The following is a 44,687-nucleotide window of genomic DNA, read 5'->3' as shown; positions in this document are numbered from 1 at the left end:
TCATGCCGTGCCGGACGATGATCCCTCGTCCTTGGACCGCCCAGACGAAGCCTTCTGATTCCAGCGCCCCGATCGCCCGGGCGATCGTGTCCCGGTTCGCGTCGTACTGCTTCGCGAAGTCGTCCAGTCGCGGGAGCCTGGCCCCTGGTTCCCACTCACCGGCCTCAATTCGTGCCCGGATTTGAGCGGCTATGTCCAAATAGCGCGAGTGCACGGCCACCGTGGCGGCCCCTTCCATTGAAATTGTCTTGGGACAACTGTTGACAGCAATCGACCATCACCACACGATTATCCCAAGACTATCGCCCTCATTGCGGGAGACGGGCTTGTGGGCCCGACTCGTGATCTACGGCTCGACATGAGAGGCAATGCACTGATGATCAACAACGCATCGATCATGGCCGGTGTCACTGCCACCTGCTCCCCACTTCTCCATGCGCCTCCGCTCAGTCCGACCCTGGATCGCGAGCCAGGCGTGATCACTGTCGTCCCTGATGAGGAGATGTGCCAGAAGCAAGAGAGGCCGGACGGCGTGAAGGGGCGGGCGGCACTGGATTCTCCGGAATGACTGGAATGGGCAAAGGCGCCCTGACTTCTGTGATGGTCGATGTACTAAGCGCCATCGGGGGCATCACGTTGGACGCCGAACTCCGGTCTGTCTCACGTGTGCGGGAGTACACGCGTGAGCAGATCGGCCACGAACACCCTGCGATCGACGACGTCATGCTTATCGCCTCTGAGCTGACGACCAACGCGCTGGTCCACTCGGACTCCAGAAGCGGCGGACAAATCACGTTCGCTGTGGTTGTGCTGTCCGACCTCGTCCAGGTCAGCGTGATGGACGCAGGAGGTCCGACGGTTCCGCGTGCCCTGTCGGTCGACCAGGACGCTGAAGGCGGAAGAGGACTCCAGCTCGTGGCGGCGCTCTGCGAGAACTGGGGCGTATGTGAGCTCCCGGGAGATGGCCGAGTCGTGTGGGCGGAGATCAGAACCCACAAGTAGACCGAGGTTTCGACGGAGGTCCGTGCGGTGCTCCAAGTGGTACACCGGCCTCCCTCCAGCCCTCGATCAACTATCCGAGACGGTTTCCGGCAGAGATTAGGACATCGAGATGACCATGACCCTGGGCCGAGCGAAAGCCGCCTACTGGCAGTGGGACCTCTACGGCCCTAACGAACTGACTCGGTTTCTGCGAGCCGAGACCGACCTGAACAGCAGCCGATCCTACGCATGGTTCATAGCCGCGCTTCGTAGGGCTGAACAGGAGAGGAGGGCATCACTGTGGAAGTGATCGAATGGCGCCGAGCCGGGTGGCCGATCGAGACCACGTACGGCTTCGTCAACGGTGTCCGGGTGTTCCGCGTCGACACGACCGTGGGCGGCTTCTGGCTGCTCAGCTACCTTCCGACCTCGGACGGCTGGCTTCACCGCAATCTCGTCGTCGGAGCGGATGCTCAGGCCGAAGCGGCCCGGCTCGCTGAGAGCCACCTGATTCGATTCCTCGACGAGATGCGGGTCCGATTCGTAGAGCAGGCAGCAGCCATCGGAAACGGCGCAGGCCAGCACGGCGAGCCGGCAAACCAGCAAGTTCACCCCAGCGTCCGCGAGGCGAGTCGAGCATGATCGGACATCGCCGAGGTCGCGCTCTGCCATGAATCGAAGATCCAACGTCGAGAGGAGGCGGAGCGCACCAATGCGAATCGCCCTTATTGGTCTGCAACGGGAGCACACTCCACCCGCCGGTTACGGCGCGGTCGGTCGGATCGTTGCGGGCCTCGCTGTCGCGTTAAGCCGGCACGCCGAGGTGCTGACCGTGGTCGCCGAGGGGTCACGCGTATCGCCGCGTTCATTCGAGGTGCCCTACGTGGGGCGCCGGGGGACGCCGGAACCGGAGCAGATGGAGAGGTACGCCGATGTCATCTCCGGGTGTGACGTCGTCCACAACCACGATCCGGAAACGATCGAGTGGCTTGAGAAGCACGTCGCGGCCCCTATCGTCACCACACTGCACACCAACCGCCTGCCCACCGGCTCGCCGACGGCCCGTTTCGCCTACCTTTCCGAGTTCCAGGCCCGCTACCTGAAGCGCGTCGGCTTCTGCGGTTGGACGCGGCCGATCGTCGTGCCGCCGACACCGGATCGAGACGCACCTCGCTCGGAGGATCTGCTGGTCCTGGGACAGATCCGCCCCGAGAAGGGGATCGTCGATGCGTGCCGGCTCGCAGCAGAGACCGGCCGTAGGTTGATCCTCGCCGGACCGCTCGCCCACCGGAACAAGATGTGGTTCGCCGAGGTCAAGAGCCAGTTCGGCGAACGACTGGTGCATGTCGGCGAGGTGGCCGACCCTGACCGACTTCGGCTGTTGCGGACCAGCGCCGCCTTGCTCTTCCTCTCCTGCCCTGCTGAGCCGCTGGGGCTGGTCATGCTGGAGGCGATGTCCGTCGGCACGCCCGTGCTCGCACTCGACCGCGGCGCCTGTAGTGAACTTGTCACGGACGGTATCTCGGGGTTCGTCAGGCGCGACGTGGAATCCCTGGCCATGACCGTGGACGATCTCGCTTACCTCCGGCCGGATCTGGTGCGGAAGTCTGTCGAGCGCTTCAGCGAAGACATCGTCGTCGAGGAGCACCTGCGCCTCTACCGCCGAGTCGCTCAGGGCTCGCCGCTGGCGATGGAGAGCACTTCGTGAACAGGTACTCGACCTTCTTGGAGAGCAGCAGACCCACCAGACTCGCCCGGCTCGCCCTGAAAGTCGCCGACGGATACATCTCCCTCCGGCATCCGAGGCAGCCGTGGCCGCCGCTGACGATGATGTACGAAGGTCCGTCGAGCCGATGGGTGTACCACCGAAATGGGCTCGCTTATCTCGATCACTTGAAGGAACTGGCTGGCCTCACGCCCGCCAGTCGCATCTTCGACATAGGTTGCGGCCTCGGCCGGAAGACCTGGCCGCTGGCGGGGTACCTCGAGACTGGCGAATACCTCGGTGTCGACCCACGTGAGGAAGCGGTCGAATGGTGTCGCCGGAGCCTCTCATCGCGGGACAGGAAGCTGAAGTTCCGCCACATCGACGTTCAGAACGGCTACTACGCGCCGAACGGATCTCACGATGCCGCAGCGATCACGCTGCCCGCCGATGACGACCGCTACGACATCGTCATGGCGAACTCCGTCTTCACCCACATGCTCCCAGGCGAGATTGCCAACTACCTCGGAGAATGCAGCCGTATCCTCGCCCCCGGCGGGAGACTGCTCTGCACGTTCTTCATGAGCCCCGACAGCCCGGCCGCCCTGGGGCCGATCAGTGCCTCACCCCGCTACACCTTCCCCTACGAACGCGACGGATACCGCGTACAGCACGACAACTGCGATGAGCACGTGGTCAACTACCGCGAGAGCGACGTTCGGGAGATGTGCGACTCAGCCGGCATCCGTCTCCTGGACATCAAGTGGGGTTCGTGGCGCGGGAACGCCCGCTACCTGGATTTCCAGGACATCGTCCTCGGAGAGAAACCATGAACGGGGGAAGGGATGGCGCCATCCCTCACATCCACCTTGTCAGCAGCGAATTCCCACCCTCGGTCCGCGGAGGCGCCGGAATCCACGTCTATGAACTGCACCACCGTCTGTCACAGGTCACCGATGTAAGCGTGACTCTGCTGAGGAACTCGCCCCGAGAGCAGAGCCCGTCCATCCCCTTGCCGGTCCCTGCCCAGTCGCAGCGGTATCGGGTCCGCCCAACTCTGGCTGGCTCCTTCGCTCAAGAGACCTTCGGGCAAGTCGTGCACACGCACTCGATGGCAGCTCACATCGCGGCGATGCGCTCAGGTCGCTCCTACCTGAGCACGGTGCACTCAATCGAGGCCGACCGCCCATGGCGGGCTGCGCGACACGGCGGCCTGTTCGAGCGGGCGGTGGACACCGAGATGGCGGCCCTGAACGCCGCGTCAACCGTGATCTGCGTGTCTCAGGCGATCGCGCGGGACTTGGCGAAGCACTACGGCATCGAGCGCAGTCACGTGGTTCCGCCCGCGTACAAGGTTGCCCAGTGGTACCACGACGTCGGTTGTGACGCGCTGCCTCAGCAGGTCCCCTGGGATCGCCCGTTCGTCCTGGCGACCGGCCGCATCAGCAAGCAGAAAGGCTACCGGTACCTGTTCGCCGCGCTGCGGCGCCTACGTCGGCCGACCACCTTCGTGGCGCGCGCCGGTTCCCCGGAATCCGATGGGGACGCGGCCGAGTTTCGTACGTGGCTCGCCAAGGTTCCTGAGCAGCACACCGTCGTCTGGCTCAAATCCGGGCTCGGCCGGCGGGGAATGCGGCAGCTCTATTCCAAGGCGGCGCTCCATGTGTCCCCGGCGATCTATGAACCGTTCGGCCTGTCGAACGTGGAGTCTCTGCTGTGCGGGACGCCGGTGTGCGCGACGGCGGTAGGCGGGACTCCGCAGGCACTCGGTGGCACCCCGGCGATCCTTCTGCCGGACCCGGCCGATGACCCCTCGGAATTCGTCGACAGGCTGGCGGAGGTCCTGGAGACCGCGCCCTATGACCGAGAACTCCGCGATCAGACCCGGGCACCGACGACGCGGCACATTCTCGCTGAAGGCGACTGGCACCGGGTGCTCCCCCGGATGCTTCAGATCTACGGGGAGGCCGTAGATGGCTGACGCCCCGGTGGCCGTCATCACGGTCACGCTCAATTCGGCGGCCACAGTCGCACGCTGCTTGAACGTCTTTCGCGAGAGCGCCGAGCCCTTTTACACCGTCGTCGTGGACAACCACTCCCACGATGACACCGTGCAGAAACTCCGGCGTCTGGGACTGGCCGACGCAGTGATCGGTAACGACCGCAACCGAGGGTACGGAGCCGCGGTGAATCAGGCGCTGGCGCATCTCAGGGATGAGGACATAGGCCCGTCTGCCATTGTGCTTCTTGACCCGGACTGCTTCATCGCCCCCGATGACCTGCTCAAGCTGACCGCCGTCCTGCATGACACGCCGCAGCTCGGGGCGGTGTCGCCGGTCCTGCTGTCCGCAGACGGCGTCGAACAGGTCACCGCGCACCGATTCCGCACCGTGCGGAGCGAGATCCGCCGGGTCTTCAATGAGACCCCGATCGACGTACTCACGCGACGGCTCTCTCCGGACCTTCATCTGACGGACTGGGTGGTCGGCGCATGCCTGGTCCTGCGTCCACAGGCCATCGAGACGATCGGTGGGATCTGCGAGCGGTACTTCGTCTATGTCGAAGACATCGACACCTGCCACCGCCTGCGGACGGCCGGTTGGTGGGTGGCGATCGACACCTCGGTCAGTGTGACCCATATCGGAGGCCACAGCCTGTCGAGTAGCCGAATCGTCGACTTCGCTCCGGTCCTCAAGCTCATCAACGAGTTGGACTTCTACGAGTCGGTACACGGTCGCTCCGGACGTGCCGTGATCGCGCTGCTGCGCGTGGCCAGGCAGCTACGCAAGGGCGAGGTCCGCTGCTCCAAGACCTTGATCCTGCTGCTGGCGGGTCTCGGACTGACCGCGCGCCGAATCGGCAGGGCCTTCCTTCGCCGGCAGGACATATCAGTCCGCGCGGTCATCCCGGCGTGCTGGCTGACCGCTCGGCGGCATCAGTGAGAACGAGTCGGAAAGAGAGGCGCAACATGGAAGATGGGCTCTACATCTCCGCGTACATCGCCCCGCCGGGAAGCGTCCCCGCCGAGAATCGATCATGGGTACGGCATGACCAGAACATGTCCGCCTGGCTCAAGCGCGGGACGACGGTAGAGCTGGCAGCGGTCTGGGAATTCGAGCGGATCTCCGGCTACAAGCACCACGGTGTAGCCCTGAGGAACAAGTCGGCCTTCCATGAGCTGCTGAGCGAACTCCTGCACGGTGTCGGACTGCAGATCGGTGACGTCAAGGACATCTATGGGACTCCCGGACTGGGCTCGGGCGCCCATGACGTGGTCGCGGCGGCCGTGCCCGACCTGCCGTATCACAGCCGCTGCCACCTGCTAGGCGGGATGCTCTCCGACACCCGTCACTTCTTCGAGGGCCAGGTGCTCGGCCTGGCCGTCGACGACACCCCGGACTCGGTGGTCCAGCGCAAGCCGCGGAACTGGTACGTCGGTGGCTACGCCGACCACGGTCTGTTCGAACTGTTTCCGATCCCCTCCCCGGCGAAGCTGTACTCCGCGGCGTCACGGACCTTCCGGATGCGCGAAGGGACCCTGATGGCGCTGGCCACCGCGAGCAGCGCCCAGCTCGCTCCCGATATCGGCAACCCGTTCACGGGCCTGGAGATATACAGCCGCCATCTGGCAGACGGGCGCAATGCGGACGAGGAGATCGCCCTGCGGATGCAGCAGTTGGTGGATCAAGCCGAGCGCGGGGGGTTGGAGGGCATCGACGATCGATTCTCGACCGCCGAAAGCATCGCGAGCGCAGTGATGAAGGCCGTTCAGCAGGCGAGCGTCGATCTGATCGCTCAGACGATCGAACGTGCGCTGGATCGGTTCGCCGTCGACCCGGCCGACACTGCCCTCGCCATCACCGGCGGATACGCGCTCAACTGTCCGACCAACAGCGCGGTGATGGAGCGCTTCGGGTTCGCGACGTTCCTGGAGACGCCCTCAGTGAGCGACTGTGGCCAGTCGATCGGCCTCGCCCTGGCGCAGTTCCTGCACCGGTTTCCCGATGGGTTCTCCTTCCGGTTCCCCGAAGCCTACCTGGGAGGAGACACCGGCCGAGCGGAGAAGGTGATCGCCGAGTTCCGCCCCTACATCTCCTCGGCGACGTCGTACGCGAAGGAAACGGCGGTCGCCGATCTGCTCCGCGGCCCGGTCGTCTGGGTCCAGGGCCGATCGGAGGTCGGGCCGCGTGCCCTGGGGCACCGCAGCATCCTCGCCGACCCGCGGACCCCTGCCTCACGGGACATGCTTAACGCGCTGAAGGGGCGGCAGTGGTGGCGGCCGGTGGCACCGATCGTCTTGGCCGACCAGATGTCGACATGGTTCGACGGCGACCGTCCCTCCCCGTACATGCTGCAGACGTTCACCGTCAGGCCGGATCGCAACCACCTCATCCCGGCGGTGGCCCATCTTGACCGGACCGCTCGCGTGCAGACGATCTCTCCGTCCGACGACGCCGGCCTGTATGAGCTGATCAGCGCGTTTGCCGCACAGACCGGTGTGCCCCTGCTCTGCAACACTTCACTCAACGACCACAACGAGCCGATCATCGAGACGGGGGCGCAGGCGATGAACTTCTGCCTTCGCAAAGGGCTCTCCGTCCTTTACTTGGACGACGTCCGGATCGAGATCGACAACCACGGGGCGTACCCCGCCCGAGGCCCCCTCCCCCGGCAGACAGCACTGTTTCCGACGTCCACTCCGGGTACCGACTATCGAGAGGACCGGCGATGACCGACGAACTGCCCGGCGGCTACCACTCCGCCCCCGTACGACACGGCGACACCGTGGTGCGTACGACCGGCGTATGGAGCCCGAACGTCCAGGCGCTGCTGCGCCACTTCGAACGTGTGGGGTTCACCCAAGCGCCGAAATTCCTGTCCACCGACGACACGACCGAGACGCTCAGCTACATCACGGGTCAGCCCGGCACCTACCCGCTCACCGAACAACAGCGTTCAGACGAGGCGCTGACGCAGCTCGCCCGCACCATCCGGGCCATGCACAACGCCACCACCGGGTTCGTCGCTCCCGAGCCAGACAACTGGCAGTACCGCACCACGATCCCCGCGGACATCGACTGCATCGGCCACAACGACCTCGGACCCTACAACGTCGTCTACGACGGGACCAGGGTGGCGGCGATCATCGACTGGGACTTCGCCGGACCATCGAACCGGATCTGGGACCTGTGCTACGCCGCCCACCGATTCGTCCCGCTCTCCGCGCCCCGCTCCACCAAGGCGTTCGGCTGGGACCCCGTGCCCGACCAGGCCGCACGGCTGCGGTTGTTCGCCGACGCCTACGGGCGCGGCGTCACCCCCGCTGAGCTGCTCGACCTGCTCATCGTCCGGCTCTCCTCCATCGCCGCCTACATCGAGACGAAGATCCGACTGGGCGACCCCCGGTTCGACCGCCAACGCGACGAACGGCACACCGACGCCTACCGGGAGGACATCCAATACATCCTCGCCAACCGCGAACACCTGCTGCCCTCTGGCTGAGACATGTCGCGAACCCCCTCCATCAACAGATTCGTCGTCTTCTGCCAGGCACGCACCGGTACCCACCTGCTCCACACGAGCCTGGAGCAGCACCCGGGCGTGCGCTGCGCCTGGGAGCCGTTCAACGACAAAGCCGTCCACCACTTCCCCTACGACCTCGCCACGCCGGCCCGGAGCATCCTTCGGATGCTGTGGCGAGAGGAGCATGGGGTGCAAGCCGCCGGGTTCCCCCTCCACCTCGGCCACGGGCGCCGCGGCCGGGCGTGGAGCGAGGTCTGGGAGTTACTGGCGGAGGATTCGTCCCTGCTCCGGCTGCACCTGTACCGCAGGAACCTTCTCGAACAGCTGATGTCCCACGCGCTCGCGCTCCGTACCGGGAACTGGATGGAGGACGCGGGCCAAGCCGTCCCGCAGCCGAGCGCCGTCACGTTCACCCTCGACGCCGAGTACTGCCGTGACTGGTTCGCCACCACCGCCGAAGCTGTGCTCGCCCAGCAGCGATCGATGCCCGGTGACGCGCTCACCATCACCTACGAAGACCTGGCACAGGGCTTGAACGTCACCCTGGCTCGAGTGTTCAGGAGGTTGGGCGTGACACCGGTGGTGGTACAGGAAAAGATCAAAAAGCAGGGCGGGCCGGCGAACAAGACGTTGGAGAACTTCGAGCAGTTGCGCGACGCCTTCTCGGCCACACCCTGGCAATCCTTCTTCGACGGCACGAACGAGCACACCTGGGACTCGGAGATCTTCTATGACTCGCCTGACCGCCGTCCAGGTTCGCCGCAGGGTCTTTGGCGTTGAGCAGGCCCCGGACGACTACGTGTGCCGTAGCTGCCACAACCAGCTGCCCGACTTCCCGCACCGGCAGTCCCGGCCACCCGCCTCCTTCCCTGTCCTGAACAACGGCGCACCATGTCGGCGAGGACAGTGACTGCCATGAACGAGATTCTCAAGATCCGGTACGGCTCGTCCCAACGGCCACATCGCGAACGTACCTGTTGATCTTCGAGGCGGCCGACCTCTTCCTTGCCCAAGGGCCCGGCTCCAAGGTCATGGCGGCGGCCTGGTGGGACCTCACGCCGGAAGACACGCGTAACGACATCGCCGCGCAGACGGCGGTGGACCGGTCAGAGGACAATCACGCCGCTCTCGTCGAGACCAGCCTCCTCATGCGCGTGGACGCGCGCTGTACGCCAGCACCTCTTGAGTGACGATGACAGCCTGCGCCGGGTCAGGCACCTGATCCTGCCCCGCCTGAGGACCTGAAGACGGAGACAGACCTTCCCAATCTCCTCCGCGGTCAGTGACTGCTGGAACGCCTCCGACGCGCGCTCAACCGGCTTGGAAGTCCATGCCACCCAGGATGCCCCGCCCGACGGCCGTTCATCACATCCATCGCATACACCGCTACGGCCGGAACCTATCCGTCCTGGTGACGCGGCCCCGATCCGCCGGAACCGTCGAGCCTGTGACCTGCGCGTGGGGCACCGCGTAGCGCTGAGCCGGCTAGCAAGGACGGCAGCCCCAGCGACGGCCAACCATTCGATGTCATGGACCAGCAGCGGGGCGCCCGCCGCCTCGCCCGGTAAGTCCCACACCTACCAGCGACGCCCTAGAGCATCGGATTAACCAACGCAGCGTCAGCCCATATATAGGGAGCCCACTCCTAAAGCAGCCGGGCCTGGGCCGGCCCGCGTTCGGTGTCAGTCGTCGGCAGCCCGAGTTGGGAAGAATCCGGGTCTACCTGATCCTGCTCTAGCGAACCGGTAAGTGCGCGCGTGGGAGAGCACGCCGATGGGTGGGTCTCCGTTCTCGAGGATTACGGCCTGCACCGGGAAATTGAGCATGTCTTGGTAGAAGTGGCCCACGACGTGTGATGTCAAGTCGACGTCCGCTCCGACCGGATCGCTGATGGGATCCCGGTAGGTGACGACTGGGGAGTCGAGGACGACGAAGCCCAGGTGCGGCCTGGAGTTTTCGAGGCAGTGCTGGGCCAGCGCGGTGGTGAACGCTGAGTGCAGCACCGAACGGACTCCCTTGCCGCTAGGAATCAAGGCGCAGCTCACGGCGTAGTAGCCCCGTTCAAGCAACCCGCCGACGGCACAACCCTCAGCATCGGCAACCGCACCTACAACCACCTGCTACGAGCCCTGCGCTGGCTCGATGAACGTGGCTTGGCGCTGCTCACCGAACGCCGGATCGCCCTGCAACACACCACCCTCAGCCCCGGCCGAATCGGCGACCTCGCCCGCGCGGCCCTCGTTCCCGTCCATTTCGAACACGGGAAGATCAGCGCAAAGTCGGTGAGAAAACGTCACTGGGCCACGTGCGACTTGGCCCCAGGGACCTCGTAGAATCTGCATATGCCGACCAAATTCGATTTGCCATCCGTACTCGCCGCCGGCGTGCAGTCCAGGGAGAACGCATGGTCGTTTATCCGAGGTTTCGCGGATGCCTGGATGAAGCCGCTGCGCAACGGAGACGGCTACGGGGAAGCAGAGCTCAATGCCGCCCAAGAGCGGCTCGGCTTCGAGCTCCCCCTCGCCCTGCGGCAAGCGTTGGCTCTATTCGGAAAGCGACCTGATCTCTCCAACACCATGCACCATCTGTTACCTCCCGACGATCTTCATTACGACTCCGAGCTACTAATGTTCTACTCCGAGAATTCAGGCGCCTGGGACTGCGGCATTCGATATTCGAACTTATCCCTGGAAGATCCCCCCACCGTCCTGCGCCCTTGGTGCAGCCATGACAACTGCGTGCGGGGCATCCCATGGTTCGACAAGCTATCGACTGCCTGCATAGCCCTCGTCTTGACAGAATCGCTCTACAGCGACCACAACGCCTTCACACTCTACGGAGAACTACTCCCAGACGAGATTCCTATGGTCGGGCAACGATTCCTACCAGCCGCCTTGCCCTCATCGCCAGCCCAGCATACGAAGTGTTTTCCCAAACTCCGATGGTATGTGGGCGAGGATGTAATCGTTTCGCTCAACACCTACGACAAGCCGATCCCTATGAGAAATGAGGCACTCCCGGGCTGGACACGAGACGGCATGCAAGCCGAACTCTACGTTCGCGCCCGCACCCACGAGGCTCTCCAGTCAATCCGCGAGAGCCTGCCGGCGGAGTGGTTCAACTGGCGACCGGTCTACGGGGGTGGATAGGTTGGCCCGACAATCATGGAAGGCTGCATAGCGGGAGCGGCACCGCTAATCCAAAAATGGGACAGTAACTGGGCAGGCGGCAGCCCCCCAGCAGGTGATGGCTGGTCGGGGTGAGCGGGCCATTCCTGTCGTCCAGACGCTTGTGGCCAGGATGATCGGCACGGGGCAGCAACAACGGCTCGATCCGCGCCCACAACATCCGGCACAACCCACGGCGACTGCTCCCCTCCCTCACGCCGGTGATCAACCTGAAGGTGATCATCTATATTCCTAGGTCATGTGTTGTAGATCTTGATCGTGCTGCGGTAGAAGGTCATGGTGAAAGATCACCATGACCTGATCGACTCGGAGTGGCTCCTTCTCGAGCCACTCATGCCGGCTCATCCGCCTCGGGGCACCGGTGGGCGGACCATCGAACCGTGATCAACGGAATTCTGTGGCGGACGCGAACCGGGTCGCCCTGGCGTGACCCGCCTGAGTGTTACGGACGGTGGGAGACCGTCTATGGGCGGCATCGCCGCTGGTCAATCGACGGAACCTGGGAAAAGATCCTTGATCAGCTCCGGGCTGGCTGCGACGAGACCGAGGGCGGGGACTGGACGACAAGTGTGGACTCCACGGTCAACCGGGCGCATCAGCACGTGGCCGGAGCACCCCACGCTGCGGCTGCCGATGTCCCAAAGGGGTGGACGTAGATCACGAAACGGCGTAGGTGGTGACGATCGCGAGGCTCTCGGCCGATCCAGAGGCGGCCTCACCACGAAGATCCATCTGATGGCAGACCGGCGCTGCCGTCCCATCCGGGTATCAGCGCCGGACAGCGCCACAACGGCTTCATGTTCCAGCAGGTCATGAGCCAGGTACGGGTTCCGCGGCGTGGTCGGGACCGCCCTCGGACCCGGCCCGCCGTCGTGATGTGCGATAAGGCCTACTCTTCCAAGAAGAACCGCGCTTACCTGCGGAAACGTAAGATCAAGGCAGTATTCCCGAGAAGAGCGACCAGCAGGCCAACCGGCGGAAACTGGGCTCCAAGGGCGGTCGTCCCCCAGGGTTCGACTCGGTCCGATACAGAGATCGGAACACGGTAGAACGCTGCTTCAACCTGCTGAAACAGTTCCGGGGGCGTCGCGACCCGCTACGACAAGCGCGACTTCATTTATCTCGGCACCATCGACGTCGCTTCGATCCGGATATGGCTCCGTGATCCCATCTCATGATCTGCAAAACAGGACCTAGATCACTTTGTTAAGGACTTCAAAGAGTGACCCGATCGACGCCGTACGCCTACCTGATGGGCAAGATGGTGGCCCGGTTGGAAGCGATCGAGGAGGTGATCGCCCCTCTCGCCGATGTGGCAGAACGTCTGGACAAGATTCCCGGCATCGGCCCGATCTCCGCCCACACGATCACCGCCGAGATCGGCCTGGACATGAGCCATTTCCCTACCGCATGTTCCCGGGGGAACCGCCGGCCACTTGTGCTCCTGGTCCAAGTTCACGCCGATCATCAAGCCTTTCGCCATGTCGGCCCCACACCAGCAGAGCTTCCTCGCTCCCATTCTCGTTGCCATAGAAAAAGTGAGTTGAAGGATAAAGTAGCTTGAGATGGATGCCTCCAACGCCTTGAGCGATACGAGGACATCCATCCAAGCCCCATGACACTTCGACCAGCCGGCCACACATCCATTGGACCGAAGTTTGCAACTAGAGGAGTGAACTCGCTACATCATCGGGGCAGGGCAGCCACGCGGGAGCATTCCGGCCGAGGTGTCGTAACCGTATTCTGATGCGTTATTACAAAAGTCCTCTGGATGGTTGACTACCATGTCTGTACTCTGCCATGCCCAGAGGATATCACCGAGGATACTGAACGCACCAAGCATCCGCCCCCCTGCTCTCGCGAAGCGAGGCCCCGAATATGCCGGTCGTCCGGTTTCAGTCACTGCCGGCGGCCCGGGGAGGTACTTCCATCGACCTTCCTCGTCGAACACATCTGAAGCTGTAATCCTCCCATCCGAGTTTGGAGTCCCGAATGGTTCAGGTGTCCCACCTTTCGGTTCGTATGAGACGTTAACTCCACTTTCCGCGTGGAAGTCGTCGAGATAGCTACCGCACCCATTAGGACCCGAACATGGAGCCCCGCTTTGACTCGCAAATATGACCAGCGTATTTCCCGGTTCCAGCAAGCTCGGCTTATTACTCTTGAGATACTCTACGATCCTTTTTTCGAGATGAGTGTCCCATCCAGTTGCTTCGTCCATGCCTTCATTAACATGGCCAGTGAAGAACCCCGACTCGAAGTAGATGCGCTTCCCCTGGCTGTCGTAGATGGCGGCCGCACCAAGCTTAGTTCCGGGTCGCCTCATTACCTTATCGGGATCCCCACCATTTTTGCGATAAGTGTACTCATACTGCTCATGCCAGGACATTAGACCGTTTTTGTAGCGGTAATCCCTGTACGCAGGCATTCCACCGTTCTGGTAAGCGCCCCACTCACCGCTCGTCATGTCCTCGGGACGGTGCCCGTCATACTCGATGCCGCTGATGGGATTTCCGCCGGTGAAGGCGTAGCGGTTTCCGGTGAAGGGATCGGTGCCGAGGCCCATATCGGCGAGGGCGCCGTTGTACATGTCCCGGGTGGTGAAGCGGTTCAGTCCCGGGTTGTAGTCGCGGAAGCCCATGTCATATGTGCCGGACTGGGCGTCCCAACGCTTGGCGTTAAAGCGGTAGGCGTTGTATTCCTCCATCGTCGGGTCCGCGGCGTTGGGCTTGTCTATGCCGGTGAACTCAGACTTGTCGTCGCTGCCATACGCGGTGTAGCCGTAGGTGGCCTTGGTGTCGCCGTCCTTGGTCGTCAGGGTTTCGACGTCGGTGTGGCTGTTGTAGCCGTAGTAGCCGTCCTCGGTGGTTCCGTCACTGTTGTGCTTGACCTGGGAGAGGCGCTCTCCCCATGGGCTGTACTGGTACGACTTGGTCAGCTGGCGGTCGACCTCCTCATTCAGGACCTCGCTGGACAGGCCGAGGTAGGTGAAGTCGGTGGTCTTGCCGTCGACAGTCTCGGACGCGGTGCGGTCGAGCGGGTCGAAGGTGTAGGTGGTGGACTTCATCGCGCTGGTGCCGTCCCGCTGCTGGGACTCGACGACGTGGTCGAAGCCGTCGTACACGTTCCGCGAGACGATCTGGCCTCCGCTGGTGACAGACTCCTGGCGCCCGAAGGGGTCGTAGTTGAAGGAGGATGTGACTCCAGAGGTGACAGAGGTCAGCAGCCGGTTGCGGTCATAGGTGAAGGTCGTGGACGTGGTTGTGGACGCGCGCTGGACCGTCTGGCTGATGACGTTGGCGTTGTCGTCGTGGACGTACGTCTCTGTGCCCGCACCGTTGCCGGTCTTGACTGAGATGGCGAGCCGGCCGACGGGGTCGTAGGTGTAGTCGGTGGTGGAGTCGAGGTACGCCGCGTGGTTGTCGGCGTTCATCTTCCGCACCACGTCCTGTGCCTTGTTGCCGTTGGCGTCGTAGGCGTAGGTGTGCGAAGAGACCAGGATGCCGTTGGGCTTCTTCTCGGTCTGGGTCTTGAGCGCGCCGTCGAGGTAGTAGGTGAGGTCGACGGTGTTGCCGTTGGCCTTGGTCTCCCGGAGATTCAGGCCGCGGTCGGTGTACGTGTACGACGTGACCTTCGGTGAGGTGTCGCTTACGGAATTGCCGACCGAAACCGTCTTGACCAGCTCACGCAGGTCGTAGGTGTACTTGGAGAACTGGTCGGGGTGGGTGACAGTCTCCGGCTGGCTGTTGGCGTCGTAGGTGTAGGAGGTTGACGTCTTCTCCTGACCGGCGAACGCTTCAGTTACCTTCTGGACCTGGTTCAGGCCCGTGTAGTCGATCGTGTAGGCATCGATCTTTGCATCGGGCGAGGTGTCGTCGATCGAGGTCAGGTTGCCGTTGGCGTCATAGCCGTAGGCGAAGGTGTGCTTCTCCGCGTCCGTGTCGGCGGAGTTGTCGCGTACCAGCTTGACGCCGTCGGCCACGACCGCGCCTGTGCTGTTCTGGAACAGCTGCAGCTTGGCGGCGTTGCCCTGGGTGAAGGTGTACGTGCCCAGGCTGACCCAGGCGCCGGCCCCGGTGGCCTGGCTGATGGTCTTGTCCGTGGTCCCGGTGGAATGCGTGACCGTGTACTTGGCAGTCGTCGCGGCGCCGGTGACCTGGGGGAACTTGACGTAGGCGGTGTAAGTGCCGTCATTGGGGATGTTCAGCGTCCAAGTGAACGCATCCGTCCCTGTTCCTGCGGCATGGACCTGGTGGTCGTAGCCCTGCTGTCCGCTGAGGCTGCCCTTGCTCCAGGTGCCGGTTGAGTTCGTGTTCTGAGTGTCGGAGTTGTCGACCAGCGTGACCGCGCCGCCCACCGGCACGCCGTCATCGGTCTTCGACTTGAGCTTGCCGTCCGGGTAATAGTTCCAACCCATCGTCCGACTGGAGGAGCCTCCCGCCGAGGTCAGGGTCCTCGCGGTCTGCTGCGCCAGGTCGTTGTAGTCGTACGTGGTGACGATGTCCCACGGGTCGGTCGACGACTTGACCCACCCGTTGTCGAAGTAGGTGTAGGTGGTGTCGTTGCGGACCGTCTGACCATCCGATGGCGGCAGTGAGGTCTTGGAAACCCTGCCGACCTCGTCATAGAACGTCTGCGTGTAGACGTTCGGGTTGTTGTAGCGGGCGTCCGCCGGGTCGTATGGCTGGAACTGCTTTGCCGGCCGGTTCAGCGCGTCGTACTCGGTCCGGGTAGCGAAGTCATCGGCGTTGGCGGTGTCCACACCGCGCGGTGTAGTGACCTTGGTGGTGTTGCCGACCTGGTCGTACTCATACTTGGTCGTCCGGTAGGTGATGTTAGGACTGGCACCGTCGTGCGGGACCCTGACTTGGGTTTGCATGCCCCGCGCGTCGTAGCTAATCAGCGTCGTGTTGTTCTCCGCGTCCGTGGCGGAGATGACGAGGGAGTCCCTGTCGTAAGCCCGCTTGTTCGTCTTACCCGCGGCATCGGTTACCTCAGTGATTCGGTGGTTGAGGTCGTAAACCGTCTTGGTGGTGAAGTCGGTCGTGTCCGCGGTCGCATTCTTCTTCGGATCAACGACCTTGGTGACATTGCCGACGTCGTCATAGGTATACGTGACCTTGTCACCGGCCGCGTTGGTGACTTGAATCAGCTGGTAGATCTCGTTGTAGAACTGGGTGGTCTTGTAGTCGTCCGGATTGGTGGACGTCAGTGCGCCCTTAGGCTCCGTCACGGTCTCAAGGTTGCCGACCATGTCGTACGTATAGACGCTCTTGCGCTCGCTTGAGGTCACGGAGTCTTTCGGAGCGGTCGCCTCGATCACCTCGTCGGCATTGTCATAGGTCGCCGTGGACACCGCGCCGTTGGGCGCAGTCGCTTTCACCACGTTGTCGTTGGCGTCGTACTCCGGCGCCGGAGTGGTGATGAGATCACCCGCCGCCTGATCCTTGGGAACCGTGTTTTCCAGTGGGCGCCCGAAAACGTCGTAGCTCTGGGTCGTCTTCTTCCCCAACGCGTCGGCGACCTCCAGGACCTGGCCACGCTCGTCATAGATGAAGGTAGTGGCCTTGCCCAGCGCGTCGGTGATGCTCTTCGGGTACCCATTGGGGTCGAAGTCGCTGTTGAGCGTCGCATGGCCGTTGGCGTCAGTGGCCTTGGTCAGCTGCCCCCACGTGTCGTACTCGTATCGGGTGGTGTAGTCACCATCCGTAGTTGTCGTGTTGCCGACCCCGTCGGTGACCGAGGTGAGATTCCCTTTGAGGTCGTAGCCGAAGGTCCATAACCGTCCCTCAGGGCTCTTCTTACTGATCAGATCGGCGAAGTGTCCGTTTAGTCCGGTCTGATAGGTCAAGACGGTGCCGGCCCAGCCGTTCTTGTTCGCCTCGGCGTCCTTGGTCTCGGTCGGATACCCGGTCTTGGGGTCGTAAGTCCACGTCGTCACCGCCGGTGTCGCGCCCGCGGTCGCAGGAGGTTCCTGAAGCCGGTCGACGTTATTGTCAGCATCCCAGTGCAGCGTGGTCGTCTGGTTCTTGGCGTTGGTGGTCTGGATCGGGCGCCCGAACCCGTCCATCAGATACGTGGAGGCATGGCTTTCGGCGTCGGTGACGACGGTCTGAATCTGGGAGCCGGCGGTGCCGTCCGGGTCGGTGTAGGCGAACTGCGTCAGGCCGCCCAGCCGGTCGGTGATGGTCTTGTTCCACCAGTGGAACTTCGGATCGTCGTTCGGCGGCTGGTAGTAGGCGAGCTGGGTCTCGTGGCCACGTGGGTCGGTGACCTTGACCAGCTTGACGTTCTTGTTCCCCTGGGTGGCGTCGTAGCCGAACTTGAACACCTTAGGCTGCGTGGACCCGGCGCCGTCGACCATCTTGGTCATCAGGCCCTTGTCGCTGTAGGTGAAGGTGACCTGCCGGCCGGAGATATCGGTGAGCGACTCAACCTGGTCGATGATCTGCGGATCGGACAGGTTGGTGTCCTGGATCTCGACGCCGGTGTCGTCGATGTAGGTGTAGTTCTGGCCCTTGGTGTAGTAGTCGACGGTGAGGGTCTGCCGTCCTGCCGGGTCGGTGATGTACCGCAGGAACTTGATCGGCTTGTTGTTGGAGTGCCGCTGCTCGTAGACGTACTCCTGGGTATTGCCGTTCTTGTCCACTATCGCCGACAGGTAGCCGTCGCAGTCGAAGAAGAACTGGGAACGGTCAGGGCGGGTCATCACCCATGCCCGCGACTCCTCGGTCTTGGAGTCACACACCACCTGCCGCTGCAGGTAGTAGTGCACACCCGCCGGAGCCTTCCACTCGCTCGTGGCGGCGTCCCAGGAGAAGGTGTGGCTGGTGCCGTCCCCATCGGTCATCGTCACCGACGTCGGGTTCGGATTGGGGTGGAAGTCCAGTGGGCTGCCGAGCCGTACCGGTGCCGACGCCTGCAGCGACCACCCGTACCCCATCGAGGAGGCGGAGGTGTCCTGGGAGTTGTAGGCCATCCGCACGAACGTGGACACACCCCGGCCGGGGTTGGTGAAGGCGTTGTAGGACCAGACCGTGTTGCCCGCGTACAGGTTCGTCATCGCGGTGCCGCCGGCGCCGGTGTTCTTGCCCGCGTAGGAGTAGAACTTCTCCAGGCCCAGCTGGTCGGAGGTCGGGTCCTCCACCGCGACGCTCTGGTCCAACGACGAGATCTGATCGCTTTGCGACAGCCACTGCCCGGTCGTCTTGTTGTACAGATCCCACTTCAGGACGTAATCGGTCCGCTTGTTCCCGGAATCGGACTGGATCGGCGTCTTCAGCTGCGCCTTGACAGTGACCGTGTCACCGGGCACCACGTTCTTGGGCAGCGCGGTCTGCAGCTGGTTACCCGAGTTGGTCACGTCCGTGCCGTCCGGCAGCGTCCACCGGTAGGAGATCACCCGGTCGGCGGTGTTCCACGTGGTGGTCGTGGTGTTGGTGACCGTGACGTCGACCGTGTATTGGTCCCCGGGGATCAACCGCGCCGGAGTGTAGGGCGCGTAATACGTGGAGCCCGTGGTCTTCTCGATGTAGGTGACCCGCAGTTGAGGGCGAAGCTGCGGCTCCTCGGTTTCATCGGACAGGAATATCGCGCGTTCGGCCGGCGAGGTCTCGTTGGCCAGCTTGATCATCATGCCCTGGTTACTGGTGGGCGTGGTCACCCAGCCCTGCACCATGCTGGTCGCATTCCAGGTACGCCGAAATGGGTCGTTGGTGATGCCGGTAACGGTGCTAGAGGCGGTAGGCGCGTAGTCTCCGCCCGGCGTGGTCCACGCGGTAGTCGAGGTCGCCTTGTTCCACGTCGCTGTCGCCTCGGCGAAGTCGCGGGTCAACGCGCGCAGCTCGTAGGAGGCAGTGCCTGAGCCAGTCATGGATACGGCCCACAAGTCCAACGAGGCGTCCAGGACGCGCGCGGTGGCCGGGATGTCGGCCACGCCCGGGAACTTCAGGACTGCGCGTGTCTTGCCGAACGTTGCGGAGTTGTTGCCGACCGACAGCCACGGCGCGCCGGACAAGAGGTCTTGGTTGGTGTCCGGCTGCGTGCTCGACAGCGTGGTGTCCGGGTTCCCGCCTTGGAGGATCTTGGTTACCCGGCCGGCCTTCGGCAGGCCTGCCAGCTGGGTCGGGCCGGGGATGATTCGGCCATCCTTGGTCTTCACCGCGACCATGTAATAGAACACATTGCCGAACGGATCGGTGGAGTCGGCGGGCGTCGGCGTGGCCGTCGTGTCGACGAACGATCTCGTGCCGACCGAGACCGGCGCCACCAAAGTGGCCGCCGACGGAGTGAAGGTCTGGTAGACGCTGCGGTGAACCTGGTACTCGACGATGTCATCCGCGCTGGCGGCTGACGGGTCCTGATAAGCGGGCCACGACAACTCGGCTCCGGTGGCATGGATGGTGGTCGGCGGATCCACCGCCACCCCGGGCTGCCCATAGGTCAGCACTAAACGCGGGTAAGTCGCCGTTTCGCCGCCGTAGGAGAACAGGCTGCCCTCATACCGCACCCCGCCCCTATCAAGGGTCTCGTCCGCCGGCTTCAACACGAACCCGTAGTTAAGGTTCGGGTTGTCCAGCCATCCCTGCACAATGCTGCGCACGGAGAACGAATGCCAATGGCTGCCGTTGTCCCCCACGGGCTTCAGCGCCGTCGCATCTTTGGTCAGCCGTACGGCGTCCGCATTCACCGCCACCGACGTCGTGGCAGGGCCGTCCCCCAGCGTGACCTTGCCCGTGGTACCGGCAACGAACGGGTGCGTGCCGAGCGTCTTCCACACCCCGTTTGTGGTCGACGCGGAGAACTGGTTGACCGTGTACGCCTTGGTGCCCCCGTTGTAGGTGACGGTATACGGGGCGTTGGCGGCTCGATCCGCCGCCTCCACATAGTGCACGTCGACCCGGTAGTTGCCGTCTTCCGTCACCCGGGGAATCCACGTGTAACTCTCACCGGCGACAGCATCCTTATTGAACAGGTAGTCGCCATTGATGCCGTTCGCGGCCAAAGTGCTGGTCGATATAGGCCACGCGCCGACGGCGGCCGTCTTCCCCGCATCGCCGTCGTCGACGATCTCGGTGTTGCTCCCCAGCTCACCGGTCAGGTTGCTGGCGTTGCTCCAGGTCGCAGTCGTCTCGTCCCACGGTGCCGTGGCCCGATGCGCTTCGATGGTGACGTTGTTCGATGCCCCTGTGCTGGTCGGAATGACCTGGTCGTAGTAGACCTGCAACTGAGCGGAGTCCAGCTTGGTTCCCGACGGCACGCCGGCCAACGGGAACTTCAGCAAGGACCGCGACACTCCCGCTGACGACGTTCCGGTCGACAGTCTCCAGTTGGAATCGTAGTTGCCGTTCGGATCCTCCGAAAGGATCATCACGTCCTGCGAGTCGGTCGGCGTCGGCGCGACCTTGACAGTGGGATCGATCACGACCGGATACGCGCGATCGGGGGCGGTCAGCCACGACCTGTCCGCGGTCACCGTGATGCGAAGCAGCCCGGCTTCGCTGTCCCATCGCATGCGTTGGGAGACCTTGCCGCTCCACGCCTTGCCGTACGGCGACGAGGCGTCGTCCCGCGCATCGGTCATGAACGGCTTGGGCATCACCAAAACCGGGGGGCCGTCGAAATCGCCCTTGTAAAAGACGATCGAGCCGTCCGGCCGCTGCCAGGCCCGCAGCCCCTTGACCCGCACAGCGAAGTCGAAGCTGGCATCCTGCGTCCCCTTGGGCGGGGCGGCCAGGACGATGCTCTCCTTGACGCCTTCAGGTGTCACCTCATACGCCAGGTCCGCACCGTCCAGCGCGCCCTCATAGGTGACGGTGTCGCCCTTCGCGTCGGGCCTGCCCGGCTTGGCACCCATCGCGCCGAGGGTCAACTCGGTTCCCTCGGCCTCAAAGTGGACTATCTGATCGGGCTTGGTGCCGAAGAAACTCCGGAAGGCGTTCGTCTCGTTGCCATAGACAAAACCCTCGCGGTCGGTGGTTCTCACGGTGGCATCGATCGCATGCCATTTCCCGTCTCTGTCCCGGTAGTGCATCGGGGTGGCGGACAACTCCTCCTGCAATCGGCCGTCCGCGAGCTGGAAGATCTTCGCATTGGCGGTACGCCTGCCCGTCAACTCCTTGACCCGGCGGGCCGGCGGCGCCTTCTCGCTCTTCGGCAACGGGCCCTGACGGGGTACATCCGCCGCTCCCAGATCCCTGGTCTCGGGCTGCCAATTCGCGCCCGCCTCCGCCACCGGCGGCGTCTGCGCCCGTGCTGGTGGCGCAGCCATCAAGCCGCCTGCTAACACCGCAACAACGGTCCCGGAGGCGACCAAGCCCCGCAGATTGTTCTTCATTTCCGAGCGCATCAGCAGCCCCATCCACGAAATGAGCGCAGCACAGCCGCAATGGCTGTGGACATGCGGAAATAACATCGGAGCGACGAAGGAACGAAAGGTAATAGCCGGGCCAGACAGTGGCGATTAAGAACCCAGAGAGGGGCCACCCGCAGCCGGCCAAGCAAATGTGAAACGGGGACGGAACACTCAGTGTCTACACCGAACCTCCAGCTAACCGTTCGCACCCCGCCACCCGACGGACAGGGGCATACGGACGGATCTTGACCATCTGAAGAACCACTGTCAATCAAGCAGTCAAACCCCGATTGGCTTTAATCGGACCATCCGTGATAGGGCTACACCACCCCCTTCTTACGACGTTGGCGGCACTGGTTGCGTCACACCTACTTACGGGTAACAACGAAAAAGTCACGAATCTCGACGAAAAGTGATGGCGGAATCACGCGCCGTAAACCAACTAGTCAGTAGACAACGATTTGATCACGGATCATGTCACGCCGATGCGATACCACAGGCCTTCCCCACAGCGGCCGAATTTGCTAGCATCCAGCGGCCTTTTAGATAATTGAAATCTGGCTATGTGGTGGCATGCATGCGAGGAGGCATACGCTCATCGTGTGGGGGAGAGATCAGGCAGAACGCCTGAAAGATAGGGCACCGCGAAAAGACCCGGACGGCGAGGGCGAGCCATCCGAACCCGCCACAATCACTTCGGCTGCATCCACCGTTGACCTGACCACCAGCCTCGAGCGCGCCCGGCAAGGGGACGAGCGCGCATTCGAAGTACTGTACCTGGACATCCAGCCCCGGCTGTTGCGCTACCTGCGGACCCTCGTTGATACCGACGCCGAGGACGTGGCCGCCGAAGCCTGGCTGCTAATCGCCACTGCTCTGCCCACCTTCACGGGCGACTCAAGCGCGTTCCGCGGCTGGACCGCCACAATCGCCCGCAACCGCGCCATCGACCATCTGCGTCAACGGAAACGGCGACCCGTCAGTACCTTCCAGCTCGACGCGCTGAACGACATAGCCGGCCACGATGGCGACCCCGAACGCCTCATCCTCGACAAAGACGCCACCGACGAGGCCCTCACCCTCATCGGAAGACTGCCTCGTGAACAGGCCGATGCGGTCTTGCTGCGCTTCATCGTCGGCCTCAACCCCGAGGAGACAGGCAAGGTTCTGGGCAAGCGTGCCGGTGCGATTCGCACCGCGACCTATCGGGGCTTGCGCAACCTCGCCGCGCAGCTCAAACCCTCACATGGTGCGACGCAGCACAGCACCCGGCACAATGAGGACCGCCATGGTCAACGAGCCTCCTGAGATCGACCGAACGACGGCCGAGCATCTGGTCCGTGCCGCCGCAGAGGACGTCGGCTCCGATGCGGCTCCGCTTGCCGAGTTGATCGCCGCAGCGACGGCACCGGCCCGGCCCGACGAAATAACCGGCCTAAACGCCGCGCTGGCCGCTTTCCGGCAAGCGCGGCATACCAGCACGGTGCCGACTCACCGCCATGGGGTGATAACGCGACTCCTGCGCATTAAGGCCGCTACGGCCGCACTCGCAGTCGCCCTCCTCGGAGGTGTAGCACTCGCTGCCGCCACCGGACCGTTCTCCATGCCACCTGCCGATCAGCCCGCAGCACCACAAAGCCCCGCCGGGTCCGGCACACCCTCCTTCATGCCATCGGGCGATGCCCAGACAAGGCAACCGTCGCTGTCCCCGACCGCGCCACCTCCGTCCTCACAGCCGGCGCCCGACGAACTGTGCACCACTTACAGCGCTACCAAGCCGACAGACAAACCAGACCCCTCACCGCCGGTGAAAGCATCCAGGGATAAGGGGAAAGCACACGGTTACTGCGCCGCGCCGCACGGCAAAATCCCGCACCGCAAAGCCACGCGCCCGGCCCCCCAGTCCGAGCGGAACCAACGACAACCACCCGGCATCACAAATAGACCACCGGGCGCCACTGGCAGGCCAAATACGCTGCCATCGCAATCTCACTACACCCCTTCGCGGTCGCGGAAACGGCCATTGCGTGCAACCCCAGGCCGGGGAAATTTTGCGAATCCTCACAGTGGATGACCAGCTCGATGGGTTGGTCAGGGCCCCACGGTCCGATCTCACCATTGGTCAACTGGAGGTAGGCGCTTGTGTAGCGGCCCAGATTCCCGTCGCACACACGAATGGCCAAGTATTAGCGGCGGAGGGCCTCGGTGGGTTCGATCCGGCTAGCACGCCAGGCAGGGTAGACGCCCGCAAGCAATCCCATGACGCCTCCCACTAAAGGTGCGGGTAGGACGATTACGGGGTCTAACAGCGGCGTCCAGCTTTTAACCCAGGCCACAGCTACAACGGTTACCACACCCAGACTTGTTCCGGCCATCGCCCCGAGCAATCCGAGAGCGGCCGACTCCGCCAGGAAGTGCGCAGCAATATGGCGGGGGCGAGCGCCAAGGGATCGCCGTAAGCCGATCTCTCCTACCCGTTCCAAGACGGCGACCAGAGTGGTGTTGGCGATCCCGACGGCGCCCACTGCGAGACAGATCAGGGCCAATAGTAAAAACAGCCCTTGGAGTTGATTGTTGACCTGGCGCGTCAACTCTTTGGGACTCAGCGGCACGTTGACCTGAAAGCGCGTGGGCTCGTCCGGCCGTAACGCGACCTGGACTTGGTCTCCCACCACGTCGGCGGCACCCAGTCGGGTGTCTATGACCATATGCGCGGCCACGGTGCCGGGCTTTGGCGAGCCCCACGCGGCCGTGTAAGAGCGATCCGGGATAAAAACCCCCAGAAGAGACTCGGGGATTCGTTCGGCGTCGTCGAAGATACCGAGCACCGTAAACGGCTTGCCATCGACGAATACCGCCGGTTGCTGCTCCACGTCACTGATGCCGAGTTCCCGGGCAGCGGCCACACCCAGAACGCACACACGCTGCTGGGTATTCTCAGCAAAGGCGTCGTAGGTGCGACCTGTGGCCAAGTGTGCGTGAATTGCCTTGAAGAACCCCGGGCTCGCCGCATAGACCTGGATGCCTTGTGTCGCATCGCTCCTAGCCACCCCAGGGCGGGCGGACACCGTGTGGTCGGCTCCCCTGCCGGTCCAATAAACGCCAGCGGCGTTCACCCCGTTGATGCGCTTAACGCGTTGTTCAGCGTTGTCTGGGAAAGCGATGTCGTTGGGCTGTGGGTTAGCAGCGACGTCCTCTACGGTGACCTGGGTGGCCTCCAACTTGGTGAACTCAGCGCTGATCTGGCCAGAGGCAGTGGAAGTCAACCCGAGCACTGCAACGAATGAGGCGACGCCCAGCAGCGTGCCTAGCGCGGTCAGGGCGGCCCGTCCCGGCCGGGCCAACACCGCTGCGAGCGCCTCGGCAACAACGTCGACCACCTTGAGCCGTGTCGGTTCGACAAGACGCGCAAATGGCATGGCCTCTCATGGCCCTTCTTCCGGAAATGCCGGTACGGCGTGCAGTTGCACTTCCAGCTTGCCGTCCTTGATCATCACGGTCCGCTGGGCTCGTCTGGCAACTCCTGAATCATGAGTGACCACCAGCACGCTGAGACCCTGACTGTGTAACTCATCGATTAGTTGCAGCACAGTGGCGGCGGTCTCGCTGTCGAGATTGCCGGTCGGTTCGTCACACAGCAGTAAGCTCGGACCATTCACGAGTGCCCGTGCAATAGCCACTCGCTGCCGCTCACCGCCCGACAGCTGTCCTGCCTGGCCCTCGGCACGGTGCGCCATACCGACCCGCTCTAGCATGTCCAGCGCCTGCCGCCTTCGCTTCTTCCGCGGCATTCCTGTGTAAAGCTGTGGCAACATCACGTTTTCCACCGCCGTCCGATGCGATAGCAGATGGAACGCCTGGAAGACGAACCCGATTCTCCTCCCGCGCAAGGCCGTACGGTCTCGTTCGGATAATTCGGCGCCGTCGATCCCGTCCAGTAGATATCGCCCGGAAGTTGGGCGGTCGAGGAGACCCAGCACGTTAAGGAAGGTGGACTTGCCGGAACCTGACGGGCCGACCACTGACACGTACTCTCCACGGCTGACCGTCAGGTTCACGTTCGCTAGAGCTTTTACTGCTGGCGGCCCCGTATAGGTACGGGCGACTTGCTGCAAGTTGATGACTGGTTCTGTTGCTAGGGTCATTGGCCCACGACTACCTGGTCGCCTTTGAGCAGCGCGATGGAACCTATCGGAGTCACCTGCACCCATCCGTTCGCGGACACACCCGTCCGTACCTCGACCGGAATCTTGCGACCACCGACCCACTTCACCACGCGCGTAGATGAGTCGGCTGAGCTGTACACCGCAGCTATCGGAACCGCCAGCACGGGTGCCGATGTGGCCGCTGTCGTGATGGATACCTGGAGGTCCGCGCCGTTCCACACGGCCGGAATCGGTTTGCGACCCTTGATCACAAGCGGGTAGCCGGCTTCTCCATCCGACGCATCGGAATCGTTGGGCGTGACAGTCCCTGAAGACCCCGGCAAGCCCTGCGTGGCGTCCCCGGAGGTGCTGTCGCGCGAAGCGCCCGCCGAGTACCGACCTATCGCTGAAACGATCGCAACTCTGCGCATTCCGTCTTGGCCCGAAGACAACTCGACCCTCTGGCCGACCGACACCAATCCCTTGTCCTCGTCCGGCAGCGTCGCCCGCACCTGGAGCCCACCCCACGCCAGCGTGAGCACCGGACCTTTGACGATCGAACCTCTACGCACTGGAACCGAAATTGCCACCGCTGAGGAGCTGGGAACGAACACCACCTCTGCTGCGGGCAGGTATACCTGCGGGGCTGTCTTCTCCGATGCGGCAGCATCGTTCGGTCCGGTCTCGGCCGCCCCTGCAACCTCGCCTTCGGTGGCGGAGGAACCCGAGTTCGTTGGTCCTGTTGAATCAACGGTCGGCGGTTCGTACTTCAAATGGCCATAGAGTTGCTTGAGTGCCGTGGCGGTCCCAGAAGAGTACGTGTCTTCGGCATCGCCGTCGACGTAGCCCAACACCCGAAGTGCCCTTATCAATTGAGCCACATCCGGGCCTTTGTCGCCAACATGCAAATCCCGGTATGCAGGGAGATCCCCTCGCAGCAAGATCACCGGACGGCCGGAAACCTCCACCACCACCGACCCTTGACGCACCGCATGACCCTGCCGTACCGGAACCCTGGTCACAACAGCCATAGAACCGACAGGCGCGCGAGGCTGTACGTCGATCGACCGGACTGGTCCTACCGTCCCTCGCATCACCACCGTGCTGGCCAAGGTCTGCCGAATTACCTGTGCCGTCAGCACAGACTTTCTTGGGGGCGCAGTCTCTGCAGCCACTTGCTGTGGAGACTTAATCACCAATGACGCGCCCAGCCCGGCCACTGACACAACGGTCATCGCAACCATGGTTCCCATTAGCCACCGCATCCGGCGCCTGGAAGTGCCCTCACCCACCGCCTTGAATCGCTTTCTTCGTGTTCGCGAGAACCACTTTCTTCAATCGAATGGCTTCCGCAAGGGCACCCTCATGACCCTTAAGATTTTCGTTGATCACCTCCTGCATTACTTGGTTATGGGTAGCTGTGGTACCGGACTGCTCATCGCATGAGGCGGCTGCGACGGCCATCTGAATCTCGCGCTCGCGAATTTTTGTCAGGTCACCAGTAGCATGCGCGTAAGGATCAAGGGCGGCATTTCGCATCGCCATCTGATTCGGATACGCGTAGCCGGCCTGTTTCACGCAGTCGACCCACTTCTTCTGGGTGTCAATAACCCTGGGGTCCACCTCGGCAGTTCTTGCTGCACCATGAGTGATGTACCAATTATTAACCTGGTACTTCGCATAAGCTTTTGCGGAACCATAAAGGCGATTCTGCGCCTCCGTGACACACCCACTTCGGGGATATCCCTCGGTATTGCCATCCGGATAATGCACCTGAAGATAATCGTTCGGATTACCGGCTAGCGCCCGTTGATAGCGAGCCCCATCCGCCGCCGACAGCGTCGCCTCATAGCGAGTGTTCGCATCTTGTATTAGCGCGTTATTGTATCCCGGTATGTTTCTGGGATCACCACCGTAGCCTTTTTTCTGTGCCTCTTTCACAGTTTGACCGAAGCCCGTGTAGGTCGTTACGGCTTGCTGCCCATCGGAAGTTCCGAATGGATAATATCTGAACCCCTGGGCCGCCATGCAGCGACGCACGACAAGCTCGGTGGCGAGAGTGATTGAAGTTTCTTCACCCTGTGAAAATGCGGAATTCACATGAGGCAGCGAACCTAACATTGTTGGAGACGGAGCGACGTCTTCGGCGCGTTGGCCGCCGGCAGTCTGTGTTCCGCATCCTGCGAGCAGCACAAGCGATATCGCCGTGAACAGTAATTTTCGCATCAAAGCTCTCTCAATTTATCAAAATAAATTCACTCAGCCGCGGCCGGAGAGATATTCACTCTTGCGGTCGCGGCTGAATCACGGTCAATCAACCATACTGATTGCACTTCAGCCCATTCGTCTGTGTGCTCCAAAAGTTCGAACCACCTTGTGCTCCGGTATCACCGATCGTGTGTAGCCGCGTCATGCAATAATCCGGATAACCGTTGTAGGTGTAAACGTTGAGATACAGGGTTGAGGTCCCGTTGTCTTTTGCGGAGTTATCTTCGCCGACGACTCCGTAGGGAGTCCAGTCGGGGTTGTTTCCGGAGAATGAGAAATGGGTTCCATCACCGTCGATATAGCGATAAAAGCATGCGTAACCGCTAAGACAGTTATCGTAGACGGCACTTGCTGGGATTGCGGTACCGACGACAAGTGCTGCCGCGACAATGCCGGCGGCCGCGATCTTCCTGATGCCGAGCTTCAACGCTCTCTCCCTTCTTTGCTGTTACGGAGACCCGGGGGATTCTTAGCGACGTACAAGGCTTCGGACCATCCGAGGCTCGGCCCGGCATATGACACATCTAGGCTGTGCCGAGGTTGTACGGTAACCGATCCAGATGATCTTGCGCAAGAATATCGACTTGTTCAGACACACGCGCGGCTGACCTGCGGTTATGCAGTCCATTTCCGTCTAACCAGACCAGATCGGAAGATGAAGTAATTCTTCTGTTACTCAAGTAGGCGAAGAAACGGAATTCTTCTGGCAGGAACTCGACGGGACGTTGGCCGATCTCTGCTCGGATCACATCGATGATGGAGGACTCGCACGAGCGGCGCGTATCGATCGGAGCGGCCGAAGAAAGGGATCAATGTGAAGAGTAACGGACCACTCAGTTTCTTACATCGGACCTCCAGCCAACCGGCCGACCAAGAGCATACGGACGGATCCTGACTGCCGGATAAACTCCCGTCAACCCCCACAGCCGAGGCCAGATACCCATTTGTGGACCCCCGAGCTGGGATTAAACTCCCCCCTTTAACCAGACGTCGCAGACGCGGCGAGCGTCACACCTACTCGTAAATGGCATCAAAAATTTATAAATCTCGACCACCCGTGACATCAATGTCACTCACCGTAGAGGAACCGCCGGAAGGTCACCATTCGATGACGTTTCTATTGCGCTGAGACAACATGGGCTGGCGTTCCCGCAGCCACGTCATATTTATTGATATTTAAGCTGGCCTTTTGTAATGAATGGAATCTCCGCCATGTGGCGCGGGAGGCACGTTCATCGCGTGGTTCCTCGACGACGCGAGCACCTGATGCATAGCAGCTTCTCCCTTCGCCCAGACTGGGGAGGAGTACCACATCATTTCCAGCAGTTGCTACAGCGACCACGTTCTGGCTGTCGTCATCTGCCGGTGCGGCCACATAGATCACGGTGTGGGGCGACCGCGCGAATAGCCCCTACCACGGGAACGGACAAATCGCCTTGTCGAAGACTGCTTGTGTTTGAGCTGAGGCAGTAACACCAAGTGAATCGAGCCGTCCTTTCAAATGCCTAACACGCAGCCGGGCCTCGTCGATGCGGCCGAGTTGGAACAGAAGCTGGACGGTCGCCGTCACCGCGCTTTCCATGTCAGGGTCGAGTGCGCACGCCTGCTCGAAGACTTCGAGTGCCCGCTCGCTCCGGCCCGCTCGCTCATGGAGCGTCCCAAGCTGGAGGAGCCCCTTGACGCTTGCCACTGTGAGCGGCCACCGGTGGTCCTGATCGACCCAGTCGTACTTCAGGCCCTGCCCCAGCCGTCCCCGGCACAGGCCAGCGACCGCTTGACCTTGTTGGTGGCCTGGGCGGGGTCCCATTCGTTGCGATCCTCGGCCGCCCCTGAGGGCGACCGCCACTCGGCTGGTATCCGACCGTTACCGGGTTCATCGTAACGTTGCGATCCTCGGCGCCAACCAGCGCGAAGGACGGCCAGGCCGCTATCACGCGGCCGATGAGAGTGGGCTCGGCTGCAGCCACGTTGGCCGACAGCGACGCGAGACTCGCCACGATCAGCAGCGTCCACGAGAGAACCCAACCCCGCCAGCCGTACCGGCTCTCCAGCAACAGGGCCATGGACGAACTGACCACCATGCCATCCACAGACAGCGGTATAAGCGCAGCTGCCACCGCACTCTCTCCGTGATCGAGCGCCAACTCATGCATATGACGGAACAAGACCACCGCGGCGATCAAAGCGACCAGCAGCACACTGCCTGTCGACGTCCTCCGGATCCAGACATTGGATGACGATGGCAACGTATTCACCCCTGCGCCGCGGCACGTAGGGTACGGACACGACGCCTCGGTAGGGGTCGGACCGCCTCAAACCGTGAGCTGCCGAGAGCGAATCTCCCGTTCAGATGGGATCTCTCCGGTTTCCATACTTCTGGGTCCCTCGCGGGAGGCTCCTGATGGGAATCGCGTCAACCACCTGACCGGCGACCGCGCATCCGCAGCCATCAGCGACGAATACGCCGACGTCTACGTCGAGATCCACGCCGAGCCGCCGTACAACGCAGGACCCCTGTACGAGCGCAAACTCTTCCTCGAACGAACCCGTCGTCAGGTGGCCAGCCCCGGCTTCGAACTGGTCGCCGCCGACGACGACGGAACCCTGGCCGGCTTCGCCTTCGGACTGACCATGGAACCGACCGGTGGTGGCGCGGCGAAACTACACCAGCCCCCGAACATGTGCTACAGGCGGACAAATTCGCTGTCATCGAGCTTGACCTGCGCAAGCAGTACCTCGGGCAGGGGAACCGGCAAGCGCCTGCTCGCCGAGCTCCTCAACGGCCGGGCAGAGCCGTATGGCGTGCTACTCGCCAACCCAGACGCGTCGGCTCATGCCATGTACCAGCGGTGGGGATGGCAGGTAGTCGGCACATGCCAACCCGCGCCGGATTCGACCGCATCCGACGTACTGGTCATCGACCGCACTAAATGACGAGACGGGGCAGAGCCGACCACGCGCCGTCGGGGACGGCAGGCCAATCGCCGCTGGTCGAGCCGCGTGGCCGGAGAGGGGTCCATCCCGGGGGGGGATGGTCGCCGGCCACGCGGCGGTCTATGCGCCGCTCTTCTCAATGGCGGCGATGCGGTGGGCGAGATCTTCCGCCGCTGACGCGGTCACCAGGTACGGCGCGGGAATCCGGGGCATAGCCCACCACTGCCGCGTCTGACTGCCGTACCAGCACACCCACGTGCTGAACCGGGCCCCCAGCTCAACCAGAACGGCGTCATGCGGCGACGTGGACGGCGGCACCCCATCGGCCAGCGGAACTCCGCCCATACCGTGCGGCCGCGCGCATCTCCGTCGACCTGCATGCGGCTGCTGAGCGCCGCCACGATCGCCAACCCCCGCCCACCTTCCCGCAGGTTCTCATCGAAGACGGCACGAAGAACCGGACAGACATCCGACCCCGCATCCGCTACCGCAACGCGCAGACAACCACTCCCACGCTGCACGTGAACGACGAACGTCCCACCGTTACCCGACCGGGTATGCACAATCGCGTTGGACGCCAACTCGGCAGCACACGCGATCACATCGTCACGAGCGGGGAATCCATCCAGCAGCCCGGCGACATACCGGCGAACCTCACGCAGCTGACCCGGGTCGCCGGGAAACGCGCGCTGCCACCAGCCAAGCCTCATTTCATCCTCCCTGACTGCCAAGGACGGAGGGCGCTCCGCCGCCCTGTGCGACGTAGCCATCACTTTCGGTCACCAGTCGTGCCGACCTCCACCCACGCGGCAGGGGAGTTTCAGGCCCGACCACCCGATCCCGCTGGCACGCCGCCCGGGCGTGTGGTCATCTACGGGTGAAGCACCACCGGCAAAAGCCAGATCGGACGCGTGAACAGGAGGTCCGTCCAATGGGTTCCGGCGTCGAGCTCCCCCGCCGCCTCAGCAGGGGCGACATCCTGCAACTCCGCTCGACCATGGCCGGGCTCGGCGCGAGTACCGGGCAGACCGCCGCGGCGATCGCCGCCGCCCTCGGCGTCAACATGCGGGTGGCGTTCCGGCTCGCACTGGGACTCACCCAGGACGGCATCGCGGACCTCTACAACCAGCTATGGCCGAGCGACAAACCGAAAACGGGGAAGTACATCTCGTACTGGGAACGGTGGGATGGGCCGGGAAGCCCGGCATCGCCCAACGCCCGGGAGCCGAGTTATACCGACATCATCCGCCTAGCGCAGATCTACCGATGTCTGATAGATGACCTCATAGGAACGCCGACTACTGCAGCCGCTACCGGTGACGAGGGGAACGCCACGAACCGCAGAACAGCCATACGAGTCGGTCTGCTGTCCGCGACCACCCCATGGATCAACGATCTCGTGGCTCCCCCGGCGGCAGGCACGGGCCCGACCGAAACCGGAACCGGCCCCGGCGGGACGGCCCCGCTGCCGCTTGAGGTCGTCGACTCCCTCGACGTGATCACCGACCAGCTGCGCCGCATGGACGACCAACTCGGCGGCGGCGCCCTCCTAGCGCTGGTACACCAGCACGCGGCCAGCGCAGTCGACCTGCTGAACAACCGCCACTACAGCGACGTCGTAGGGCGGCGGCTGCACAGCGCGGTCGCCGAACTACTCCGCCTCGCCGGATTCCTGTCCTTCGACACCTCCGCACACGCTCAGGCCCAGCGGTACTGGTCAGCCGCACTGCGCGCCGCCTACACCGCCGGCGACCGGGCCCTGACCGCGAACATCCTCGGCTTCCTGTCGTGCCAGGCCAAAGACCTCGGCCGAACCCGGGAGGCGATCACTCTCGCCGAAACCGCCCGCAACGGCTACCCCGGCGCCAGCCCACAGGTGACCGCGATCCTGCACCTGCGCGTAGCCGAAGCGCACGCCAACGACGACCCGACCAGCACCCGCACAGTCGTAGCCTGCAGACGCGCCATCGACGCCGCGTTCGACGCACTCGGCGACTCCCCCGCCTCATCGGGAGCACCGGCCTGGTGTTACTGGATGACCGAAGCCCAAGCGCACGCCCAAGCCGGATACTGCTACCTGCGACTCGGCGACCACGCCCGTGCCCGCGCACACCTGCGCAGCGGACTGCGCCTCCAGGAATCGACGCACTCACGCGAGGGCGCGCTCCGCCACGTCCTGCTCGCCACGACGTATGTCCAGCAACCCCAACCGGACATCGACAAAGCACTCGAGTACGGGGACCGAGCCGTCGACGCACTGACCGGCCAGGTCGACTCCCCACGCTGCGTCGGGCACATCTCCCGCCTCGTGAAGACCCTCAAGCCGTACGGCTCACCAGAGGTCCACGCGTTCGTCGAACGTGCCCGCCCGCTGATCCAGGCAAAAGCGTAGGAGCCTCGCACCGACCCCGGACATCCCAAGCTCAGCATGTTCGGCGTCATGCGCCTTGACCACGATCCTGGCCGCGTTCAAGGCGGGCGGCGCTGATGATGAAGTCGGCGACGAGCCGACGGCCGCCGTCGGACATCTCCACCAAGGCCCGGAGCGCCTCGCGATTAAATCCGGACTCACCGATTAACGACGAGGCGACCACCTGGTCGGCCGTCGCCTCCGCCTCGTCATCGTCGCCGAAGTAGCCGATGGGCACGTCGAAGAACTTCGACAGCGCTTTAAGCGTCTTGAGCTGCGGATTGTCCGATCTCCCCGTCCGCAGCTTCCAGATCGTGGTCGACGACAGATCCTCCCCCGTCGCCTCCGAGATCGCAGCTGCGGCCTCCAAGTTGTTCCTCGGAGACCGACTGCCAGAAGGCCAGCGGTTCTGGATCAGCCACTCGATCTTGTCCGCCAGGGACCTCGTCGTTTTCGCCGTACTCGGATCGTCAGCCACTATCCACCACATCAACTTCGAGCGACACGAACTCGAGTTCATCACTTTTAGTTGACAGTCGGTTACGCAGCGTGCCTATCCTGCTTCCGTCATCAACTTGAGTTGATGGAGACCGCCTCTCCACGCCCGAAGGTTACCGATGTCAACCACACCGATGCGAGTACCCAACGAGACCACAGCGCGTCACCAACGACTCGTCCGGCTCGGACTAGAAGTCAGCCACCGTTGCCCGGCCCGGTTGATACGTCGCCACAACGGCCAGTGGGCCCTCACGGTCGGCGCCGAAACCGTGTACTGCGCCGGCGCCGAAGGCGTCTACGCCTACGCACGCACCAGGGCATGATCCTGTCCCCCGCCAACGACGAGGGCATAGTCCGGGCAGCCACCCACCTCGCCGGAAGCGCCGCCCGGTGACCCGCCACCTCACCCTCGCCGTCACCATTGCCAGCTGCATCGTCGCCCCACTTGTGGCAGCCCTGGCCGTACTCGGCGGGATCGGCTCCTTCACCACCCTGCGACACCTCGCCGAGCCATGGTTCGGTGCGCACGCATGGATCGTCCCCCTGGGTATCGACGTCGGGATTCTCGCCCTGCTGGCCTGGGACCTCCTCATGGAATTCGCCGACCTCCCCTGGCCGGTCCTGCGCTGGATCGCCTGGGCGTTCATCACCGCCACCGTCGTCCTCAACGTCGCCGCCGCGCACGGCGACCCCATCGCCGGCCTCATGCACGCGGCCATGCCCGTCCTGTTCGTCACCGTCATCGAGGGGATCCGCCACCTCATCCGCCGCTGGGTCGGCCTCACCACAGGCACCCGGCGCGACCGCGTACCCCTCTCCCGCTGGATCCTCGCCCCGATCTCCAGCTTCATGCTCTGGCGGCGCATGGTGTTGTGGAACGTCACCAGCTACCCCCGCGGCCTCCAGCTCGAATATCTCCACCTCGAGACGATCTCCACCCTCCACCAGACGCACGGCCGCTGGCTGTGGCGATGGAAAGCTCCCTTGTCCGAGCGCATCGCCATACGGCTCCAACTCGCCGGCGCAGCCTTCCCCACTTCTCAGACCCCCCAGCAGCAGGAGGCCGACGACCAGCTCATCCAGGCCGCACAGGCAATCGTCGCCAGTGCCGAGCAGCGCGGCGTACGGCTGAGCCAGATGGACCTGGCCGCCCAACTCCGCGCCCAGGGCCACCGCATCGCCAATGAACGGCTGCGCTGGCTTGCCACCACCATCGGCATGCGCCGCGAGACCGTGTAGCGCGACCTGAGGGGACCCTGTCTGATGCTCATCGCCATTCACCAGCAGGCCGAACTCTTCTTCCAGGCCCACCACCCGAGCAGCTGGGTCCCCGCCTACTTGCACAACCGCGGTTTCGACGTCGGCATCCAGCACAGCTGGCAGATCGGATACGCCCCCAACGACTGGCGGGCCCTCACCCGGCACCTGCGCGGCCTCGGCTTCAGTGACATAGCGATCAAAGAATCCGGCCTGGGCCGCCGGACCAGCCGCGGCACGCTCGTCGACTTCTTCCGCGACCGCGCCATGCTGCCCATCAAGGACGTCGACGGCACCACGATCGCGTTCATCGGCCGCAGCCGCGACAACGAGCCCAAATACCTGAACAGCCCTCGCACGCCCCTCTACGTCAAGGGCAACGTGCTGTTCGGCGTTCACGCCCTGACCACCGGAGCCAAGCCCGTCATCACCGAAGGTCCCTTGGACGCCATCGCGGTCACCACCGTCGGCAAAGCGCAGCTGAACGGCCTCGCACCATGCGGCACCGCGCTCACACCTGACCACGTCGTGGCCCTGCGAGCTGCCACCGACCTCAGCAACGGCATCCTGATCGCCTTCGACGGCGACGCCGCCGGCCATGCAGCCGCCGTCCGCTCCTATGCGCTCTTCAAGGACCTCTGTACGGCTGAGGCGGTCATGTTCCCGGACGGTCAAGACCCCGCTGCCGTTCTCCATCAAGCCGGACCGGAAGCCTTGGCCACGATCCTGCACACCCAGAACCACCCGCTGGCCGACCTCGTCACCGACGCGGCGATTGAACCATGGCAGCACCACCTCGCCTACGCCGAGGGCCGCCTGAACGCCCTCCGCTCGGTCGGGAAGGCCATCGCGTCCATGGCACCGAGTGATGTCCCTCGGCAAGTGGCACGAGTGGCAGCCCGGCTCAACGTCGACCACGCGACGGTCACCGAAACCACCGTCGACTTCGTGACCAGCAGGCTCGCGCTCGGCGACTTCCCCACACCGCCCACAACCGCCAGCGCCCCGTCATCGCCCATAGGAAGGAAACCCGATGAACGACCACTACGCGGACCCACTCCGTGAAGCCGTCGCCCTCGGAAGGCAGCGTGCCCTCCAACTGGCTCCCGTAGCTGTCACAACGACCCAGGTCCTGCTCCAGCTCAAGGCTCAGCGCGTACGCGCACAGGCCGAACGGGAGCGCCAGGCCGCTGACGCGCTCCGCGCCCGGCAACGGGCTGAGCACCGCGCGGCACGCCTGCAATGGCTGCCCGCCAACGATCCGGCATGGCTGCGTAAGGCCGACCTCCTGCAGGTGAGCCGCGCCTGGGGAGCTGCCGCACCCTACGCGGCCAGCGACCCGGCGGCAGAGCGCGCACAGCTCAAGTGTGAAGAACGGCTTCGGGAGCTCCACCCGTACGCCATGAACCGCTACGACCGGCTCCGCGCCGAAGGTCATGCTCCTGAGGCGGCCATGCGGGAAGTCGCGCCGATGTTCGCCCGGGAGCCACGCCCCCGGACCGGATATCCCGCAGCCGTGCGCCGGCAACTTTCCCCAGCCGTGCAGCTTGCTCACCAGGACTTTCCCCACACGATCGACAAGGTCGTAAAAGCGTGCGCGGGAACGACGGCCGTCGCCGTACCCGGCCCGAAGCGGACGGGGACGCCTGCGCGTAATCGCCAGAAGTGATCGAGCTGCTACGGAAAGATACGCGGGTGGACGCTCTCGCGCACAGCTACCTGTTCTGGATCGGACTAATCCTGCTGCTAGTCGTGCTGTACTTCCTGCCCACGCTGATCGGGCTCTTACGCAGTGTCGAGAACTTCGCCCTGCTTTTTGCGCTCAACTGCCTTGGCGGTTCGACGTGCATCGGCTGGCCGGCCGCGTTGATCGCGGCCTTCATGCTCCCCACACGCCGAGACCGCTGGTAGCCCCGACCGAGCAGGTCAAGGCCACCTTATGAAAATCGCTGCACGGCATCGGCCTGACCGCATGTCGCCAGACGATGCCCGGTCCAGGCGGGCGCAGAACGTCCCTCCAGGCTCGTGATGAGTCCCGTGTCGTCGACGGTGCAAGTGATGCCGTACGGCCAGTCGCCGAGAAATGCTCCGAGGATCAGATCCTCGACACCGCCCTGGATGATGCGGTGCAGCCGTTCGGCAGCCGCACCGGGCGAGGCCACGACGAACAACCACGGCTGCCCATCAGGAACCCCGGCACCCATTCGCTGCCCTGTCCGCCTGACGATCTCCACCTCCAGCTCGGTCACCACCTCCTGCAGCGTGTCCAGCACCACCAGCCCGCGGGTCTCCGCGTACATCGCCTCCTCGCCGAACAGACGTACCGCGTCATCGCGCGGCAAGAGCACCCGGGCCGTGAAATCGCGCCCCGCCAGCAACTCCAGGACCATCGCACGCGCCACACCATCACTGCCCGGGCCGACAAGCCCCATTCCATGCAGTGCCGACATCGCGAGCACATACCCCAGGCTTGTCCGGCCCTCCCCGAGTACTGACGAGTCCGGCGCTGCCGCATCAGCCGGCACGCTCACCACGCCTTCTCTTGGCGTCGCTTCCTGCTGCGCGGGAAGCGCGATCGTGTCGGTGAGCTGGCTAAAGCGGAGAAGCCGGTCGGCTTCCCGGGTCAAACGCAGACGACGCCACCGCATGACCGCGCCGCCGACCAAAGCGTGCCGTCGGCGATAGGCGAAGGCGAGCACCAGCCCCGCAGCAAGGGCCGCGGGGATCGTCAGGGGCAGTATCGAGCCCGATGATGTTGCCTCAGAAGCGTTGGCGATGGCCGGGGCCGACTCCCGCTCTTGGGGAACCGGTGCCTTTGCCTCGCGGCTTCTCCGCTCCCGCATCGGTGGCCTGCTCATCGCCGTAGACGGTGAAGACCGATGCACGACGACGGGCTGCCGGTCGTGCCCTCTCCGGGCCGCAACCTCCACTGCCGCTACCGGCCTGGCACCCTCTTCTGTGATCGTTGCCGAGTTCGCCGCCTGATGAACTGTTACTTGCCTGACCTTGTGATCAGACGGACTACGGTGGTCAACGCTCTTCTCGTGATCGCTGCTCTTCGGAGCTGCTTCTTGGTTCACAGGTGTGCTGTCGGGCGGAGACGCGCTCGCCGGAGTTCGCGGCTGCTCCGTCGCTTGCGGAAGACGAGTGACCTCGCCGGTCTGCTCGGGTGCTGCCTGCGTGCCCGACCCGCGCCGCGAATCCCGCACCGCGCGTCCCACGTCGGGAAGGGCGCCGGTGGTGAGCCAGTTCTGCACCTCCCGCTGCATCGCGACGCACAGCTTCGCGTCCTCGACGTACTGGGCCGCCGCCCCTTCCAGATGCGGGCACCCAGCCGGGGGGTCCGCCTGTGCCGTGCTGGCCGCGCCCATAACTGCGGCACTCGCCAGCACACCAACGGCAGCACACCGCCGCACCGCCACACGGCCTCGGAACTGATTCACGGCTGTCACGACGGCACCCCGGGTCGATCACGAAGCGAAGATGATCAACCACTTTATGCAGCCACTGACAGTTATGCCGTGGAGATCAACAACGAGTCGCGCAGGCAAAATAACGATCTTCCGGTTACCGGCGCCCGGGTGACACGGAATGCGCCGGAGGGTCGGCGGAACGGCCAGAAGAACGCGGATGGCGGACGGAATCCGGGCCGGGCGGCGGAATACGCTGCGGGAAGTCCGCCGCGGCCAACCGCACCACAGCACCCGCCACTGGCGCGATTCCACCCAGACACTGGGCAGCCGCCCTCGCCGCCAACGCCTGAGCCATCCTGCCCTGAGCCGCGCGGAACTCCGCCACCGCGATCACCAGCGCCGCCACATCGGCGATGAGCGAACCACCCGGTTGCCCCGTCCCCGCGGAAGCCAACCGTCGCACCGCCCGGCACAGGCCCATCCCGCTTCGCGTGGGATGCGGGATCCGGGCGTACGGCTCCCGCGCGGCCCGGTCGAACGCCTCCGCCGCGTCCCGAAGGCGCCGATCCTTCAGCAACCGCGCTGCGACGTGCAACAGGTCCGAGGTCACCCCCGGCAGGTCCACCGGGACGAGTGGGTCGCCGGCAGACTCGCGGAGATGCGCGGCCGCCTGCCGAGCCGCCATCGACACCTCCTCCCACAGCTGTCGGCGTTCCTCTGAACTGACGCCGTCATAGCCGCTCACGCCCCCGCTACTCCACCGCGCGCGGAGCTTCGGAAAAGTGAGATCGGAAGCCAGCCTTCCGCCACCGAACCAGACCGGCTCCCCCGTGTCATTGATGTGCGTCGGGAGGGCGACCGCATACCCCGTCACCTCGCCGAGGCTGCGCTGGCTCATCCTCTGCCGCACCAGCACTCCGGAGGCTTCCAGCCGCCGGAAGAATTGCTCTTCCGACGCGGCACCGGCCGCCGCCGTGATGACATGCCGCCGAAGCACCGTCCTCGGCACCTCATCCCAGCCCCGCCGCCGGGCCTGCTCGGTCTCGCTGCGGGTCGGCCGCCGCGCCGCCGTACGGTCCCCCGGAGCCGTCACGCGAAGGCCATACCGGCGTTCGACCGCCTGGCATGCCTCCCGCACCCGATAGAAGTCGTTCCAGGTCTTGGGCTTGGCCCCGTCTTGTCGGGCGAGCGTGGCGACGATGTGGATGTGGTCGTCGGCGTGCCGTACGGCGACCCAACGCACGCCACCGTCATCGTCGGCCGGGGCCAAACCGGTACGCGCCATGATCTCGTCCGCGACCTGAGCCCACTCGTCATCGTTCAGGATCCGGTCCTCGCGCGCGGCTCGGGCAACGCAGTGCCACACCGGCTCGTCGTACTCGTTGGCCGCGAGCGCGGCGACAGGCTGATTCAGCAATCCGATCAGATTCCGGAAATCCCGACCCCCATCCTGCCGGAGCGCTGGCTCCACCTCTGCCGGATGACGCCACCCCGCCACAATGTGCGGGTTCACATGCTCATTGGCTCGCCCCGGGCCGTACAGGTAGTAGAGCAGCCCACCGACGCGCCGCCCGCGCATCACTTTTCCGATCATCGGATCGTCTTCCGTACGGCTTCCGCGATTCCGTCCAGCCGCTGCACCGCACGCAGGCACGCAGCGGCATACGGAACAAGGTTTCCCGGGTCGGCACCGGTCGCGTTGAGCGCCGCGACGGCCTGGTTGAGATTGACCCCGATACGGCGCACCTGGCCCGAGGCGTGCATCAGCTCGATCAGCGCCTCCCGCATCGGGTCGGGCAACGGCGGGTTCGCCATCCGCGCCGCCGCCAAGGCCGCCTCAGCCGCGTACGCCCCATGCGCCATCCCGAGCCGCTCCGCCGCATTACGGAAGTCCGCGTACTCCTGCTCGGTCAGCACGAACTTCACGACGAAAGGCCTCGGTACGGCCTGACGCTCGCGTCGGCGCTGCCGCACCCTCCTGGACCCTGCTCCCTCTCCCCCATCGGACATGCTCTCGACCGCTCCCCCGACGACCGCGCCCGGTCCCAGTTGATCAGAACCCACCCGCACGATCTGCGGAAAGTGGGCAGTTCTGATCAACTATGTCCCCCTCTGAAGCCCGCCGGATTCAGAGGTAATGGGACATTACGAATATCTTGCTCCCGCCCTGCGGGCTCTCAGGTCGTCAGCGCGACGCCCGTGCAGGCTGTCAGATCTCAGTGCATTTGATCCGCCTGCAGACGAGAGCACGACCAGGCCCCGGACTCCTACTTCTGGGACGCCTCAACACCGACGTCCCCCCGCAAGAGATCAACTCGGCGTGTTAATCATCTGCGAGCCCTTTGCGCGCGAGTCGGGCGATCATGATGCGGGGGCGTCGCTGTGAAGGCGCAGTAGGGCGCGGTAGATCGCGGCGGGCGACGGAGCCGGGGGCAGATCAGCTACTCCGGGCGCCGCGAACGCCTGCAGAAGGTATGCGAGTAGCCGTGCGGAGAGGTCTCCGGCCACCTCGCCTCCGGCGGCGACCACGCCTGCGTGCGCGATGAGCACCAGCGGCAGATCCTCGGCCACGAAGTCCTCGCGGAGCACACCCGTCGACTGCGCTCGGGCGATCAGGGCGGTGAAAGCCGTGTAGGCCCGAAGTCGATGCTGCTCGACCCGCATCGACTTGGGAAACGTCATCGTCAACAACTCGGTGAAGCCGCGATCGGCGAGTTGCATCCCTGCTGCGCGATAGACGAATGAGCTGAAGCCGCGCCATACGTCCGGATCGTCGAGCGCGGCTTCCGCGGCGTCGGCGTACGTGGCGATCTTGTCTTGGAACACCTCCGCCACCAGATCCGCCTTGGTGGCGAACCGCCGGCGGAGCGTCGGCTCGCCAACGCCCGCGTGCAGGGCGACCTGCCGCATCGAGACATCAAGGCCGTCCCGCGCGAACACCTCGCGGGCGGCATCGACGATGCGCTGTCGGTTGCGCGCGGCGTCGGCTCGTAGCCCCGTCGAGGTCGCCGCGTGGTTCATGACATCAACCCTACCAGCTAAGTGGTGGACGTGCGCCAGTTAGGGGGCTAGCCTTGGTCCGCACAACTGGCGCGGGTGCGTCAGTTAACTGATCGGATTAGGGAGTATCAGTGACGCAGATCGACCAGTCCGCGAAGCAGGTCGTACACGCCTTCTACGACAGCTACAACCGCAAGGACCTGAAGACCTCCTTCGACAGCCACATCTCCACCGATCTCGTCAACCACGCCATGGGCGGAGCCTACGACCGCTCCGCCTGGCTGGAAATCGACTCGACGCTCTTTCCCGCGTTCGAGGACTTCACCCTGACGGTCCTGGACCAGGTCGCCGAAGGCAACAAGGTCGCGACTCGAATCAGCATGGGAGGTAGGCAAACCGGGGAGTTCGTCGGTCTGCCGGCAGGCGGGAAGACCGCCTTCCTGACGCTCACCGCCGTCGACCGGGTCGAGAACGGCCTTATCGTCGAGCACTGGGTGGACCTCGACTTCTCAAGCTTCCTCGAGAAGCTCAGGTAGACCTTCGATCGGTGGGAGCGAGGCGGGGACCGTACCCGCCGGGGTGTGAGGGCCGCACGTGCGGTAGACGTGCCCTGTGTGCGGGTTGGCGTGACACGGCGACGGTATGCATGCCGGAGACGGCGACGGCACGGAATGCGGGTGAAGCACGCTCTCATCCGAGCGGACGGCTTGGTCCATTTGGGTCCTGTCCTGCCGATCATTTGCCGGCCTGCGACGGGCCCAGCCGCCGCCCGGACTCCGCCTCGGCTCGACAAGATCGGCAGGGCAGGACCTAATCAAGGAGGGCTGCGATGGAAATCGGCGTGTTCACGTTCGGCGACGTGAGTCCAGATGCCGGTGGACTAAACCCACTTCGCCGGTTGCCAGAGCTCGTCGAGGAGATCGCTTTGGCGGACGAGGTCGGGCTGGACGTCTTCGGTATCGGGGAGCATCACCGGCCCGATTTCGCCGCCTCGGCACCCGCGGTGGTGTTGGCAGCCGCGGCTGCCCGTACCACTCGTATCCGCCTGACGAGCGCGGTGACGGTGCTCAGCGCCGACGACCCGGTGCGGGTGTTCGAGCAGTTCGCCACGCTCGACCTGATCAGTCGTGGCCGTGCCGAGATCATGGCTGGCCGTGGGGTACTCGTCGAACCGTTCCGGCTCTTCGGCTACGACCTCGCCGACTATGAGTCGCTGTTCGCCGAGAAGGTCGAACTGCTGATGAAGCTGCGGGATCACGAACGGGTGACCTGGGCTGGACTGCACCGGCCGCCACTGCACGACGAGGCGATTCTTCCCAGGCCGGCGCAAAAGAGCCTACCGATCTGGGTGGCGGTGGGCGGAACGCCGCAGTCAGCTGTGCGTGCCGGGAGCCTTGGCCTACCGATGACGTTGTCGATCCTCGGCGGTGCCCTGCGCAGCGCAGCGCCACTGGCGCAGATACATCGACAGGCCGCCTCGCAGGCCGGGCACGCGCCACAGCCCCTCGCGCTGGCGCAGCACGGCTTCGTCGCACCGACCTCACAGCGGGCTAACGACCTGTACTTTCCAGCCGAGGCGGAAGTCCTGAACCGCATCGGGCGGGAGCGCGGGCTACGCGAGATGACGCGCGCCGACTTCGACGGGCGCGCCGGCCTCAACGGACCACTGCTCATCGGGTCGCCCGCTCAGGTCGCCGAGAAGATTCTGCGCGAGCACGAGATATTCGGGCACCAGCGGCTACTGATCCAGCTGGCCATCGGCTCCGTGCCGCACCACGACGTCATGCGGGCGATCGAGTTGCTCGGCGGCGAGGTGGCACCCGCCGTCCGGGCCGCGCTTGCGTCGCAGCCGCGTAACAGTACGAAACTAGTGTCCACTTTCGGGGGGAATCCCCGTGCCTCTTCAGCAGGAAGGTAAGAGATGTTGGCGTTGAGCTACGTGAAGTACGGTGATCCCTCGGTGCTGGAACTGAGCCATGTGCCGGAACCGCATGCCGGCCCCGGGCAGGTACGGATCGCGGTTCGCGCGGCCGGAGTGAATCCGACGGACTGGAAGTTCAGGTCCGGTCTGCTCAAGGATGCCTTCCCCATGCAACTGCCCAGGATCGTCGGCTTCGAGGCGTCCGGCGTGGTTGACGAGGTCGGTGCGGGCGTCGACGGCGTCCGGGTCGGGGACGAGGTGTTCGGGATGGGCTCCGCCACGACCGCCGAGTTCGCGGTCCTCGACCACTTCACTCGCAAGCCGGACGCGCTGAGCTGGGAGCAGGCGGCCGGGGTCGCGTTGGCCGCCGAGACCGCGCTGCGTGGTCTGGAGCTTCTCGGCGTCGCCAGCGGGCAGGTCCTCCTGGTTGAGGGCGCCGCGGGCGGGGTCGGCAGCGCTGCCGCGCAGTTCGCGATCGCCCGAGGGTTGACCGTCATCGGTACGGCAAGCGAACCGAACCATGAGTTTCGACCACGCCGATGAGCAGGTCGTTCAGGTGCAAGAACGTGGCCGCAAGGGCTGGTTGCCGGCCTTCCGCGACGCGATGCTGTTCAAGACCGCTTATGCTTTCGGCCTGCGGCGCAACGAGGCCCGAATGCTGGACGCGGTCGATTTCGGCCGCAATCCCGATGGGGCGGAGTTCGGCGAGTACGGCGTTGTCTATGTTCGCCACGGCAAGGCCAAGAAGGGCTCGCCGCCCAAGCGCCGCAGTGTGCTGACGGTCTTCGACTGGTCAGCGGAGATCCTCCAGCAGTGGAACGAGGAGGTCCGCCCGCTGTTCGCCACCGCCGGCACCGGGGCTTTGTGGCCCTCAGAGCGTTCGGCCCGTGTGGGCTTCTCCCAGATGAACGCCCGCTTCGCGGCCTATCGAGACGCCCTGGGGCTGGACGAGGGGTTGGACTTCCATTCTTTCCGAAGGTCGTATGTCACTCACCTGATCGAGGACGGCTGGGACGCCCGGTTCGTGCAAGAACAGGTCGGGCACGAACACGCCTCCACGACCGCGATCTATACCTGCGTGTCCTCTGAC

The 44,687-nt window shown here is 64.1% G+C and carries 38 protein-coding genes and 3 pseudogenes (1 of these 41 only partly in view); 24 read left to right on the top strand and 17 right to left on the bottom strand.

The annotated features are described in order from the left end of the window. Positions 1 to 220, bottom strand: a 220-nt coding sequence (locus tag Pth03_RS22115) for a winged helix-turn-helix domain-containing protein (RefSeq protein WP_203946259.1), incomplete at its 3' end; no start/stop codon positions are given. A 380-nt stretch (positions 221 to 600) separates the two neighbouring features. Between Pth03_RS22115 and Pth03_RS22110 the strand changes: the two genes are divergently transcribed. From Pth03_RS22110 to Pth03_RS22065, 10 genes are all read left to right on the top strand, one after another. Beyond that, positions 601 to 1,002, top strand: coding sequence for an ATP-binding protein (locus tag Pth03_RS22110; RefSeq protein WP_203946258.1), 402 nt, complete (start codon positions 601 to 603; stop codon positions 1,000 to 1,002). 279 nt (positions 1,003 to 1,281) lie between these two features. Next, the gene (locus Pth03_RS22105) at positions 1,282 to 1,623 is read left to right on the top strand and encodes a hypothetical protein (protein ID WP_203946257.1); all 342 of its coding nucleotides are present in this window, start codon (positions 1,282 to 1,284) and stop codon (positions 1,621 to 1,623) included. A gap of 70 nt (positions 1,624 to 1,693) precedes the next feature. Continuing rightward, the gene (locus Pth03_RS22100) at positions 1,694 to 2,689 is read left to right on the top strand and encodes a glycosyltransferase (protein WP_203946256.1); all 996 of its coding nucleotides are present in this window, start codon (positions 1,694 to 1,696) and stop codon (positions 2,687 to 2,689) included. Next, on the top strand, positions 2,686 to 3,519 hold the full coding sequence (locus tag Pth03_RS22095) for a class I SAM-dependent methyltransferase (RefSeq protein ID WP_203946255.1): 834 nt from the start codon (positions 2,686 to 2,688) through the stop codon (positions 3,517 to 3,519). The genes Pth03_RS22100 and Pth03_RS22095 overlap by 4 nt, the downstream gene beginning before the upstream one ends. Continuing rightward, positions 3,516 to 4,667: a glycosyltransferase family 4 protein gene (locus Pth03_RS22090; RefSeq protein ID WP_239119260.1), complete on the top strand. Its 1,152-nt coding sequence runs from the start codon at positions 3,516 to 3,518 to the stop codon at positions 4,665 to 4,667. The genes Pth03_RS22095 and Pth03_RS22090 overlap by 4 nt, the downstream gene beginning before the upstream one ends. Beyond that, the gene (locus Pth03_RS22085; RefSeq protein ID WP_203946253.1) at positions 4,660 to 5,628 is read left to right on the top strand and encodes a glycosyltransferase; all 969 of its coding nucleotides are present in this window, start codon (positions 4,660 to 4,662) and stop codon (positions 5,626 to 5,628) included. The genes Pth03_RS22090 and Pth03_RS22085 overlap by 8 nt, the downstream gene beginning before the upstream one ends. A 26-nt stretch (positions 5,629 to 5,654) precedes the next feature. Then, complete coding sequence (locus Pth03_RS22080; RefSeq protein WP_203946252.1) at positions 5,655 to 7,418, top strand: carbamoyltransferase C-terminal domain-containing protein; 1,764 nt, start codon at positions 5,655 to 5,657, stop codon at positions 7,416 to 7,418. Continuing rightward, the gene (locus Pth03_RS22075) at positions 7,415 to 8,188 is read left to right on the top strand and encodes a phosphotransferase (protein ID WP_203946251.1); all 774 of its coding nucleotides are present in this window, start codon (positions 7,415 to 7,417) and stop codon (positions 8,186 to 8,188) included. The genes Pth03_RS22080 and Pth03_RS22075 overlap by 4 nt, the downstream gene beginning before the upstream one ends. Before the next feature lie 3 nt (positions 8,189 to 8,191). Further along, entirely contained in the window at positions 8,192 to 8,989 is a 798-nt protein-coding gene (locus Pth03_RS22070) for a hypothetical protein (protein WP_203946250.1), read from the top strand. Between the two features lie 197 nt (positions 8,990 to 9,186). After that, positions 9,187 to 9,399 (top strand): hypothetical protein, encoded by a 213-nt coding sequence (locus tag Pth03_RS22065; RefSeq protein WP_203946249.1) that lies wholly within the window; start codon positions 9,187 to 9,189, stop codon positions 9,397 to 9,399. A 492-nt stretch (positions 9,400 to 9,891) separates the two neighbouring features. Here Pth03_RS22065 and Pth03_RS22060 read toward each other — a convergent pair whose 3' ends face one another. Both Pth03_RS22060 and Pth03_RS42175 read right to left on the bottom strand, forming a co-directional pair. Then, a complete protein-coding gene (locus Pth03_RS22060) occupies positions 9,892 to 10,212 on the bottom strand; it encodes a hypothetical protein (protein WP_203946248.1) in 321 nt (106 codons plus the stop codon). A 117-nt stretch (positions 10,213 to 10,329) separates the two neighbouring features. Then, positions 10,330 to 10,461 (bottom strand): hypothetical protein, encoded by a 132-nt coding sequence (locus Pth03_RS42175; protein ID WP_275413162.1) that lies wholly within the window; start codon positions 10,459 to 10,461, stop codon positions 10,330 to 10,332. Positions 10,462 to 10,551: 90 nt separating this feature from the next. On the opposite strand from Pth03_RS42175, the gene Pth03_RS22055 reads away from it, so the two are divergent. The 3 genes and pseudogenes from Pth03_RS22055 to Pth03_RS22045 all read left to right on the top strand — a co-directional run bounded on the left by Pth03_RS22055 (position 10,552) and on the right by Pth03_RS22045 (position 12,961). After that, complete coding sequence (locus Pth03_RS22055) at positions 10,552 to 11,358, top strand: hypothetical protein (protein ID WP_203946247.1); 807 nt, start codon at positions 10,552 to 10,554, stop codon at positions 11,356 to 11,358. 315 nt (positions 11,359 to 11,673) lie between these two features. After that, positions 11,674 to 12,575, top strand: a pseudogene (locus Pth03_RS22050) (IS5 family transposase). 44 nt (positions 12,576 to 12,619) lie between these two features. Further along, positions 12,620 to 12,961 (top strand): transposase, encoded by a 342-nt coding sequence (locus Pth03_RS22045; protein ID WP_203946246.1) that lies wholly within the window; start codon positions 12,620 to 12,622, stop codon positions 12,959 to 12,961. Between the two features lie 117 nt (positions 12,962 to 13,078). Here Pth03_RS22045 and Pth03_RS22040 read toward each other — a convergent pair whose 3' ends face one another. Next, a complete protein-coding gene (locus Pth03_RS22040; RefSeq protein WP_203946245.1) occupies positions 13,079 to 21,757 on the bottom strand; it encodes a golvesin C-terminal-like domain-containing protein in 8,679 nt (2,892 codons plus the stop codon). A gap of 594 nt (positions 21,758 to 22,351) precedes the next feature. On the opposite strand from Pth03_RS22040, the gene Pth03_RS22035 reads away from it, so the two are divergent. Further along, positions 22,352 to 23,059 carry an RNA polymerase sigma factor gene (locus Pth03_RS22035; protein ID WP_239119257.1) on the top strand — a complete coding sequence of 236 codons (708 nt, stop codon included), beginning with the start codon at positions 22,352 to 22,354 and terminating at the stop codon, positions 23,057 to 23,059. 878 nt (positions 23,060 to 23,937) lie between these two features. On the opposite strand, the gene Pth03_RS22030 is transcribed toward Pth03_RS22035, so the two are convergent. The 7 genes and pseudogenes from Pth03_RS22030 to Pth03_RS42170 form a co-directional block, all read right to left on the bottom strand. Then, positions 23,938 to 25,170, bottom strand: coding sequence for an ABC transporter permease (locus Pth03_RS22030; RefSeq protein WP_203946243.1), 1,233 nt, complete (start codon positions 25,168 to 25,170; stop codon positions 23,938 to 23,940). A 6-nt stretch (positions 25,171 to 25,176) separates the two neighbouring features. After that, positions 25,177 to 25,896 (bottom strand): ABC transporter ATP-binding protein, encoded by a 720-nt coding sequence (locus Pth03_RS22025; RefSeq protein ID WP_203946242.1) that lies wholly within the window; start codon positions 25,894 to 25,896, stop codon positions 25,177 to 25,179. After that, the gene (locus Pth03_RS22020; protein WP_203946241.1) at positions 25,893 to 26,927 is read right to left on the bottom strand and encodes a hypothetical protein; all 1,035 of its coding nucleotides are present in this window, start codon (positions 26,925 to 26,927) and stop codon (positions 25,893 to 25,895) included. Before Pth03_RS22020 ends, Pth03_RS22025 begins: the two co-directional genes overlap by 4 nt. 253 nt (positions 26,928 to 27,180) lie before the next feature. Beyond that, entirely contained in the window at positions 27,181 to 28,122 is a 942-nt protein-coding gene (locus Pth03_RS22015) for a hypothetical protein (protein ID WP_203946240.1), read from the bottom strand. An 88-nt stretch (positions 28,123 to 28,210) separates the two neighbouring features. Continuing rightward, complete coding sequence (locus Pth03_RS22010; protein WP_203946239.1) at positions 28,211 to 28,591, bottom strand: peptidase inhibitor family I36 protein; 381 nt, start codon at positions 28,589 to 28,591, stop codon at positions 28,211 to 28,213. Between the two features lie 984 nt (positions 28,592 to 29,575). Beyond that, positions 29,576 to 29,971, bottom strand: a complete 396-nt coding sequence (locus tag Pth03_RS22005; protein WP_203946238.1) for a bacterial transcriptional activator domain-containing protein — start codon at positions 29,969 to 29,971, stop codon at positions 29,576 to 29,578. 106 nt (positions 29,972 to 30,077) lie between these two features. Next, a pseudogene (locus Pth03_RS42170) lies at positions 30,078 to 30,362 on the bottom strand (DUF2637 domain-containing protein); the annotation flags it as partial. A gap of 121 nt (positions 30,363 to 30,483) precedes the next feature. Here Pth03_RS42170 and Pth03_RS21995 point away from each other — a divergent pair. Beyond that, on the top strand, positions 30,484 to 31,098 hold the full coding sequence (locus Pth03_RS21995; protein WP_203946237.1) for a GNAT family N-acetyltransferase: 615 nt from the start codon (positions 30,484 to 30,486) through the stop codon (positions 31,096 to 31,098). 182 nt (positions 31,099 to 31,280) lie between these two features. On the opposite strand, the gene Pth03_RS42560 is transcribed toward Pth03_RS21995, so the two are convergent. Continuing rightward, positions 31,281 to 31,808 (bottom strand): ATP-binding protein, encoded by a 528-nt coding sequence (locus tag Pth03_RS42560; protein ID WP_203946236.1) that lies wholly within the window; start codon positions 31,806 to 31,808, stop codon positions 31,281 to 31,283. A 221-nt stretch (positions 31,809 to 32,029) separates the two neighbouring features. On the opposite strand from Pth03_RS42560, the gene Pth03_RS21985 reads away from it, so the two are divergent. Beyond that, the gene (locus Pth03_RS21985) at positions 32,030 to 33,490 is read left to right on the top strand and encodes an NsdA family TPR-like regulatory protein (protein ID WP_203946235.1); all 1,461 of its coding nucleotides are present in this window, start codon (positions 32,030 to 32,032) and stop codon (positions 33,488 to 33,490) included. A gap of 46 nt (positions 33,491 to 33,536) precedes the next feature. Here Pth03_RS21985 and Pth03_RS21980 read toward each other — a convergent pair whose 3' ends face one another. Beyond that, on the bottom strand, positions 33,537 to 33,986 hold the full coding sequence (locus Pth03_RS21980; protein WP_203946234.1) for a hypothetical protein: 450 nt from the start codon (positions 33,984 to 33,986) through the stop codon (positions 33,537 to 33,539). 410 nt (positions 33,987 to 34,396) lie between these two features. Here Pth03_RS21980 and Pth03_RS21975 point away from each other — a divergent pair, with 410 nt between their 5' ends. The 4 genes from Pth03_RS21975 to Pth03_RS21960 are packed head-to-tail and all read left to right on the top strand — an operon-like array spanning position 34,397 to position 37,174. Beyond that, positions 34,397 to 35,245 carry a DUF2637 domain-containing protein gene (locus Pth03_RS21975; RefSeq protein WP_203946233.1) on the top strand — a complete coding sequence of 283 codons (849 nt, stop codon included), beginning with the start codon at positions 34,397 to 34,399 and terminating at the stop codon, positions 35,243 to 35,245. 24 nt (positions 35,246 to 35,269) lie between these two features. After that, a complete protein-coding gene (locus Pth03_RS21970) occupies positions 35,270 to 36,328 on the top strand; it encodes a toprim domain-containing protein (protein WP_203946232.1) in 1,059 nt (352 codons plus the stop codon). After that, on the top strand, positions 36,297 to 36,932 hold the full coding sequence (locus Pth03_RS21965; protein WP_203946231.1) for a hypothetical protein: 636 nt from the start codon (positions 36,297 to 36,299) through the stop codon (positions 36,930 to 36,932). Before Pth03_RS21970 ends, Pth03_RS21965 begins: the two co-directional genes overlap by 32 nt. Continuing rightward, the gene (locus Pth03_RS21960; RefSeq protein ID WP_203946230.1) at positions 36,929 to 37,174 is read left to right on the top strand and encodes a superinfection immunity protein; all 246 of its coding nucleotides are present in this window, start codon (positions 36,929 to 36,931) and stop codon (positions 37,172 to 37,174) included. The genes Pth03_RS21965 and Pth03_RS21960 overlap by 4 nt, the downstream gene beginning before the upstream one ends. 26 nt (positions 37,175 to 37,200) lie before the next feature. On the opposite strand, the gene Pth03_RS21955 is transcribed toward Pth03_RS21960, so the two are convergent. From Pth03_RS21955 to Pth03_RS21940, 4 genes are all read right to left on the bottom strand, one after another. After that, a complete protein-coding gene (locus Pth03_RS21955) occupies positions 37,201 to 38,121 on the bottom strand; it encodes a hypothetical protein (protein ID WP_203946229.1) in 921 nt (306 codons plus the stop codon). Positions 38,122 to 38,830: 709 nt separating this feature from the next. Further along, positions 38,831 to 40,093: a relaxase/mobilization nuclease domain-containing protein gene (locus Pth03_RS21950; protein ID WP_203946228.1), complete on the bottom strand. Its 1,263-nt coding sequence runs from the start codon at positions 40,091 to 40,093 to the stop codon at positions 38,831 to 38,833. Between the two features lie 173 nt (positions 40,094 to 40,266). Continuing rightward, the gene (locus Pth03_RS21945; RefSeq protein WP_203946227.1) at positions 40,267 to 40,602 is read right to left on the bottom strand and encodes a hypothetical protein; all 336 of its coding nucleotides are present in this window, start codon (positions 40,600 to 40,602) and stop codon (positions 40,267 to 40,269) included. 435 nt (positions 40,603 to 41,037) lie between these two features. Then, positions 41,038 to 41,697 (bottom strand): TetR/AcrR family transcriptional regulator, encoded by a 660-nt coding sequence (locus Pth03_RS21940; protein WP_203946226.1) that lies wholly within the window; start codon positions 41,695 to 41,697, stop codon positions 41,038 to 41,040. A 110-nt stretch (positions 41,698 to 41,807) separates the two neighbouring features. On the opposite strand from Pth03_RS21940, the gene Pth03_RS21935 reads away from it, so the two are divergent. The 4 genes and pseudogenes from Pth03_RS21935 to Pth03_RS21920 all read left to right on the top strand — a co-directional run. Beyond that, positions 41,808 to 42,212, top strand: coding sequence for an ester cyclase (locus Pth03_RS21935; protein ID WP_203946225.1), 405 nt, complete (start codon positions 41,808 to 41,810; stop codon positions 42,210 to 42,212). Between the two features lie 293 nt (positions 42,213 to 42,505). Next, positions 42,506 to 43,594: an LLM class flavin-dependent oxidoreductase gene (locus Pth03_RS21930; RefSeq protein ID WP_203946224.1), complete on the top strand. Its 1,089-nt coding sequence runs from the start codon at positions 42,506 to 42,508 to the stop codon at positions 43,592 to 43,594. Positions 43,595 to 43,597: 3 nt separating this feature from the next. Continuing rightward, a pseudogene (locus Pth03_RS21925) lies at positions 43,598 to 44,125 on the top strand (NADP-dependent oxidoreductase); the annotation flags it as partial. Next, on the top strand, positions 44,118 to 44,687 hold the 5' portion of the coding sequence (locus Pth03_RS21920) for a tyrosine-type recombinase/integrase (protein ID WP_203946223.1). 75 nt of this gene lie beyond the right edge of the window; 570 of the gene's 645 nt are visible here — the first part of the coding sequence; its start codon is at positions 44,118 to 44,120; the stop codon falls past the right edge of the window. The pseudogene Pth03_RS21925 and the gene Pth03_RS21920, both read left to right, overlap by 8 nt.

Source organism: Planotetraspora thailandica (genome assembly GCF_016863335.1).
Taxonomy (GTDB): domain Bacteria; phylum Actinomycetota; class Actinomycetes; order Streptosporangiales; family Streptosporangiaceae; genus Planotetraspora; species Planotetraspora thailandica.
This window is presented reverse-complemented; position numbering and strand designations above follow the sequence as displayed.

What these genes read in the sequence shown, in the direction of transcription:
- Pth03_RS22110 (WP_203946258.1), top strand. Translation starts at nt 601, where the DNA reads ATGGTCGATGTACTAAGCGCCATCGGGGGCATCACGTTGGACGCCGAA.
- Pth03_RS22100 (WP_203946256.1), top strand. Translation starts at nt 1,694, where the DNA reads ATGCGAATCGCCCTTATTGGTCTGCAACGGGAGCACACTCCACCCGCC.
- Pth03_RS22090 (WP_239119260.1), top strand. Translation starts at nt 3,516, where the DNA reads ATGAACGGGGGAAGGGATGGCGCCATCCCTCACATCCACCTTGTCAGC.
- Pth03_RS22085 (WP_203946253.1), top strand. Translation starts at nt 4,660, where the DNA reads ATGGCTGACGCCCCGGTGGCCGTCATCACGGTCACGCTCAATTCGGCG.
- Pth03_RS22080 (WP_203946252.1), top strand. Translation starts at nt 5,655, where the DNA reads ATGGAAGATGGGCTCTACATCTCCGCGTACATCGCCCCGCCGGGAAGC.
- Pth03_RS22075 (WP_203946251.1), top strand. Translation starts at nt 7,415, where the DNA reads ATGACCGACGAACTGCCCGGCGGCTACCACTCCGCCCCCGTACGACAC.
- Pth03_RS22070 (WP_203946250.1), top strand. Translation starts at nt 8,192, where the DNA reads ATGTCGCGAACCCCCTCCATCAACAGATTCGTCGTCTTCTGCCAGGCA.
- Pth03_RS42175 (WP_275413162.1), bottom strand. Translation starts at nt 10,461, where the DNA reads ATGGACGGGAACGAGGGCCGCGCGGGCGAGGTCGCCGATTCGGCCGGG.
- Pth03_RS22055 (WP_203946247.1), top strand. Translation starts at nt 10,552, where the DNA reads ATGCCGACCAAATTCGATTTGCCATCCGTACTCGCCGCCGGCGTGCAG.
- Pth03_RS22040 (WP_203946245.1), bottom strand. Translation starts at nt 21,757, where the DNA reads ATGGGGCTGCTGATGCGCTCGGAAATGAAGAACAATCTGCGGGGCTTG.
- Pth03_RS22030 (WP_203946243.1), bottom strand. Translation starts at nt 25,170, where the DNA reads ATGCCATTTGCGCGTCTTGTCGAACCGACACGGCTCAAGGTGGTCGAC.
- Pth03_RS22025 (WP_203946242.1), bottom strand. Translation starts at nt 25,896, where the DNA reads ATGACCCTAGCAACAGAACCAGTCATCAACTTGCAGCAAGTCGCCCGT.
- Pth03_RS22020 (WP_203946241.1), bottom strand. Translation starts at nt 26,927, where the DNA reads ATGGCTGTTGTGACCAGGGTTCCGGTACGGCAGGGTCATGCGGTGCGT.
- Pth03_RS22015 (WP_203946240.1), bottom strand. Translation starts at nt 28,122, where the DNA reads ATGCGAAAATTACTGTTCACGGCGATATCGCTTGTGCTGCTCGCAGGA.
- Pth03_RS22005 (WP_203946238.1), bottom strand. Translation starts at nt 29,971, where the DNA reads ATGGGACCCCGCCCAGGCCACCAACAAGGTCAAGCGGTCGCTGGCCTG.
- Pth03_RS42560 (WP_203946236.1), bottom strand. Translation starts at nt 31,808, where the DNA reads ATGAGGCTTGGCTGGTGGCAGCGCGCGTTTCCCGGCGACCCGGGTCAG.
- Pth03_RS21985 (WP_203946235.1), top strand. Translation starts at nt 32,030, where the DNA reads ATGGGTTCCGGCGTCGAGCTCCCCCGCCGCCTCAGCAGGGGCGACATC.
- Pth03_RS21970 (WP_203946232.1), top strand. Translation starts at nt 35,270, where the DNA reads ATGCTCATCGCCATTCACCAGCAGGCCGAACTCTTCTTCCAGGCCCAC.
- Pth03_RS21965 (WP_203946231.1), top strand. Translation starts at nt 36,297, where the DNA reads ATGAACGACCACTACGCGGACCCACTCCGTGAAGCCGTCGCCCTCGGA.
- Pth03_RS21955 (WP_203946229.1), bottom strand. Translation starts at nt 38,121, where the DNA reads ATGAGCAGGCCACCGATGCGGGAGCGGAGAAGCCGCGAGGCAAAGGCA.
- Pth03_RS21940 (WP_203946226.1), bottom strand. Translation starts at nt 41,697, where the DNA reads ATGAACCACGCGGCGACCTCGACGGGGCTACGAGCCGACGCCGCGCGC.
- Pth03_RS21930 (WP_203946224.1), top strand. Translation starts at nt 42,506, where the DNA reads ATGGAAATCGGCGTGTTCACGTTCGGCGACGTGAGTCCAGATGCCGGT.